This window comes from Pseudomonas serbiensis, assembly GCF_030580745.1.
GTDB lineage: Bacteria > Pseudomonadota > Gammaproteobacteria > Pseudomonadales > Pseudomonadaceae > Aquipseudomonas > Aquipseudomonas serbiensis.
In genome coordinates this window covers 1-49,002 of the sequence record NZ_JAUQOO010000030.1, presented here as the reverse complement: position 1 = coordinate 49,002, position 49,002 = coordinate 1, and the positions used below count along the sequence as shown (strand labels likewise).

Genomic DNA, 49,002 nt, shown 5'->3' with positions numbered 1-49,002 from the left:
ACAACCAGACCGGCCAGATACGCTCACTCGGCACCACTGACGCCGCCGACTTCCAGATCGGCACCCAATTCGACAACCGCAACGGCACCGTGGAAGTCGCCAACAGCAACCTGATCCTCAACGCCGCGAGCTTCCTCAACACCAACGGCAACCTGCTGCACGCCGGTGCCGGCACCTTCGACATCTCCACCGCCAACCTCACCCAGGCCGGTGGCAACCTCGTCACCCGCGGCGGCCTGACCGTCACGGCGGACAACTGGACCAACAGCAGCGTGATCCAGGCCGGGCGCCTGACGGTCAACGTCGGCACCTTCAACCAGACTGCCAGCGGGCAACTGCTGGCCTCGAGCGCGTTTGTAGGCACGGGAGGGAGCTGGACGAATGAGGGGGTGATTGCCAGTGACGGGACGCTTAGTCTGAACCTGAGCGGGGGGTATGCGGGAGGTGGGCGTACGAGCAGCCTGGGCTCCTTGGGCCTCACCGCCAGCCAGTTGGCACTGACCAGTACGGCGAGCCTTATGGGCGGCGCACGGACCGAACTCAATATCAGCGGTTTGGCCAGCAACTATGGGCGACTGACGTCGGCGGCTGATTTGATCATCAATGCCGGGAGTGTGACCAACTACGGCACCTTGGGCACGACGCAAAACCTCACCTTCAATACTGCAAGCCTGCTTAACAGCCAGGGTCTGATCTTCAGCGGCGGGGATATGCAGGCCAATGTGGGGAGTTTGACCAACCTGAAGGGCGACTTTTATGCGCTGAATAACTTGACCATTAAAGGGTATGGCGTTGAGCGGGCCAATCAGGTCTCGAATATATCGGGCTCGATGGAGAGTGGCGGTAACTTTGCGATCAGCGCTACGGCTTTTGAAAACCGCACTGAAGGTTCGGATAGCACGCAGGTTTCTACTGCGGGTCGGACTTTGGTGAAGGGGATTATTGCGATCAGGTGTTACGATTGCGATAGGCGTTTTTTGGCGGATTACGCTGTAAGAGAGTATTTTGAAGGTGGGCAAGATACTGATGTCACGGCTTCTGCGATATTGGCGTCGGGGCGGAACTTTACTTTTGCTGGAGGAGATTTTTTAAACAGTAAAAGTACTATCAGTGCTGTCGGGAATATAAGTGTCAATGCTGATAATGTAAGGAATATTGGGGCTGTTGGCGGAGCGGTAGAGCGTACTCGTATATATACTTCAACTAGCTGGGAGAGTTACGATGCTTTTAGAAGTTATAATCAGCGTAATAATCCGGACTTTCCTAATATCTATTACATAGATGATGCTGGTGAGATTCGGCTGGGGGAGATTGTTGGTGAGGCATATAGTGCGAATGATGAGGGTGGGTGGACGTTTTATAATTATCTTATAAAAAATCCGATAAATTCTACATATGCGAACAATGTATACTATGGTTATTATAGTGAGGGTGCATACAATAGACCTTTGCCTGTATCGTTGTATGATCGAAATAATCTTGTTGAAGTGCCTGAATTAATCACGCGCTCTGGGCTTGTAAGTGATGTTGAAAAGGTTGTAGATGGCGGAAGTTCTGGCCGAAGCGCCGTCATTCAATCTGGTGGTAATGTATCTATTACAGCCACCCAGAATTTGCAGAATAGTGTCATTCGCCAGGATTATGTAGCCGCTGGCGGCACCAGCAAAGTACAGGGCATCAGCCCCTCTGGTACTGGCACGGCGATCATCCGGGTCAACGCCCAACTGCCCCCCGATCTGTCCCAACAACAAGTTAACCCACTCACTCTGCCAGGCTTCAGCCTGCCTACCGGCCAGAACGGCCTGTTCCGCCTGAGTGCCCAGACCGGCAGTAACGTCGCCGCCACTCAAACCAGCACTGCGCCCCAAAACTGGACGCTTGGGAGTGCCAACGTGTCTGTCGCTCAACGCGAGCAGACCGTTTCCGATACCCAGAGAACCCTTCAGTTCGGGACAGCCGGGCAGGTTTCGACCGCCACTCGCCAACTGGCTGATGTGGTCCGCCAGAACTCGGGCTTGAGCGCCAACGCTTCCGCCTTTGACTCCAGTGCTCCAGTCGATTCAGCGATCCGTCTGCAACTCACCGGCCATAGCGCCGGGTCCACGGGGCTGACACAGGTTGCCGACGTGACCCAGGTTCAGGGCCAGAACGGCACCGCTCCCTTGCCCGGTCAAGGGGCGACAACTGTTTCCGTCATTACCCCTGTGGCTTCCAGCAGCACCACGGCCCAGAACGGCCCAACCACGCCGACGGCTGTGCCGAACAACCAGGTCGCGCGTGTCCAGGCCTTGCCCGGCACCGCCGCGCCTTCCAACCCGCATAAATACCTGATCGAAACCAACCCGGTCCTGACCGAGCTGCGCCAGTTCATGAGCTCGGACTACCTGCTGGCCAATCTGGGTTACGGCCCGGAAGCCAGTGCGAGACGTCTCGGTGATGGCCTGTACGAACAGCGTCTCGTCCAGCAAGCCGTCGTGGCCCGTACCGGTCAGGCATTCCTGGCCGGGCAGACCTCCAACGAGGCCCAACTCAAGTACCTGATGGATAACGCCATCGCCAGCAAGGAGCAACTGAACCTGGCGGTGGGCGTGTCATTGAGCTCACCCCAAGTGGCCGCCCTGACCCATGACATTGTCTGGCTCGAAGAACATGAGGTGAATGGCGAAAAAGTCCTCGTGCCCGTGCTTTACCTGGCCCAGGCCAACAATCGCCTGGGCCCGACCGGTGCGCTGATTGCAGGCAACGATGTCACGCTGACGGCAGGCCAAGAACTCGATAACGTCGGTACATTGCGTGCGACCAATAACCTGTCTGCAACGGCAGGTAACAATCTGGTTAACGTTGGTCTGATCGAGGCGGGTAATCGCCTTGACCTGCTGGCAGGCAACGACCTGATCAACAAGGCCGGCGGCATCCTGTATGGCCGCGATGTGACACTGACTGCTACCCGTGGCGATGTCATCAACGAGCGTACCGTCATTCGCGATCAGCAAAGTGCTGGGGTGCTTCAGGACTTCGTTGAGAATGCCGCCCGTATCGAGTCTGCAAACGATCTTGTTATGAAGGCTGGCCGCGATGTGATGAATATCGGTGGCACCCTGCAGGCCGGTCGCGACCTCAGTTTGATTGCCGGTCGTGACGTGAGTATCGACGCGGTACAAAAGGAAAAGGTAAACAACCTCAGCGTGAACAACACCCAGTCCAGCATCACGCAACTGGGCTCCAGCGTTAGTGTAGGCCGTGACCTGATAGCCCAGTCAGGCCGTGACATCAGCATTATCGCCAGCAATATTGACGCCAAGCGTGACATCGCCATGGCCGCGACAGAAAACCTGACCCTGTCGTCTGCTGCGGATGAACAACATTCGTCCAGCAAGGCCAAAAAGTCCACCTCTCAGCAGGATCGTATCGATCAGGTTTCTGCCTCAATGAATGCGGGTGGCAACGTTGACTTGGGCGCTGGAAACAGCATGGCAATAATTGCCAGCCATATTCGAGGGGGCGGGAATCTTGATATCGATGCTGCTCAAAACCTCACTATAACTTCTGCGGCAGACGAGCAGCATTCTTACAGTAAGACTAAAAAAGTTACCTCCCAGCAGGACCGTGTCACTCAGGTTTCCAGCACCTTGAGTGCCGGGGGGAATGTTGCTTTGGGCTCCGGGAAAGATATGGAAATAATTGCCAGTCATATCCGTGGAGAAGGGGATGTCGATATCGATGCTGCCCAAGATCTTACTATTACTTCAGCCATGGATGAGAGTGCCTCGTTCTATTCTAAAAAGAGTAAAGGCTCTTTTGGGCGAGGTAGTAGCAAGCAGCAAGAGAGTTATGACAGTACAAACGTAGCCTCGATAATCGAGGCGGGTGGCGACTTGACTGTCAATACCAGTAAGTCTGTTGATGATGGAATTGTTCTGGATGGTGGCCATAACGTAACGGTCATTGGCAGCCAGTTGAGAGCGGGTGACGATTTGCTGGTAGGCGCTACGAACGATGTAGCAGTGCTATCGGGAGTTGAAGAGCATGGCTCCTATAGCAAGAAAACCAAGTCCGGTTTCCTGGGTTTGTCAAAAAGTGGCAAGAGTCAATTAACGACTACTGCCTCTCAGGTCGCCAGTGAACTTGAGGCTGATAACGATGTAGTGATTGCGGCAGGGAATGATGTTCGTTTGCGCGCCAGTGAAACCTCGGCTGGCAACGATGTCGAGTTGCGAGCAGGGTTGGTCAACGATAGTGGCGACATCAATCTGGTTTCAGCCAATGACACCGCTTACAGCCGCAGTGAAGAGTATAAAAAGAAAACCGGACTTTCTGCCTCGGGTGGTTTCATTTCCATCAGTTCAGCCAAAGAGGCAGGTCGGGAAGCGCAAAGCAGCACCAGTGTAGGTAGCAATGTATTGGCCGACCGTGATGCAACGTTGCAAGCCACGCGAGATGTCAATGTACTGGGCAGCGGTATTAGCGCTGGGCGTAACGTCAGTCTGAATGCTGGGCGTGACGTAAACATTGCAGCGGCGCAAAACGAAAGTGCTGAGCAGGAGTGGTCCAAGAACAAGCAGGTGGGTATTGGTGTTTCCGGTAATGACAATGGTGTGAGCCTTTTCATTGGCGCCGATAGCCTTCAGGAAAAGGCCCGACTTGAACAACAGACCGCAGCAGCCAGCCAGGTCAGTGCGGGTCAGGATCTGGTCATCAATGCCAAGCGAGATATCAATCAGATCGGTTCTGATCTGAATGCCTCCAATGACATTGATCTGACCGCCGGGCGCAATATCAATATTGATGCAGCCCGCGAGACTCAACTGGTCGAGCAGCAGCGTGAAACCGAACGGAGTGGTCTTGGTGTAAGCATCAACCACAATTATGGGAAGACTAAAGATGCTGTTAGCGGCGCGGGCCAAGGCGATGATGCCGTCAGTCAAGGGTCAAGTACGCTAAAAGGCATTGATGCTATCGGGCAGTTTCTCGCAGGTCCGACAGCGGACGTCAAACTCGGAAACAGCAAGCAGAGCACCAGCCAAGAGATCATTGAGCAGACCAGCAGATCTTCAACCCTCAATGCTGGCAACGATGTAAACATGACCGCCGGTAACGATGTCACGGTCAAGGGTGGTCAGTTGCAGGCTGGACGCGACATTAATATCAAAGGCCGTGATATCACCCTTGATGTAGCGAAAGACAGCATCAGTCAGGAGAGCAGCCAAAGTGAAAGTTGGGGCGGTATCCATGGAGGCACCAGTGGTGGTTTCAAATTGGGTATTGGTGGCAGTTACGGTGTTGCCAGCGAAGATGGGACTTATGGTTCGTCAACCGCGACCCAGGCTGCAGCAGGTCGGGATATCAATCTGGATGCCAGCAACGACATAAACCTTGTTGGTACTCAGGTTATGGCGGGTAGAGACATAGACCTCAATGCCGGCAACGACTTGAATATCCGTTCGGCACAGAATGAGAGCAACAGTGAAAGTGACCGTCATAGCGGTGGCGGTGAGGTTGGCCTGACTTTCGGCTCTCAAGGTGTTGGTGTGTATGCCAGTGTCAGTATGGGCAAGGGGAATCTGGATCGTGACAGCGCTCGCCAGCAGAATGCTTCCCTCAATGCAGGTAACCAACTTGGCTTTAGCAGTGGAAACGATACCAATGTGGCGGGTGCCACATTGCGTGGCGATGAGGTAGTTGGGCGTGTAGGTGGTGATCTCAATGTCTCTTCAGTGACTGACACCGGTAAGGTTGAAGGCAAGGAGTTCGACATTAATGCCACCGTGACTATCGGTCCGGGTGCGGGTATCAGTGGCTCTGTGGGATATGGCGCGACCAATGGTTCAACCAATTGGGTTGGGCAGCAGACGAGTATCACTGCCAAAGACAAGGTCGATATACGAACTGAAAATCATACTCAGCTTGATGGTGCTCTGATTGCGTCCGACAGCGGAAATCTCAAGCTGGATACTGGAACGCTGGGCTTCAGCGATATTGCGGGGAAAGACAAGGAGCATGGTTATTACCTGAATGTCGGGGGGACCTATAACCCGAGTGGTTCCACAGCTCAGGACCCTAGCCAGGAAGGTAAAGGTGAAAAGTCCAAGAATGGCTGGAGTGTCGAGGGCTGGAACTATGAGAAGGACCGCGAGCAGATCGTACGAGCGACTGTCGGCGCTGGTGAAGTTGTCGTACGCAATGATGCAGAAACGGGAGGTGACTCTACTGCAGGGTTGAACCGTGATGTAAGCAAAGCGTACGAAATTACCAAGGATGAGGAGTCGCGTACTGATCTCTACGTTTCTAAATCTTCTCTTGAGGCGGTATCAAACCCCAAAGCAACACTTCAGCAGTGGCAAAAAAACATTTCTCTTTATGGAGAAAATAGTAAAGAGGCTGTAGGAAAGCTGATTGATTTGCTTGTTTTGATGGCCTTATTGCCTCGGGAGGCAGTATCAGGCAGGGGAGTGGAAACAGCAGAAATCTTTGTTTTTGCAAGAGAAAATGAGCGTCAACTTTCTAGCCAGGACGCAGGAAAGAGAGCTGATAGGGTTCGATTGCTGTTAAATGCTGTAGCGCAAGGAGAACTTGGTCCGGACAGCGAAGCTGTTGTGTCGCGTCTTTCGGCCCTCGCAGCGGAAGATCCTACTAAAGCAATGCGGGCAATTGGTTTATTGGCCTCTTTGAGTGAGCGAAGCAGCGGTGTATCTCATTTTGTCCCGATAGCTGCTTTGGGGGCGGGAGCGATTGCCGCTCTTGGCGGGGCTCTGGTGGTAACGGCGAGCACGCCAGAAAACCAAGAGCGAATGAAAGAAGCTGCTAACGCAGTTGTAAATGCTGTCGCCCAATCAGGTCAAACGGCACAAATACAAACCAGTATATCCATAGAAATATGGAAGATTTTTTTCAATACGACCTTTCCGGTGCATCTGCTGGATGCTGAAAATAGTAGATTGGTAAACCCAATCGTCGAGGCTCAATCTCCTAATCCTGCCAGTGGCGGGTACGCTGCAGGTTCTCCAGTAACCACTCCGATTTCTACAGGAGGTAGTCAGGTCGTAGATCAGGCGGCGAATGACTATTCCAATCCCATCGCAGAGCTTCCGGCTCCTGGGGTTATGAACCAAGATAATGGTGATAAAAGCGTACCGAATCTTACTGAAAGGGGGACGTTGGTCAATCTCCGTCCTGGTGATGTTGCTATTGCGCAGCGACCAGTGAGAGCACTTGTGCAAGATGATACAGGCCGTTACTGGTTGCAAACCTCTACAGGACAGAGGCTAACGCCTTCGGGGTCATATGACTTTGTAACGATGCCGGATGGTACTATTCGTGTCGCTAGACCTAACGTGAATGAAGACTTTTCAACCCATCTTGGATTGAGCGGTGGGGGTGAGGTAAAGTATGCAGGATCTATACGGTTCGGAAATAATGAAGGACCAAATAGAGGGGTAATAACTCAGTGGACTAACAATTCGGGGCACTACCAACCTCCCGCAACTTTAAAAGGTAGTGCTGGGTTGCCGCAGGATTTATTTAAAATAAGGTAGCGCAATCAATGGACGAAAAGCAAAAAAAACTACGTGCGCAGCTTGCCAGGTTAAGTTCTGCGCAAGCTGCTGAGCAGTTGATAAATATGTATCCGCTAGAGTCGATGGATTTTGGTGAGGCCCTGTTGTTAATTCCTCACCTCTCTTGGAAACAATCTGATCAAAAGAAATTGGCTCGACATTTTTTTAAGAAATTACCTTTTGCCAGTGCTCGAGGGTATGAAGCTTTTTCATCAATCATGTCTGTAAAAAACATGCTGGAGTGTGTTCGTGAACGTTTTCCGATGAGTCCTTCTGATATGAATTTATTGTTTTATCATTTGATTCCCGTTCTTAGTCTGGCAGCGAAGAATGATCGAGATCATCAATTGATTTTAGCGTTCCTGAAGGATTTTGATTTGGGTACGTAATAGGTGAGTGGAATGAAAGATTTGAATGATGTAAGAGAGCTTATGGTTTCGATTTTTAGATATAAGGAGGTGGATTTCTTTGATGGGGAGTGGAGTTCTAACTATAAGCTCAACTGGGGGGAAGAGCTTGAAGCTCTTGTGAGGGATGCCTTGGGTGATGTGGGTAAGTTAAGTTCAGCCTTGAATTCTGGCGATGATGTTATGGCTGTTGCAGCTGTAGCAATGGCCAGAGTTAGGTTTTTGAAGCTTTCCGATTTTTTCTTTGCAATTCATGAGGATTTTGAAAAGCTATTACATTTGAAGGAGGTTGAGTGGCCGGATATACCAGATGATTATGTGTATTGATGGTTTGTAGATGTGTCTAGGGGGAAGGTGGTTTTATGTTTGGTCGGCCTCCTTGGGCGTAGGTTCTCTCGCTAAAAGTATTTGTCCATAGTCTGAGTGTGAATAGTTTAAATTTCGTATGAGGAGCGAGTACAGATTTTACAAGTGCTGTATCGGCGGATATCACTAAAGCATGCGGCATGAAAATAATCCCTACAGCTCTATCTTATAAACAACCTGCCCCCGCTCCAGCGGATCCGGATGACACTCAAACCCCAACGCCCGCGCCAGCCCAAACATCCTTGAATTCCTAACCGAATCTATCGAAAACATCCGGTAAAACCCGTTCAGCCGCGCAGCATTCATAAGGTGCTGCATCAGCAATTTGCCCAGCCCAAGGCCTTGCCATTTCTCGGCCACAACCACGGCGCATTCGCAGCAGTAATCGCCTTCTGTCGCTGCGTAGCGGCTGAGGCCTATTTCGGTCAGTTGGTGGTTGTCCTCCATGATCAGGGCGACATAGGTCATGCGTTGTTGGTAGTCGATGTTCATGATCTGGTCGAGAGCCAGCGGGGCTGGTTCGTTGTTGGGGGAGAGGAAGCGGAAGTGGTGGGTCTGTGGCGACAGGCGTGTGATGAATCCGAACTCCCGTTGCCGGTCGTCCTCCTGGATCGGTCTGATCAGCAGGTGCGTGCCGTCGCTCAGTTCTTCGATCCAGTGGATGAAGCGCAGGTCAGGGGTGTAGAGGTCGTCGCTGATCTGGTCGCTGGTGACAGTGTTCATGTCCATCCCCTGAAACGCCGTACATTGATTGAGCAGGCTGTTTTTTACCTTTTACGCTGCGGCAACCTTCATGCCGTGATCCAGATCAATGTTCCCCAAGGAAGCCATGATCCGGCGTATCAGGATGTGGTGTCGCCCTGCAGGTTTCCGGATCGAAACCCGGCTACCGCAAGATGAGGCATTGGTTTACCGTTAGCGCTTTGGCGAACAGTTCCACGGCAGCAGACGGTGTAACTGACAAGCCTGGGGTGTATGCCCTGATACTCATTAGGAACGGATTGATGGACTTGAAACAACTTGAGGCATTCGCGGCGGTTATGTCTGCAGGGAGCGTGACCGGAGCCGGGCAAATGCTGGGTCGGTCGCAGCCAGCGGTCAGTCGCTCGATCCAGGAGCTGGAGCAGGTGTTGGGCTTCCCGCTCTTTGAGCGTAGTGGCCCGAAGGTGACTCCCACACGCCGGGCTTTCAGCATGTATGCCGAGGTGGAGAGTGCGTTGAGTGGGGTGCGCAATATAAAGCAGCGCGCGCAGGCGATCAGTGAAGAAGACAACCACCTTTTGCGTGTCGTCGCCACCTCTGCCTTGGCGACGGGGCTGTTACCGGCTGCGCTCGCACGCTTACCCACTGAGCTACGTCCTCGGCAGTTGCAATTGCAGAGTCTTACACCCGAAAAAGCGATTGAGGCGGTATTGGCCAACACAGTGGATCTGGGCCTGGTCAGCCTGCCACTGGAGCACCGAGGTCTGAAGGTTCACTGGATCGGTGAGGCTCCCTGTGTCGCGGTATTGGCGAGCGATTCTCCTCTGGCCAGCGAAAGCAGCCTGAGCCTTGCGCAACTGGCCGAGCAGGTGCTGATCAGCATCGCCAACCCTTATCGTTTTCGCAGACGTATCAACCATGCTTTCGCCGAGCATAAGCTTGAGCCACGGCAAATCCTCGAAACCAATACTTCTCTGAATGCGATGCAGATGGCTCGTGTCGGGCTTGGCGTGGCACTGGCCGATCCGGTGACCGCCTATGGTGTGCCGCTGCAGGGCGTAGCCGTGCGCCCTATTGCGTTGGACATCCCGTTTTTCTTCGGGCTGATCTCGCCTTACGCCAGTGTTCTTTCGGAGTTGGCACAGACGTTGGTGACGAGCCTGGCCGACGAGTCCAGGCACCTGCTGCCGGGCATGCGGATGCATTCACCTGCCGAGCACGATGCTCTGCTACAGCGTGTCTATGCGGTGTAAGTAGCCCCTGAGGCCGTCGAGTTCTTCGGCGGCCTTGAACGTTCTCCCCTGAGTCGCCAGCCCTTGAACGCCTCCATCACGCTCTGAATTTTCAGGCCGGGCAGATGGCATGGCCTTTTATTCTTTTTTGTAATATCCATAGCTGAACTACTTATTTTCAGGAATAAATTTTCTTCTCTATCATCCGTTTTATGAATGCATGTGCGCTTTGAATTAATAAATCGCATTAATGGATCATGAAGGTCAGCTCTTGGCCATTCTTTAAAGCGGAAATTCAGCCGACCTCGGCACATCGCCGCAACAAAGCTATTACCCATGGCGATTCACCGAGGAGTATTGCAATGCAAGCGGAACAATCTTCAACAAACACTCGTTTCCCGAACCTTGTCCGTAATCAATTGAGCCTGGCGATGGGGCTGTGCATGGCGCCGCTGGTAGGTCAGGCTGAGGTGGAGGAGCGACAGCAGAAGGCCGCAGAACCAGTGCTGCAAACCATCATCTCGGTTGGCAATCGTGGTACGGAGCGTACGGTAGCCGACAGCCCGGTGCCGGTAGATGTGCTCGACGCCGAGGCATTGCAAAAGCAAGGTGCCACGGCCTTGCGCGATGTACTTGCCAACCTGCTGCCATCGTTCCAGGTGTCCAAGGTCACGGGCGGCGCCTACAGCAACGTCGCCCGCTCTGCCGGCCTGCGCGGGCTGGGTGGTGGTTATGTGCTGGTGCTGGTCAATGGCAAGCGCCGCCATGCCAACGCGGTTTCTTCGGAGGGCACTGGTCTGCAAGAAGGCTGGAATGCGGCCGATCTGGATTCCATTCCCATGGCGGCGATTGCTCGTGTCGAGGTGCTGCGTGATGGCGCAGCCGCGCAATATGGCTCCGATGCTATTGCGGGTGTGATCAATATCATTCTCAAGTCCGACAGCAGCGGGGGCAATGCAACGACGTCTGCCGGTCGACGTTCGCACTACGCCAGTGGCGTGGGTTCCAACGGTGAAACTTATCAGCAGAGCCTCAATTATGGTCTGGGGCTGCCCAATGAAGGTTTTCTCAATCTGACGCTGGACTGGAAAAACCAGGACAGTACCAAGCGCTCGGCACCGGCGACAGGTAGCTTCTACTATCCGGTCAACGGGCAGCCAGACCCTCGGGAAAACACTGTTGAACGACGTTCCTATGGTGGCGGGTTGCCGGAGATCGAGCAGATCAACGCTTCGTATAACGCTGAGTTGCCATTGCGTGATGATCTGCGCCTGTATTCCTTCAGCACCTACACCCGGCAGGATGCATTGGTGTCCATCGGTTTTCGCCGGCCCAATTCCAATACGGTAATTACAGAGCTTTATCCCGACGGCATTGCACCTGACTTCAATTTCGATACCCGTGATTTCCACACTACATGGGGTATCAAGGGTGAAGAGCTGGCAGGCTGGAACTGGGATCTAAGCAGTACCTATGGCGAAAATACCCAGAGGATGGAGAGCAGTAATAACCTCAATCCATCCCTTGGGCCTGCCAGCCCGACCGACTTCTTTCTGCAGAACAACGAGCTGAGCCAATGGGTCACCAACCTGGATCTGAACCGGCCTATCGACATCGGTCTGAGCAATCCGCTGAACTTCGCTACAGGTCTTGAGTACCGGGAAGATCATTACACCACCGGTGCCGGTGATGAGGCGTCCTACATCAATGGCCGTTATGTCTTCCCGGCCGGACACCCGCGTGCTGGCCAGGAGGCGGCTATCGGTGCGCTGGGGAACTATCTGTTGCTGCCCGAAGATGAAGTCGACTTGCGCCGCAGTACTTCTGCCGCCTACGTGGATCTTGGGCTGAACATCACGGATAAATGGTATGTCGGCGCCGCTGGCCGCTACGAGCGATACACAGACAGCGCTGGCAGCACCTGGAACGGCAAACTGTCGACCCGATATGCCTTCACGCCGGAGTTTGCCGCACGGGGCTCGGTCAGCACGGGGTTTGTCGCGCCTTCCCTGACTCAGCAGGGGTATGCCAAAACCGGTCTCGGGCGTCGCACCGTCAACAACGAGACGGTGGACATCATGATCAAGCGCGTTCAGCCCGATTCGGCCATCGGCAAGGCTTTGGGCTCCGAAGAACTGGACCCGGTAAAGTCCACCAGCTATTCGCTGGGCTTGACCTGGACGCCGATAACCAACCTCAACGTGGCACTGGATGCTTACCTGATCGATCTGGAGGACCGCATTGCCTTGATCAGCCCGCTGTCTGGCTCGGCGGTTGATGCGATTCTTGCTGCCAATGGTTTCGGGCATGTGCAGCAAGTGCAGTACTACGCCAATGCGTTCGATACGCGGACCAAGGGTGTCGATCTGGTCGCCGATTACACCCATCGAATTGGCGCCTTCGGTCGTCTGCGCTGGACGGTTGCAGGCAACTGGAATGACACGACCATCACTGACATGGCGCCTAATCCGGCACAGTTGCAGAGTCTCGGTCTGTCTCGTTTCGAGGATACCGAAATAGGCAGTGTGACCGACTCCAAGCCTCGTACCAAATACATCCTGGGTGTGAACTGGCAGGTTGAGGATTTCGATATCGGCCTGCGCAATACCCGCTATGGCAAGGTCAAGCTGCTTGGCAGCGGCACGACAGTGGATCAAGAGTTCAGCGCCAAATGGATCACCGATCTGGATGTGACCTATGGTCTGACCGACAACGTTCGGGTGACGCTCGGCGCTGAAAACCTGTTTAACGTTTACCCGGACAAACACACCGTCAATGACGTGTCGGGTGGCTCTTACTATTCAACCATCTCGCCGTTCGGCTCTTACGGCGCTTACTACTACACCCGCTTGAGTATCGATTTCTGATCGTGGACGCACGGGTTGCCTGTGGCCGTCGGTAATCGTCGACGGCCGCAGCTTACTTCAATCGTGAGGATGTGAATGACCAGTACCACCAATGCCCCCATCGGTTTGGCCGCCCTTGAGGCGCGTCTTCGTCAAGACCTGCAATGGCTTGATCTGCCTGCCAAACCCTGGGTCAAGCCGCGTTATCAGGAGGGCAAGGCTCTTCTTGATGTTGCGATCGTCGGCGGTGGTATGGCGGGCCTGGCGCTTGCGACCGAATTGCTGCACATGGGCGTGACGGTGGTGCTGTTCGATAAAGCAGAAGAGGGGCTGGAGGGCCCATGGTCGACAACGGCGCGGATGGAAACATTGCGCTCGCCCAAGCAACTCACTGGCCCGGCTCTCGGGCTGCCCGCTCTGACGTTTCGCGCCTGGTACGAAGCGCAGTTCGGTACGTCCGCCTGGGAGGCTCTGGACAAGATTCCACGCCTGCAATGGGCTCAATACCTGCGCTGGTATCGCCGCGTCATCGATCTTGACGTGCGCAACCGGCAACGGGTGCTGGCCGTGCAGCCTCAGGCAGATGGCTGGGTACGTCTGCGCGTAGAAGGGCCGCAAGGTGAGCACGAAGTCTCGGCGCGGCATGTGGTGCTGGCGACCGGCCGTGACGGTCTGGGTGGTCCATGGGTTCCGCCACTGGCCGATCAGTTGCCGCGTGAACAGTGGGCGCATTCTGCCGATGGGCTTCAGGACGCATGGTTCGTCGGCAAGCGCGTAGCGGTCATCGGTGGCGGCGCTTCGGCGATGGATGCAGCAGCGACGGCACTGGAGGCCGGCGCCGAGCGGGTCGATCTGCTGATTCGCCGAGAGCAGTTGCCCCGCATCAATAAAGGCAAGGGCGCGGGCAGTCCGGGCATGACCCATGGCTACTGGCGTTTGAGCGATCAGTGGAAGTGGCGTATTCGTCACTATCTGAACGCCCAGCAAGTCCCTCCACCTAAAGGCAGCACCCTGCGCGTGGCACAACATGCCAACGCACGTTTTCTGCTGGGACGCAGCATTGAGGCGGTTTCCAGAAATCAGGATGGCAGCGTGCGCGTGAGCTTGATCGACGGGAAAGTGGATTACGACTTTCTGGTATTCGCAACCGGGTTCAGCAACGACATGACACGTCGTCCTGAGTTCGCCAGCCTCGCGCCGCACGTGCGCAGTTGGGCTCAACGGCTTGCCGGGCAGCAACTGCCCATCGATCCGGGAGCGCAGGCTGAACTGGGTGAATTGCCCGACCTGGGGCTGGCTTTTGAGTTTCAGCAGGCCCAGCCAAATGGTTGTCCCGGACTGGAACAGGTGCATTGCTTCTGTTACCCGGCCGCGCTCAGCTATGGCGGCGTATCCGGAGACATTCCGGCGATCAGCGACGGTGCAAAACGTCTGGCCCAGGCCCTCGCGGGCGCATTGTTCGTCGAAGACATCGACCAGCACTTCAGTGCCATGCAGGACTATGCCGAGCCGGAGCTGCAAGGGGATGAATGGCAGCCGGGCGAATTGACTGCCGAGGAGCGTGAGCGATGATCGGCTGGCTTGTTCGACGGCTGCTGCAGTCGTTACTGGTATTGCTGCTGATGAGCCTGCTGGTGTTCATCGGGCTGCATGCCATCGGAAACCCCGTGGACATCCTGGTCAGTGAAGATCTCAACCAGCAGGAGCGGATGGAAGCGATCTCGCGCCTGGGGCTGGATCAATCCCTGCCCGTGCAATATATGGGGTTCCTGCGTGGTGCGCTGGATGGGTCGCTGGGTGTGAGTTATGTCTATCACCAGGATGCCCTGCAATTGATTTTCCAGCGTCTGCCAGCAACGCTTGAACTGGCTGTAGTAGCGCTGGCGATGGCCGTGCTGATTGGCGTGCCCCTTGGCCTGTTTGCCGGCCTGCATCCTGACAATCCTGTGGCACGCCTGATCATGGCTGGCAGCATCATCGGCTTTTCCCTGCCATCGTTCTGGGTGGCATTGTTGCTGATCATGTTGTTTGCCGTGCACCTGGGTTGGTTGCCAGCCAGCGGTCGCGGGGAAACTGCCGAGTGGCTTGGCGTGCACTGGTCGTGGTTGACCCTTGACGGCTGGCGCCACCTGTTACTGCCGGCTTGCAACCTCGCGCTGTTCAAGGTCGCACTGGTCTTGCGCCTGACCCGTGCAGGCGTGCGCGAAGTGGTACAGCAGGACTTCGTGAAATTCGCCAGGGCCAAAGGTCTGGCTCCGCATCGGGTGATTCGCATGCACGTGCTGCGCAACACCCTGATTCCACTGGTCACCGTCCTTGGGCTGGAGCTCGGTTCAACCATTGCCTACGCAGTCGTCACCGAAAGCATCTTTGCCTGGCCTGGTGCCGGAAAGCTGATCCTGGACAGCATCAACGCGCTGGATCGCCCGGTCGTGCTGGCTTATCTGATGGTCGTGGTGGTGATCTTCGTCAGCCTCAATCTGCTGGTCGATGTGCTCTATCGCCTGCTTGATCCTCGGGTACGTCTTGCGGGAGGTGAACAATGAGTACGGTCCATTCGCCGTGGCGTGATGTTCTGGTCGATTTCTTCAGGTCACCCCTGGCGGTGATGGGAGTGCTCGGTCTGATAGTGGTCGGGCTCAGTGCAGTTCTGGCTCCATGGATAACGCCGCAGAACCCTTATGACTTGATGCAACTGGATGTGCTCGACGCACGTCTGCCGCCCGGCAGTGAAAGCATGGCGAACGGGTACAGCTACTGGCTGGGCACCGATGGACAGGGCCGCGACCTTTACTCGGCAATTGTCTATGGGCTGCGCATCAGCCTGGTGGTGGGGATCGGTTCGGCGCTTATCGCTGCCTTCGTCGGTACTCTGATCGGACTGCTGGCCGCATATCGCGGTGGCTGGGTGGACGCCACGCTGATGCGGCTGGTCGATTTGCTGTTGTCGTTTCCTGGAATCCTCATGGCGTTGATGATTCTCGCCTGGCTGGGCAAGGGCGTAGGGAACGTGGTGCTGACTCTGGTGCTGCTGGAGTGGGCGTATTACGCCCGGGCAGCACGGGGCCAGGCACTGGTGGAGCGACGTCGCGAGTACGTCGAGTCGGCGCGGGGGCAGGGGCTTGGATCGCTGCGCATCATGCTCGGGCATATTTTGCCCAACTGCCTGCCGCCGCTGATTGTGATCGCCACATTGCAGATTGCCCGTGCAATTACGCTTGAGGCAACGCTGTCGTTCCTGGGGCTCGGTGTACCGGTGACCGAGCCGTCACTGGGTCTGCTGATCGCCAATGGTTTCCAGTACATGCTTGGCGAAGAGTATTGGATCAGCCTGTTTCCCGGTCTGGCGCTGTTGATCACTATCGTTTCGATCAATCTGGTCGGTGACCAGTTGCGCGACCAACTCAATCCGAGGTTGCAACGATGACGCCGACCCTTGAAATCAGGCAACTGACCACGGTCTTCGATAGCCGCAATGGTGCGTTGCCCGCTGTGCGCGAGCTGTCGTTATCGCTGGCACCCGGACGCATTCTGGGGCTGGTGGGGGAGTCCGGTTCAGGCAAATCGGTGACCGGCTTTTCCGTCCTGGGCCTGGTGGATGCACCGGGTCGTATCACCAGCGGTGAAATCCTCTTTCAGGGGCAGGATTTGCGTCGCCTCAAGCCCTCGCAGTTGCGAGCGCTGCAAGGCAACCGGCTGGCGATGATCTTTCAAGATCCCATGATGACGTTGAATCCGGTGCTGCGTATCGATACGCAGATGATCGAGGCCGTGCAGGCACACCGCTCGGTCAGTCGCAAGGAGGCGCGGCGTCACTGCGCCGACACCCTGGCGCTGATGGGGATTGCCAGCCCGGACGAGCGCCTGCGCGTCTATCCGCATCAGTTGTCGGGCGGCATGCGTCAGCGTATAGCCATCGCTATTGCGCTGCTGCATCGCCCGGATCTGTTGATCGCGGATGAGCCGACCACGGCTCTGGACGTAACCATTCAGGCGCAGATTCTTTCCCAGGTGCAGAAACTGGTACGCCAGCAGGGCAGTTCGCTGATCTGGATAACCCATGACCTGTCTGTGGTCGCCGGTCTGGTTGACGATGTGGCGGTGATGTACGCCGGGCGCATCGTCGAGCAAGGTCCGGTTGATACCGTGCTGGATAACCCGCGGCACCCTTACACCCAAGGGCTTATTTCCAGCCTTCCAAGCCGCAACCAGCGTGGTGAGCGGCTTCGGCAGATTCCCGGCATGGCGCCTAGCCTGGCTACGTTGCCGCAGGGCTGTGCTTTTGCTGCACGCTGCCCCCGTGCCAGCAGCCAGTGCGAAAGCGAACCTGCTGCGCAACTGATAGCCGATTCACATTGGGTGCGCTGTTTCCAGCCTGGAGGTGATCATGAATGAAGCCCTTATTCAGTTGACCCAGGTCAGCAAGACATTTGGTCCCGCACCCGCAGGTGCCTTGCGGCGCTTGAGCGAGCGCGCTGGCTTGAGCAAGCCGGCACAGCGCACCCAGGCGGTAAACGGTGTTGACCTGCGTATCGAGCGGGGCGAGGTGGTCGGTCTGGTCGGAGAGTCCGGCTGTGGCAAGTCGACACTTGGCCGTCTGGTCGCAGGGCTGCTGGAGCCTACCAGTGGGCAAGTCGAAGTGGCGGGTCAACAGCTGCATCTTCTGGATAATCAGGCGCGGCGTGCGGCGCGGCTGCGTATCCAGATGATTTTTCAGGACCCATATTCCAGCCTCAATCCACGCTTGCGGGTGGATCGCATCGTGGGCGAGGGCGCCCGTCTGCATGGCCTGACCGATGCGGCGGGTTTCGATGACTATGTCAGTGCCCAGCTGCAACGGGCCGGTCTCGATCCAATGATGCGCCGTCGTTATCCCCATCAGTTCAGCGGCGGTCAACGCCAGCGGATCGGCATCGCTCGTGCGTTGGCCGTTCAGCCTGAACTGCTGGTATGCGACGAGTCGGTGGCGGCGCTGGATGTATCGATCCAGGCGCAGATCCTCAATCTGTTCATGGACCTGCGCGAGCAACTGGGCCTGACGTATCTGTTCATCAGCCACGATCTGGGTGTCGTAGAACACCTGTGTGATCGCGTACTGGTGATGTACCTGGGGCGTGTCGTGGAAAGCGCCAGTGTCGAAGACTTGTTCGGCCATGCGAGCCACCCATACACCCAGGCGCTGCTGGCACAGATTCCACGTTTCGACCTGCGTCGTAGCCAATACCAACCGATTACCGGGGAAATGCCCAGCCCGCTCAATCCGCCTGGCGGTTGTCATTTTCATCCCCGTTGCCCAAATGCCTCCGCGCGCTGTCGCGAACAGGCGCCTGCTTTGCGCGAGATTGCCCCAGGGCATTTGAGCGCGTGCCACCTCAACCCATGAATCTTTTCAGGAAGTTGCCATGAAACTCAAAATTCTGCCGCTGTTAACTGCTGCCTTGCTGGGGGCTGCGGGCGCACAGGCCGAGACATTGCGCATCGGCTACGCCGATCCCGTGTCGAGCCTGGATCCGCAATTGAACAACTATGCCGGTGATCGATCGGTGGCCTTGCATGTGTTTGGTTCGCTGGTGGAACGCCGTGACACCAAAGTCCTGCCCGGCCTGGCCGAAAGCTGGAAGGTGATCGACCCGCTGACCTGGGAATTCAAGTTGCGCCAGGACGTAAAGTGGCAGGACGGCACGCCTTTCACTGCCGATGACGTTGTGTTCTCTCTGGAGCGCGCACCCAAGGTGCCTGGCAGCCTCTCGTCCTATGCGGCAGCTCTGCGTACAGTCGCTTCGGCCAAGGCGGTCGACGCCTATACCGTGCGCGTGACGACCAGTGTTCCCAACCCCAACCTGCTGCCCAATATCGACTCTATCTACCTGGTCAGCCGGAAAACCGGCTCGGTATCCAGCAGTGAGGATTACAACAGCGGCAAGGCCATGGTCGGCACCGGTCCTTACCGATTCGTTTCCTATGTTCCCGGGGATCGGGCGCTGTTCGAGCGCAACCCGACCTTCTGGGGCACGCCAGCCCACTGGGACAAGGTTGACTACCGTTACATTGCCAACCCGGCAGCCCGAACGGCTGCACTGCTTGCCGGTGACGTTGACGTGATCGACAAGGTGTCGCCAGCGGATGTCGCACGCCTGAGCAAGAGCGATAAAGTCAGCCTGTATGCCTATCCAGGGCTGCGTGCCTTGTTGATTCAGCCGAGCCTGCGTGCTGGCAGCAACGATTTCATCCATGACAACGACGGCAAGCTGCTGGCGGATAACCCGCTGCGCGACCCGCGTGTACGCCGCGCCTTGTCCCTGGCGATCAACCGCAAGGGTATTACCGAGCGCATTCTGCAGGGCACCGCCACCGAGGCGAATCAGTGGATGCCCGCTGGCACCTTTGGCTACAACCCGGAAATCAAGGACATTCCCTTCGATGTCGCCAAGGCAAAAGCGTTGCTGAGTGAAGCAGGTTATCCCGAGGGTTTCCGTTTGACTGCACACGTGCCGGGTGATCGCTATCCGCTGGCGCCCGAATCGATGCAGGCCGTTGCCCAGTTCTGGTCGCGAATCGGTGTAAAGGTGCAGTTGGAAGTGGTGCCTTGGGCTGTCTACGCCGCTCGTGCCAACAAGAACGAGTACGCGGTCAGTGTGATTGCCTGGGGTAACGGTACTGGCGAGGCCAGTTATGGCTTGATCAACATCCTTGCGACACCGGATGCGACCACAGGACTGGGCGGTTCCAACTGGGGCCATTACAGCAACGCCAAGGTCGATCAGGCGCTCGCGAAGGCCACTGAAGCGTTTGATGATGAGCGTCGTGCGGCAATTCTTCGCGATGCGGCTCAGATCGTGAGTGACGATGTGGGAATCATCCCGCTGTTCCACTACCAGAATATCTGGGCGGCGCGAAAGGGCCTGAAGGTCGAGCCGTTGGTCAGTGACCGCACGGCCGCACAGATGGTTACCGAGGTAAAGTGATGAGCGTCACGCCGTATATACAGGTCGTGCCCGAGGACGGTTTGCTCGACGAGCCCCGGCACATTCGTCTTGGCGGGCTGGAGCCGTATGAGCGGGTATTCTTGAGCAGCGAGACGCTACGCGGCAAAGTCGTCTGGCGCGCCAGTGCCGAGTTCGTCGCAAATGCTCAGGGTGAAGTCGATCTGCAGCGTGACGCTCCGGTCAAGGGTGATTATCAGCAGACAAGCGACATGGGAATGCTCTGGGCCCAGCGGCCTGAGACGGGCGCTTCTGCACAGCCCTTCAATGCCCGAATGGAGCAGCCACTGATAACTCGCTTGAGTTTGCGCTCGGCCGCTGGCGAGGCCACGGCTGAGCTGACCCAGCGCTTGATGGCGCCTGGTGTGAGTCGTCGAGAGGTGCGCGTGGGGCGCCTGGTCGGCACGCTGTTCCTGCCGGCTGGAGCGGGGCCGCATCCTGCGGTCATGGTACTCAACGGCTCCGGCGGCGGAATCAACGAGCCTCGCGCTGCGCTTTATGCGTCGCGGGGCTATGCGGCTTTTGCCCTGGCCTATTTCAAGGCTCCGGGCCTGTCCGACTACATTTCCAATACACCCTTGGAGTATTTCCTCGAAGGTCTGGACTGGCTGCGCCAGGAAGTACGTCCGACGGGTGGCTTTGTCGCACTCAGCGGCCAGTCTCGCGGTGGTGAGCTGGTGCTGCTGTTGGCCAGTATGTTCCCGGAGAAGGTCAACGCAGTGATCGGTTACGTGCCCGGTGCGCTGGTGCATGGCGGACAGGCTGCTGCCGACCCGGCAGTGGGGCGCGATGGCCCGGCCTGGCTTTATCAGGGCAAGCCACTGGTGCATCTGTGGAACAACAACGCTTACGGCAACTGGGTCGACCGGGATGCCGGGCGGCGCAATGCGCTATCCATCTCCACGGCGTTGCAGGACAAACAGGCGGTTGAGCGTTCGCGTATCCCGGTGCAGAACATCCGCGGGCCAGTGATCATGCTGACTGCTGGCGATGACGCTGCCTGGCCGTCGAGCCTTTACGGGCAGATGGTGGAGAGCAGCCTTAAAGCCGCCGAGCATCCCTGGCCCGTACAGCGACTGGATTATCCCGAGGCGGGGCATAGCATTCTTTTGCCCTTTATTCCCTCGACTTACAGCCATGACGGCCAACCTGCCGCGAACGCCGAAGCCAACCGTCATTCCTGGCAAGCGGTCCGCGCTTTTCTCGATGCGGCCGTGTCGCAGCACTTAGATAAGGCACAACCATGAGTAATGAAACCCTTTCTGCTTCAGCAGACATCGTCGATCGTGCAGCCGGGCTTGACGCCGACAGCGCAATCTACGCCGTACGCCAGGTTCGAGGCAAAGTCGTAGCGGCTACCCAAGGCAGCTTCGAGACGATTTTCGATCCTTCCCTGAACACCAGTTTGCCTCTGGAAGAGCGGCTATTGCTGGCGTTGTACGCCTGTCAGTTGAGCGCTCAGCAGGCGTTGGCTGATTTCTATCTGGCCCGTTTGCAGCAAGCACAATTGCCTGAGAGTTGGCTCGGTGCGCTGAGTCCCGTTCTCCCCGAGGCTTTTGCCTCGGTACGCTTGCAAGGCATGCTGGAGTTCACCCGTCGGTTGACTGTCAATCCGGTAGAGGGTGACCGTGAAGCCCTGGCAGCTCTGCAAGCTTCTGGCCTGGATACGCCATCGGTCGTTGTCATTGCGCAACTGTTGGCGTTTATTGCTTATCAGGTCCGCCTCACGTCAGGCCTCTCGGCCCTATCGACAGCTCATGTCGGCGTCGAAGCTGTGCCAGATGTGCCTGTGCAGCAAGAGCCGGGTGCCGTTGGCAGCGAGCCTCTCGACATTCAGGGTTTTACCAGTCGCACTCTGGGCTGGACGTCCTGGCTCAATACCCTTGACCTGACTCAGGCTGACGCTGAGCAACTGGCCGTTCTGGAAGAGAGCCATCCGCAGGCCAAGACTTCGGATTACTACCTGACGCTGATTCACCAGCCGCAGATCCTGCGTCAGCGCTCCGCAGCGTTCAACGCGATCATGTACGCGCCAGGTGGTCTGTCCCGTGCCGAGCGCGAGCTGGCCAGCACTGTCGTGTCGCGTATCAACCAGTGTGTGTATTGCGCGTCGGTGCATGCCCAGCGTTTCGAGCAACTGGCCAAGCGCAATGATGTGATTGCCCAGGTATTTGCCGATCCGCAGACCGCTGGTACGACTGAACGGGAAAAGGCTATCGTGCGTTTTGCCATTGATCTGACCCGGGAGCCGGCGTCACTGGGCGCTGAACATATCAGGCCGTTACGTGAGCAGGGGCTCGACGATGGACAGGTACTGGATCTGATCCACGCCATCTCCATTTTTGCCTGGGCCAACCGGCTGATGCTCAATCTGGGCGAGCCGGTCTACACTCCAGTGTAAGAATCTGTTTCATATGTGATAAAAATATTGTCCGAGTGTTGTACAAAATTACCGCTGTAGTATAAATTTTACAGCAGAGCCAGTCGGTGTGGCGCTGACATTGCCGTTTACGGTATAGACCACGCCGCTGGCTCTTCCTATTTTTACCTGTCGGTCTTGTCCGGCAGGAGCACAGAGGCCGTACATGATCGCGCCGCGTTGGTTGCTGCTGGCGCTTATGCTAAGCGGCAGCGCATTTGCCGATTGGCGTGAAGCCTTGCCTGATTCTCGTGTCGTCGGTTCCGGCGATTTCCGTTTTTTCGGATTACGTATCTACTCCGCCCGTTTGTGGACGCCTGCGAAGCCGTTCCTGGCTGACTCCCCCATGGCGCTGGAACTCACTTACCACCGCTCCATCGACCGGGACGAGCTGGTTGACGCCAGCATCGATGAAATCCAGCGTATTTCCGGCCCGTCCGTCAGCGAGGAGCAATTGTCGGTGTGGCGTCAGCAGATGCAGCAGTCTTTCGTCGATGTCGAGCCGGGCATGAAGATCACCGGTGTTTACCTGCCGGGACGTGAGGCACGTTTTTATGTCGGCGCAAAATTGCAGCATGTGGTCCAGGACAGCGAGTTCGCCAAAGCGTTCTTTGCCATCTGGCTGGACCCCAAGACCCGTAATCCGGATTTGCGCGAGCAGTTGCTTGGCAAATGACGGGTCAGTAAAGCTCCTTGTGAACCCTTCCGTCGTTCAGTAACTGCCTGACAAATCCCTCGGCTGTCTCGATATCGAGACGGCCCGCCGAGCGTGCAATGCTTACCAGTGCTTCATCGATGGAACACTCCAGGTTGGCCTTGTTACCGCACAGATACAGATGCGCCCCCTGATTCAGCAAGTTCCAGATGATATGACCATGTTCCACCAGCGCGTCCTGCACGTAATAGCGGGCTTCGTTGTCCCGTGAGAAGGCGGTCAGCACATGGTCCAGCACGCCTTGAGTCTGCCAGTGCTCGATCCGTTCCCGATAGAGAAAATCCGAGGCCTGATGCCGATCGCCGAAAACCAGGCAGGTCGTCGGGTTTGCGGCTTCGTTCTCCAACTGTTCCAGCAAGCCGATCAGGGGCGCGATGCCTGTGCCGGTCCCGATCAGGATCAGCGGATGGCTCACACCGTCCGGCAGATGGAAGCGGGGGTTGCTGCGGGCAAAGATGTTCACGGCTTGAGGTTGCCCAGTGAGAAAACCGGTGGCGGTTCCTTTTCGTTCGCGCCCGGCGAGGCTGTAGGCCACTTCCCTGATACACAAGTCCACGTAATCGGGGTGGCTATGAGATGCAATCGAATAAGCCCTGGGTAAATTGTCGGGCAACCAGTGGGCAAGCTCCTGGACTGTAAAGCATCCGGGTTCGCAGAAGTCGTCGAGCACATCCAGAATGTCCTTGCCGTGCAGGTATTCATCCAGCAGCTTGCGATGGCTGATTTTCAGCAGACTTTTCAGCTCATCGTTGCCGCTCGCCTTGGCGATATCCCTCAGGACTGACTTGCCGATCTGGCGCAACTCCTTGTTGGCCAGGCATGTGCGGGCCTGTTCGTCATCGAACCAGCGGGCAAGGGCGGCGAGCTGTTCGGGCGCGTTTTCGGCCAGAACGTACAGGTTGTCTCCGGCGCGGTACTTGATACCGCTGCCCTGGATATTGAATCTGATGTGGTGCGCGTAAGGCGGGCTCTGATTCAAGCGCCGCTGTTCAAGAATGCTGGCCGGGTAAGCCGTTTTCTCACCATAGGCGACGACTTGCAGGTGCAAGGTGGCGCCAGCCTGGCTATCGCCTTGCAGTACCGAGTCGAGAACCCTGGACCATGTCGCAAAGAAGCCCTCGAAATCGGCATCAGCATCTACGCGGTTGATCACCGGCGTTGCGTTCCTGCTCGACAGGAGGGTGTCCAGCGTCCTGGTAAAACCGCAGAAGGTCGGGTAGGCGGTGTCGCCCAGCCCGAAGATTGCGTAACGCAGGCCGGCCATGTTGCTGGCCTGCACAGCCTGCTCAAGGAACCGCTCGGCATTGGCTGGCGGTTCCCCGTCACCGAACGAGCTGGACACGACCAGCAGCAGGTCGGCCGCCGTCATCTGTTCCAGGTCCAGGCTATTGAGTTCCCGGGCTTGCGGCGCATAACGTTGCAGAAAGGGCAGGCATTCCAGACGCTGTGCCAGCCCTCGGGCATTGCCCGATTCGGACCCGTAACCGATAAAGACTCGTTCGACGTTCATGGCAGTTTACCGGTCGTAGTATTCGTCGAACTGTTCCTTGGAGAACTCCAGCGCCTCGAAGTCACCCATCAGATCGTTGATGACGCGGCGGATGCTGATGTACTCGACAATATTGCCTTGCTCATCGAACACCGGTTGCACTGTGGTATCGACCACATACAGGCCGCCGGTCTTGGCAACGTTAGGGATTACGCCTGTCCAGATTTCGCCTTTCTTGATGGTGTCCCACATGGCCTTGTAGGTACTTTTCGGTACGGCGGGGTGACGCACGATGCTGTGTGGCTGGCCGACCAGCTCTTCACGTTCGTAGCCTGTCAGCTTGCAGAACAGATCGTTGACGTAAGTGATATTGCCTTGCAGGTCGGTGGTGGAAATGACCATGACCTTATCGAGAGCATCCAGAACTTTGGTGGTAATCGGGCTTTGCATCGTGAATCTCCAGAAGAGAGAGTGGTGATCTTTCCTCTGGTATTTCAACTTCCATGCCAAATAAAAAACCCAATAAAATCAGCGGTTTCATTGGGTTGGTGTCTTTATGACCTGTTTCGTCATGGAGTCAATATGACTTTTGATGTCATATTGACTAGCCGCCAGTCATATTCATGAAGCGCACGACCTGTACATCGTCATCAAGTGTGAAGTTATGACTCCACGGCTTGAGCTGCATGGCATCGACTATGGCTTTTTCCAGCTTGTGGGGCTGGCCGGGGTTGGCCCGCAGCACGGCTTTGAGGTCAACCGAATGCTCGTTGCCCAGGCACAGCAGCAGTCGGCCTTCCACCGTCAGGCGCACGCGGTTGCAGGTGCCGCAGAAGTTATGGCTATGGGGGGAAATGAAGCCAATGCGGATATCAGGGGCTTCGGCCAGACGCCAGTAGCGCGACGGACCTTGAGTGGAGTCCGTGGACGCAACCAGTGTGTAGCGCTCGGCGATGCGTTCGCGAACCTGATCGCTTGAGTAAAATGCCTCGGCACGGCTGTGCTCGCTGATGATGCCCAGCGGCATTTCTTCAATGAAGGAAACATCCAGCTTGCGATCGATGGCAAAGGCCAGCAGATCATTGATCTCGTGATCGTTGCGGCCACGCATCACCACGCAATTGAGCTTGGTGTGGGTGAAGCCTGCGGCATTCGCGGCGTCGATCCCGGCGATGACCTTGTTCAGATCACCAGTGCGTGTCATTTCCCGGAAACGTTGCGGGTCCAGACTGTCGAGGCTGATGTTGAGGCGCGTAACCCCGGCATCGAACAGTGGCGAGGCCAGTTTGTCCAGTTGCGAGCCGTTGGTGGTCATGCACAGTTCGCGCAGGCCGGGCAGGGCGGCGATACGCTTGCACAGGTCGACAATACCGGAGCGCACCAGCGGCTCGCCACCGGTGAGGCGAATCTTGCGGGTGCCCAGAGCCACGAAGCGCTCGGCGACCTGATGGATTTCCTCCAGCGACAGGATCTGTTGCCGAGGCAGGAATGTCATCTCTTCGGCCATACAGTACACGCAACGAAAATCGCACCGGTCGGTCACCGACATGCGCAGATAATCGACTTTGCGTGCAAAACGGTCCATCAGGACGGGATCTGACATCTCACCTTCTCAATATGCTGTAGGTGCAAGCTTGCTGAGTCCAATTGCCGCAGTCCAATCGCTTGTGATGATGACATGATCGACTGGATCTATGGCGTCTTGCCAGCGCTCGCCGAGCGGCGCTCGTAATGCTCCAGCAATGGCTGGATGCTAATGCCATGCAGCAGGATACTCAATGCAACTACCGACAAGGTCATGCCAATGGCGGTATGTACTGCATCTTGCGGTAAACCGTGGGTCAAGGCAAAACACAGATAATACAGACTGCCGATTCCGCGTATGCCAAACCAGCCGACCAGCGCCTTTTGCCGACGGTCCAGCAGGCGTCGGCTCACCAGCAGCCAGACGCTGGCCGGGCGAATGATGCAGAACAGCGCCAGGCCAAGGCCGATGGCCCGCCAGTCCCAGTACAACGCCAGTGCCGCGCCCAGCAGGGTAATCAAAAGCACTTCCATCGAACGTTCGATCAGACTGCCGAATGCCAGCATATCGCCCATCATGATCCCGGCGGCCAATTGCGACTCGCTCAGGTCCTCGCTCTCGGCGACCGTGGCCTTTTCCTGATTGGCGGTCATATGGCCAATCACCGGTTGGGCTACATGCTCGGAAGGCAAATGAGATTGAGTGATGCGTGCTTCGGCCTGCCTCAAGCCGAACCCGGCCGCGAATACCGAGAGAAAACCAAAGGCACCTGCGCCTTCTGCAACCACGTAAGACAAGGCAATCAAGGCCAGAGCCAGGAAATCATTGGGTGAGGTCGTGCTGTCTGCATTCCTGATCCGCAGGAAGATCATCAGATGCCCGACGCCACGGCCCATGCCGTAACCGATCAACATGCCAGCCGGCACGCCCCAGACCAGGCTCTTGATTGCCCAGTGCTGAACCCATCCGGCTTCCAGCCCGCCATTGCTCATATACAACAAGGCAAAGATCACGAACGGAAACGCAGTGCCATCGTTCATGCCAGCCTCACCGGAAAGCCCGAAACGCAAGCGATCCTGATCCTGGGCGTTGGTCACCTGCACCAGCCCCGCCAGTACCGGATCGGTGGGCGAAAGCATGGCACCCAGCAGCAGCGAGATACCCCATGACAGACCGAACAGGTAGTGCGCAGCCAGGCAAGTACCAGCAATCGTGGCAAGCATCACCGGCCCGGCCAGCCAATACGCCGAATGCCAGGCTTTGCTGCGCAGTGGCTGTCGCAACTTGATCCCGGTATTGAACAGCGAAAACAGCACTGCAACCTCGGTCAGACGCTCCAGCCAGTGTCTGGCTTCATGGACATCCAGCTTCAGCATCTCCAGCCCCATCGGCCCAATCGCGAAACCGAACGCCAGGCACACCGCCGACGTCGTGACCGGCAACCAGCGCAAGAAGGATGAGGTCAGTGCCAGCAGCATCAACAACGCGCCGAGCACCGTCATGCAGATCGTGAAGCTCATAGAGGCATGCCCATCGCAATCGGGTGACGTATGGTCTTGTGACTGTGGGGTGACGGGTTAGTTGAGAGAATCTGACAGTGGGAGGGGCATGCTGCCGAGGGGCGTTGAGTGTGAGACGCTTGTTGGCCGGTCGTTGTAAACTTGCCGCGTCAAAGGCGTTGCTCAATAAACGCCGCCCTTTTACTCATTCAAGCAAGGTACCCATGGCCAGCCAGGACATCACATTTATCCCCGATCCCGACGCCACATCCATTTCTTCCGACGTTGCCGGTTTCGGTGGCTTGCTGGTTTCCACCCAGATTCCCACACGCGCCGACGGCAGCCTGGAGTTGGGCGGCATCGTCGAGCAGAGCGAATGCACCTTGCAGGCACTCAAGGTTGCGCTGGAACGTGCGGGCAGTTCCATGGATCGGGTGTTGCACCTGACCATCTACCTCACCGACATGGCTGACCGTGCTGCTTTCAATGAGGTCTACCAGCGCTTCTTCGCCAAGCCCTGGCCGGTGCGTGCTGCGGTTGGCGTGGCGGCATTGGCAGTAGAAGGCATGCGCGTTGAAGTGACGGCGATGGCCGCCAAGGCATAACGCCGGTAGGAGCGAATTTATTCGCGAAAGGCCAGTACATTCCATAAAGATTCATCGCCTGGAATTCTGTCTCGCGAATGAATTCGCTCCTACGGCGCCAAAGACTCAATGTGTCACGCTTTCAGGCGACCCCGCCCACAAATGGTCCAGGTTCTTGAATCCCCAGTTCTTCGCGCATTCGCGGCTGACGATTCTGTCCTCGCCAGCCTGTGTGGAGAGATCTATCAGGGTGTGGGCGATGGGCATCTTGCACAAGGCCGAGTAGAACACTTTGACCTTGGGCGTCAGCAGCGAAGTCTTGTTCTGCTCCATCACGATGCCCAGGTTGCCGCTTTCCAGGCGCACCAGTGAGCCCACCGGGTAGATGCCGACGCATTTGACGAAGGCCTGGAAGATCTTTTCGTCAAAATGCCCGGTCCACTCGGCCATTCTGCTGATCGATTCGGCCGGGCTCCAGCAGGCTTTGTAGGGGCGATCGGAAGTAATGGCGTCATAAACGTCGCAAATGGCGCCCATTCTGGCAAACAGGCTGATCTGTGAACCCGCGAGCCGGTCAGGGTAGCCGCTGCCATCGAAACGTTCGTGGTGGTGCAGGCATACATCCAGCACCCGGGGGCTGAAGTGTTTGCTTTCACCCAGCAACTGACAGCCGAGTTCGGGATGCTTGCGAACGATTGCAAACTCTTCGTCGCTGAGTTTCCCGGGCTTGCTGAGGATGGCCGATGGTATTGCCAGCTTGCCGACATCATGCAGCAGGCCTGCCAGGCCAGCTTCCTTGACCAGGCTTTCGGGCAAGGCCAGTTGACGAGCCAGGGCAATCATCAACCCAGCCACGGCAACCGAATGCATGTAAGTGTACTCATCAGCGCTTTTCAGCCGTGCCAGGCTGAGCAGTGCATCGGGATGGCGCGCCAATGAGTCCGAAATGTCGTCGATCAGGTCGCCCATGTCTTCCAGCTCGGCGATCCGGCCCATGCGCACATCGCTGAATATCCGGGCCACTGCGGCCTTGGAGCGCAGGCAGAGCTCTCTGGCGTAGCCGATTTCCTCTGCCAATTCGCAAGGCTGGTTCTGTCGGGTTGGCGAGGAGGGGGTCTTGCTCTTGTTGACGGGCTCTATATCGAGGCCTCTGCTGCCATCGATCCACAGTCGGGTGATGCTGGAGCTGCGGATGCGTTGCAGGTCGCTTTCATGCTTGAGCAGAAAGCTGCTGGTCCAGAAAGAGTGGTCGGCGCGCAAGTCGCACAGTTCGTGTATATACATGCCGAGGCGAAGCTCGGTGACGGGAATGTGTTTGAGCACGATAAATACCTGCTTTGGCTTGATCGTGAATCAGCAGAACATTCATCCCTTGATTGTTCAGACGTGTTCGTTAAACGGAGAACCGGGAAACCAGTCGGTTCAGGTCGACAGCCAGCCTGGAAAGCTCATGGCTGGCCGTTGAGGTCTGATCGGCAGCCGAGGAGCTTTGCACCGACAGATTCCTGATGCTGACCAGGTTCTCATCGACGGATCGCGCCACATGGGCCTGTTCTTCGGACGCGGTGGCGATCAGCAGGTTGCGCTCGTTGATCTGGGAGATGGCGGTAGTGATTTCCTTTATTGCGGCCCCGGATTCCTGGGCGATCAGCAAGGTCGCATCGGCTTCTTCACTGCTTTGTTTCATCGATTGCACGGCCAGGGTCGAATCCTTCTGGATGCCCTGGATCATCTGCTCGATTTCCTGAGTCGAGGATTGAGTACGGTGGGCCAGAGCCCGGACTTCGTCAGCCACCACTGCGAAGCCGCGGCCTTGTTCACCTGCGCGAGCCGCCTCGATTGCCGCATTGAGTGCCAACAGATTGGTCTGCTCTGCAATGGCACGAATGACGTCCAGTACCTTGGCGATGTTCTGCGCCTGATTGGCCAGACCTTCGACTTCGGTGCTGGTGCGGTCGACCGTAGCGCTGAGTTTTTCGAGCGCGCCGATGGTTTTGCTGACACATTCCTGTCCGGTTTTTGCCGAGCGTTCCGAGGCCTGAGTGGATTCCGAGGCGGACACCGCATTGCGGGCGACCTCTTCAATGGCTGCGGTCATCTCATTTACAGCGGTGGCTGCCTGTTCGGTTTCCATGGATTGACGCTGGATGCCGTTTGTCGACTCCTGAGTGATCGAACTCATTTCCTCTGCCGCCGAAGCCAGAAGGCCGGAGGAATCGGAGATATGTTGAATGGTACTTTTCAGGCTGGAGAGCATGGTCGCAGTTGCACTTTGCAACTCTGTCAGCTCATCGGCACCGGTAATTTCCACATGGGTGCGTAAATCACCTTCGGCAATGCGTTGGGTGGTTTCAAGCAGTGCCTTGACGGGGCGAGCGATACTGCGGGTAAAAACGGTCGCGACCAGGATTGTCACGATAACGGCAATGACAATAAATACGATCGAGAATGTCACCCCGTTTTCATAAGCGGTGTTTGCTGCGCTGCCTGATTGCTCCGAAATCTTGACATTGACCTCTATCAAGGCCTCTATGGACGATTGCAGTGCCTTGGCTTGCGGGCTGCTGGTGTCCCGGATAAAGACGAAGAGTTCGTTGTTGGTCTTGGTCTTGCTGAGTTCCATCAACTCATCGATCTTGGCGATATAGGCCTGAGCATTGGCTTTGACCTGACGATAGACCTGCTCTTCGGTGTCGTTGGATACCATGGGGGCATAGTTGTCGGTCATCTGAATCAGTGTGTTTTTCAGACCTTTCAACTTGTCCAGAGAGGCGCTGCTCTGCCGGTCTTCATCCATCACGAATCGCCGGGCATCCAGGCGGTAGAGCAGGCCTGCGGTCTCGATTCTTCCAGCCTGTCTTACGCTGGGCAGCAGGTCGGTCTGTAACTTGCGTACGGAGTTATGGAGGCTATCCATCTTGTAAAGAACAGTTCCTCCCAAGCCTATGAGAAGCAGGCATATAAGGCCGAAACTGAGAAGGGCGCGCGTATTCAACCGGATATTTCTTATTTTCATTTTTGGATCCTCTTTGCCCCTGTTAGAGCAGCAGCCAACAATCGATCACGTGGCAACGTGATATCACTGTAGGTGCTGTGATGTGAAAAAAACATAGTGGGCAAAGAAAACTTTTATTGCGTAAATGCACTATCAATTGAATCTATTAATTCAAGTTTTCCTGAAAGTAGACGTGAGGATGCGATAGGCAGTGTCGACGCCAACTGTCTATCGCTATGAAGGGTTATAAAGTTTCATATTTAAGTGAATGGGAATGTGTTATAGAGTGTCATTAATTTGCCGTCAATAATTAAGCGGCGGATTGATCCGTGGCAGGAAATATCATGCTGAAACAGGTATAAGTTCCCGGTGTACTTTGCACTGTTACATGCCCTTCATGCAGGCTCATGATGGAGCGTACGATTGCCAGTCCCAACCCGGTACCGCCCTGATGCCGCGAACGGCTGGCATGGACCCGGTAAAAGCGGTCGAACAGGCGTGGCAGATGTTCGGCCTCGATACCCTCACCGGTGTTACCGACGTGGAGCGCAACCCGATCCTCTTGCTGTTCAAGGCTGATGTCGATTGTGCTTCCTTCAGGGCTGTGCCTTATGGCGTTGGAGAGCAGGTTCGAGATGGCCCGCTGGATCATCAGACGCTCGCCGTTTATTCGTGCGTGCCCGGTTACCTGTAGGGAAACGGCCTTTTCTTCAGCCGACAAGGCAAACAGTTCGACTACCTTGTCCACTTCTTCCGCCAGATCGATCCGCGTGAAGGCTATGGGGGCCAGGGGCTGGCTGACGCTGGCCAGGAACAGCATCTGGGACACCATGCGCGACATGCGCTCCAGCTCTTCGGTACAGGATTCAAGCACCTGCTTGTATTCGCCGGGCGGTCTCTCCCTGGAAAGCGTCACCTGGGCCTTGCCCATCAGGTTGTTCATGGGCGAGCGAAGTTCATGGGCCAGATCGTCAGAGAACTGCGTCAACTGCTGAACATCGCTGTCCAGACGGTGCAGCATGAAATTGATCGCATGGGCCAGATTGCTCAGTTCGTCAGGCAGGTCGCTGGTCTTTACCCGATGCGTGAGGTCGCGTGCCGATATCATTTGCGCCACCTTGCGAAAGGCCCGCAGCGGTTTGAGGCCGCGATGCACCACCCACCAGGCGACCGCGCCGACCAGAAGCAGAATCAGCGGCAAGGCGATCAGGGTCGAGGTCATATAAGACTTCAGCAAGGCAATATCGCTTTGCCGGTCGAGAGACAACAGGACGGTTACCCTCTGTTTATCGCGCAATGGCACCAGCCTTGAGGCAATCAGTACCTTGCCGTTGCCCTGACTGTCGGCGTTCATGGCCAGAATCTGCGCTGCCGTTGCATGACCCATGTTGAACAGCACATGAGTCGGATCTTCAGGATCGATGATCGCCAGACTGAAATCGTCATGGCCCATGATCTGGTCACGCAGGTTATGAGGGTTGAGCATGATATCCGCTCTGCTGGCCGTCTCGGCCAGGCTGTGCTCGATCTGCTTGAGCTTTTCTTCCAGGCTGTTGGTGGCGCGCAGATCCAGTTGGCGCGAGATGGCCAGCGAGGCCAGGGTCGCCATGACGATGACCAGGATGGCGCACATCAGGCTGACGGTCAGCCCCAGTTGCATGGACAGCCGCGTGGGTTTCATTCGCGGGACTCCAGCACATAACCCACGCCGCGCAGGGTATGGATCAGCTTGTTGTCGAACGGGTCATCGATCTTGGCCCGCAGGCGGCGGATGGAAACTTCAACCACGTTGGTATCGCAATCGAAGTTCATGTCCCACACCAGGGAAATGATCTGGGTGCGCGACAGAACCTCGCCGCTGTGACGCATCAACAAATGCAGAAGGGCGAACTCCTTGGTCGTCAGGTCAATACGCTGCTTGCCCCGGAATGCACGATGCCGGCCCTGATCGAGTTCCAGGTCCGCTACCTGCAACACCTGAGGCACGTTGGCCTGATCGCTGCGTCGCATCAGGGTGCGAATCCTTGCAAGCAGTTCAGGAAACTCGAAGGGCTTGACCAGATAGTCGTCCGCTCCCGATTCCAGGCCTTTGATCTTTTCATCGAGGCGACCACGGGCGGTCACGATCATGACCCGGGTGTTACTGGTCTTGCGCAGTTGTGCCAGGACATCCCAGCCATCCATGCCAGGCAGGTTGATGTCCAGAATGACAACGTCATAGATCTGTTGTTGTGCCAGGCAAAGGCCGTCAATTCCTGTTGCGGCGATATCGACGATATAGCCGCTTTCGGTCAGGCCCTGATGCATGTACTCGGCAGTTTTCGGCTCGTCCTCGACCACAAGGATTCGCATGGTTGAATATCCTGTTTGAGTAAATCGGTGAGTGAATAATCTCCAATACCCTGGAAGGCTATTCGTGAGTGCGTTTTTTCATTGCAAGATGCTGGCGTGCAGGATTCTGGAGTCTGTAGCGGCTACAGGGTCAACCTGATTTCGTGGATTACTTTAAGGCCAAAGTCTCGTGCTTTTTGCAGATAACGAAATTGTAATTTTCCAGCAACCCCACTGATAACTGCCATTCCCTAAAGTCCCTGCGTCAACCTCGGCAGCACATGCTTGCCGGTGCAATCGCCGATCAGGCGTGGATTTATGCAAGTGGGGAAGTACAACGTGCGCGGCTATCGAATCTTGAACAGTCCACCGGGCAGCAAGCCCGGCAGAATGAAAATGGGCCTTGCCTGTGTGCTGTTCCTGGCGGCTTGCAGCCAGAGCGCGACGGCTGCACAAGCACAGGTCATCAATCTTTCCGAAGCGCTGGACACAGCCTTTTCCATGAACCCGGATCTGGCTGCCGCTCGCAGGGAAATCGACATCGCCCAGGGGGAAAGGCAGCAGGCAGGATTGATACCCAATCCCGAGTTGTCATGGGAGATGGAAGACACCCGCAAGGCGACCAGCACCACGACCATCGCCATCAGTCAGGCACTGGAACTGGGTGGCAAGCGAGGTGCCCGGATCGATGTCGCCAGCCGCGCCCAGGATGTCGCTGCACTTGAACTTGAACAACGTGGCAACGCTTTACGCGGCGATGTGGTCCAGGCCTTTTTTGCTGCCTTGCGGGCGCAGGCCGGGCTGGATCTTGCGCTGGAGTCCCAGGCCTTGGCCGAGCGCGGGCTTCAGGTTGCCGAAGGCCGGATTCGTGCCGGCAAATCGTCGCCTGTAGAAGCCACTCGCGCTCAGGTGCAACTGGCCGAAACCCGTTTGCAGGTGCGTCAGGCTCAGATCGCCAAGTCGGGCGCCTGGCGTGAACTGTCCCGGATCATGGGCCAGTCGCAGAGCTCTTTCGAGCGTCTGCAATCCCCGAACCTGTCGCCGGGCAAGGCGCCTCACGCGCCGACCCTGTTGAATGAAATCAAGCAGACCGCCGAGCTGCGCCTGGCTGAAACGCGCATAGCACTGGGCGAAGCGCAACTGGGTTCACAGAAGGCGCAACGCATTCCCAATCTCACCGTCAGCGTGGGCAGCCAATACAGTCGAGAGGAACGCGAGCGGGTCAATGTCGTCGGCTTTTCCGTGCCGATTCCACTGTTCGACCGCAATCAGGGCAATGTCCTGGCGGCAGCACGCCGGGCCGATCAGTCCCGTGACCTGCGCAACTCCGTTGAGTTGAAGCTGCGTACCCAGACGCAACTTGCGCTGGATCAGTGGGACACGGCAGCCCAAGAGGCCGAGTCGTTCACCAAGGTCATCCTGCCGGCCGCTCAACAAGCCGTCGATACCGCGACCCGTGGATTCGAGATGGGCAAGTTCGGTTTTCTTGAAGTGCTCGATGCGCAGCGCACCTTGATTGCTGCACGCAGCCAATACCTGGAGTCGTTGGCCCGTGCGGCTGATGCACGGGTTGCCATCGAACGCATCTACGGCGATTCGGGCCGTTTTCTCACTCAACTTCAATAGCCAGCGGTGGCCAGCGACACGGGCGTCAAGCTCAGGATGGCCAATCAGGAGTACTCATGAATAACAAACGCAACATTGCCGCTGTGACGGCAGTGGTGGTCCTCATTGGCCTGGGCAGTCTGGCCATCGGCGGCGGTCAGTCTTTCTCCAACGCTTCTTCCGATCATGCCCATGAAGACGAGAAGGAATCGTCTCACGCCCATGAACAAGGTCATGAAGGGGAAGAGCATGACGATCATGGCAAAGCGCAGAAGGCCAAGCCGGCAGAAAAGGATGACCATGGCGATGAAGGCCATGGAGAGGAAGGCTTGCTGGAGTTGAGCGAGGCTCAGATCAAGGCCGCGGGCATAGAGCTGAGTGTTGCAGCCCCTCGCCAGATGAACACTACCGTCTCGTTTCCCGGTGAAATTCGCTTCGATGAGGATCGCACTTCGCATGTGGTGCCAAGGGTCAGCGGTGTCGTGGAGGAGGTGAAGGCCGATCTGGGGCAGCAGGTCAGAAAAGGCCAGGTCCTGGCGGTGATTGCCAGCCAGCAGGTTTCGGAACAGCGCAGTGAATTGAGCGCCGCCCAGCGCCGGGTCGAACTGTCCCGCCTGACATTTCAGCGCGAGAAAAAACTCTGGGAAGACAAGATCTCTGCCGAGCAGGATTACCAGCAGGCTCGTCAGGCCTTGCAGGAGGCGGAAATCGCTCTGACCAATGCCCGACAGAAAGTCAGTGCCATGGGCGCAGCGGGCAATGCCAGCGGAAATCGCTATGAACTCGTCGCGCCCTTCGATGCCGTGGTCGTGGAAAAGCATATGGGGCTTGGCGAGGTCGTGAGCGAGAGCAGCAACGCTTTCACGCTTTCGGATCTGTCGCGTGTCTGGGCCACGTTCGGTGTGACTCCCAAGGATCTGGACAAGGTGGTTGTGGGGCGCAAGGTCAAGGTCAGCTCACCGGACATGAATGCCGAAGTCGAAGGTCAGGTGAGCTATGTCGGTAACCTGCTGGGCGAGCAGAGCAGGGCGGCAACGGTGCGGGTGAAGCTTGCCAATCCGCAGGGCGCCTGGCGTCCCGGATTATTCGTTTCCATCGCCGTGGCGGCTCAGACCAGCGAGGTCGCGATCAGCATTCCCGAGGAAGCGATTCAGACAATCGAAGAAAAACCTTCTGTCTTTGTACGTATACCCCAGGGGTTCCAGGTCCAGCCTGTCACGCTCGGGCGTAGCGACAGCGGGTATGTGGAGGTTCTCAAGGGGCTGGCAGTCGATACACAAGTCGCAACCGCCGGCAGTTTCGTCCTCAAGTCGGAGCTGGGCAAGGGCTCGGCCGAGCATGCCCATTGATCCGCTACGCACGAGAACTCTCCCATGTTTGAACGCCTGATTCAATTTGCCATAGAGCAACGCATTGTCGTCATGCTGGCGGTCTTGCTGATGGTAGGGCTGGGCATTGCCAGCTACCAGAAGCTGCCCATCGATGCGGTGCCCGATATCACCAACGTCCAGGTGCAGATCAATACTGCTGCACCGGGTTTTTCTCCGCTGGAAACCGAACAGCGCATTACGTTTGCCATCGAAACCGTCATGGCCGGGCTGCCGGGCTTGAAACAGACTCGCTCGCTGTCGCGCTCGGGGTTGTCTCAGGTCACGGTGATCTTCGAGGATGGCACCGACCTGTTTTTCGCTCGCCAACTGGTCAGCGAGCGTTTACAGACCGCCAAGGAGCAGTTGCCCGAAGGCATCGATGCCATGATGGGGCCTATTTCCACGGGGCTTGGGGAAATATTTCTCTGGACGGTCGAGGCCAGGGAGGGGGCGCTGAAGGAAGATGGCACGCCTTATACCGCCACCGACCTTCGGGTGATTCAGGACTGGATCATCAAGCCGCAGTTGCGCAATGTGCCGGGTGTCGCTGAGATCAACACCATTGGCGGTTTTGCCAAGCAGTACCAGATCGCCCCGGACCCCAAGAAACTGGCCGCCTACAAGCTGACGCTCAATGACCTGATCGTGGCGCTTGAGCGCAATAACTCCAATGTCGGCGCCGGTTATATCGAGCGTGGTGGCGAGCAATTGGTGGTGCGTGCGCCGGGCCAACTGGTCAATGAGCCGGATATCGCCAATATCGTGATTGCCAATGTGCACGGCACTCCGATCCGGGTAAGCCATGTCGCCGATGTCGTGATCGGCAAGGAGCTGCGTTCCGGTGCCGCGACCGAAAACGGTCGTGAAGTGGTGCTGGGGACGGTTTTCATGCTGATCGGGGAAAACAGTCGCAGCGTCTCTCAGGCGGTGGCGGCAAAGCTGACCGAGATCAACCGCTCGCTGCCCAAGGGGGTTGTGGCGGTTACGGTGTATGACCGTACCCATCTGGTCGAAAAGGCCATTGCCACGGTCAAGAAGAACCTGGTCGAAGGCGCGATTCTGGTCATCGCTGTCCTGTTTCTGTTCCTGGGTAACATCCGCGCCGCCCTGATCACCGCCATGGTGATTCCGCTGGCAATGCTCTTCACCTTCACCGGCATGTTCGCCAACAAGGTCAGTGCCAACCTGATGAGTCTGGGGGCGCTGGACTTCGGGATTATCGTCGATGGCGCGGTGGTGATCGTCGAAAACGCCATTCGCAGGCTGGCCCATGCCCAGCAGCGGCATGGCCGGATGCTGACCCGTTCCGAACGTTTCCATGAGGTGTTTGCAGCCGCGCGTGAGGCCCGGCGTCCGTTGATCTTCGGTCAGTTGATCATCATGGTCGTCTACTTGCCGATATTTGCCCTGACAGGCGTCGAGGGCAAGATGTTCCACCCGATGGCCTTTACCGTGGTCATTGCCCTGTTGGGCGCGATGATTCTGTCCGTGACCTTCGTACCTGCCGCAATTGCCATGTTCGTCACTGGCAAAGTGAAAGAAGAGGAAGGCGTGGTCATGCGTACGGCCCGGCAGCGGTATGCGCCGGTTCTGGATTGGGTGCTTGGCCACCGTACTCTGGCCTTCGGCATGGCGTTTGCGGTTATCGCCGTTTCTGGTGTGGCCGCCAGCCGGATGGGCAGCGAGTTCATTCCGAGCCTGAGCGAAGGCGACTTTGCCTTGCAGGCATTGCGTGTGCCGGGCACCAGCCTGACCCAATCGGTCGACATGCAGCAGCGTCTCGAAAAGGCCATTATCGAACGCATGCCTGAAGTAGAGCGTATGTTCGCTCGTACAGGCACGGCGGAAATTGCCGCTGACCCGATGCCGCCGAACATTTCCGATAGTTATGTGATGCTCAAGCCGACGGATCAATGGCCTGATCCGAAGAAGTCGCGAGAGACGCTGATTGCCGAATTGCAGGCAGCGGCTGCCAGTGTGCCGGGTAGCAATTACGAGCTGTCCCAGCCGATTCAGTTGCGCTTCAATGAGCTGATTTCAGGCGTGCGCAGTGATGTTGCGGTAAAGGTGTTTGGTGATGACATGAATGTCCTGAACCAGACTGCCAACAAGATTGCGGCAACGCTGCAGAAAGTCAGTGGTGCCTCGGAGGTCAAGGTCGAGCAGACCACCGGCCTGCCGGTGCTGACAATCAATATCGATCGCGACAAGGCCGCCCGTTATGGCTTGAACATGGGGGATGTGCAGGATGCCATTGCCATTGCTGTCGGTGGGCGTCAGGCCGGTACTTTGTATGACGGGGACCGCCGCTTCGATATGGTGGTGCGTTTATCCGAGAAGCTGCGCACCGACGTGAACGGGCTCTCGAACCTGTTGATCCCCGTTCCGGCAAGCCCGGGCAGCAACTCGCAAATCGGCTTTATTGCCCTGTCGCAAGTGGCGACTCTGGATCTGGTGCTGGGGCCTAACCAGATCAGCCGCGAGAACGGCAAGCGCCTGGTCATCGTCAGCGCCAACGTGCGTGGCCGGGACCTCGGCTCGTTCGTGGAGCAGGCCGGACAGGACATTCAGGAGCAAGTGACGATCCCGCCAGGATACTGGACCAGTTGGGGCGGCCAGTTCGAGCAGCTTCAATCGGCGGCCCAACGCCTGAAAATAGTGGTGCCTGTCGCGTTGCTGATGGTGCTGGCGCTGCTGTTCATGATGTTCAACAACCTCAAGGACGGCTTGCTGGTGTTCACCGGGATTCCCTTTGCGCTCACAGGCGGCATATTGGCTTTATGGCTCAGGGACATTCCGTTGTCGATTTCCGCCGGGGTCGGGTTCATTGCCCTGTCCGGTGTCGCGGTCTTGAATGGTCTGGTGATGATTGCCTTTATCCGTAACCTGCGTGAAGAAGGGTTCAGCCTGTCCAGGGCGATTCACGAAGGGGCATTGACCCGTCTGCGACCTGTCTTGATGACGGCCCTTGTCGCTTCGCTGGGCTTCATCCCCATGGCCCTGGCCACAGGCACTGGCGCTGAAGTACAGAGGCCGCTGGCAACCGTCGTGATCGGCGGCATCCTGTCGTCCACGATTCTGACCTTGCTTGTCCTGCCTGCGTTGTATCAATGGGCGTATCGTCGGGAGCAATAGAGAACTTTTTGGCTGATTGAGCCCGTGGCAGGTGACTGTCACGGGTTTTTATATTTCAGGCAATTAAAGCTGGACGGGGCAAGTTGTTTGAAAGATGGATTATTACGTCATTACAAAATGGTAATTCTCACGTAACGTTCTGGAAAGTGTCCGATTGCTACAGTGAGTCATCACTAAATAGGAGTCGGAAGATGAATGTTCTGAAGCTGTCTGTTCTTGCCTTTGCACTTGCCTCGCCGCTGACCTCGTACGCTTTCAGTTCTGTGGATCTACGGGGCGACGAGCGGAGCAGGGAGCATCAAATAAAGGTCGAGGATTATGCGGCCAGGACGAAAAAGTCCGTTCCTGAAATACAGAATTATGTCTACGGAATGAAACTGGATATTGCCAGGGTGGTGATTAAGACGCCGGTTCCAAAGAACTGCGGGGTCAACGCTAAATTGATGACGTATGAGAACTCAAAAGGCGAGCTTAATACACTGCGTTACAAGGTGCTGAGTGACTGTGCCGGCAAGAATTGATGACGGCTCCGCTTGCCTCGTTGATGTCTACAAATAAAAATATTCAGAAACAATTGGTCCTTTGGGCTATGCCAGATGGCAGTGTTTATCAAATTATTGGATTGCTACATTGAATCGTCACTAAACAGGAGAAAATAGATGAATGTTTTAAAGCTGTCCGTTCTTGCTTTTGCGCTGGCTTCGCCATTGACCTCGTACGCTTTCAGTACTTCGGATTTACGGAGCAGTGATGAACGCAGCAAAGCGCATCAGATCAAGGTCGAGGAATATGCGGCCAAGGTCCAGAAGCCGGTTCCCGTTATACAGAACTATGCCTACGGAATGAAGCTGGATGTTGCCAAGGTGGTCATCAAGACCCCGGCCCCTGGCGACTGCGGTATCAACTATAAGTTCATGACTTATGAAGATTCGCAAGGCGATCTCAATACACTTAGTTACAAGGCAATAACTGAGTGTGCCGGTAGGAACTGATGCTTGTAAACCAATAAGCGGCTGGTGCGTATGCGCCAGCCGCTTATTGCATTTGAGAAAGGCATTCCCGGCTGCATTCCTCGCAGCTATGCCCATCCTGCCCGGGGTTCACCATCAGCCTTGAACACCAGAGCTTTCAAACCACCCTCGATACGGGCATCGGGAAATTCGGGCGGATTTTCCAGGCGTTGTTTGAAGCGCAATCCCGGAGCTTCAACCGCTGTGTGCCGGATCAGAAAGTCCGTGCCGACTGCCGGATCGTTCATACAGGCCAGTACCGTTCCATCCTCGGTCAGCAGTTCCGGCAAGCGGCGCAGAACCCTCTGATAATCCTTGTCGAGCATGAAGCTGCCTTTCTGAAAAGACGGCGGGTCGATGATGACCAGATCATAAGGGCCGGAGCGCGTGACCTTGGCCCAGGACTTGAAAAGATCATGGCCCAGAAAGCTGACCCGGCTCAGGTCATGGCCATTGAGTCTATGATTCTCCCGGCCACGATTGAGGGCGGCCTTGGCCATGTCCAGATTGACGACGTGATCGGCACCGCCTGCAATGGCGGCCACTGAAAAGCCGCAGGTATAGGCGAACAGGTTAAGTATCCGTTTGCCCCTGGCCTGGGAACGAACCCATTCACGACCGTAACGCATGTCCAGAAACAGCCCGCTATTCTGTTTCTTGCCGAAATCGACCTTGTAGCGCAGGTTGTTCTCAGTGATGACCCATTCGTCGATCGCCTCGCCCAATAGCCATTGCACGGTGCTTTGTGGCTGATAGCGATGTTGCAGCAGGAGCGTATGTGCCTGGCTCTGTTGCCATTGGGGCGATTGTGTCAGCTCCATCAATTGCCGTGTCAATGCCTCCAGCTCTGATTCGAGCGGTTCCTTGAACAGCGAGACCAGTACCACGCCTTGCATCCAGTCGACCGTGATCTGCTCAAGCCCCGGCCATACTCTGCCGCGGCCATGAAACAGGCGGCGGGTTTCATCGGGCACAGTGCTCAAGGCATTGAGCAGGTGCTGTTGCAGTGTGGCGAGCGCATCAGGGGTCATGACAAGGGTCGGCAGAAAAGGGGCGCGTATGTTAAACGCATTTCAACCGACGCTGAAATCGAAGCGATGTCGATGCTTTCTGGCAGGCAACTCAACGGGGCATATAGCGGCGTTGCCAGCGATGGGGGATCTTCAGTGAAACAAGCCCCAGCAATGCAGAAAGCACCCCGCTGACCAGCAGTGCATTGAGGCCCATGCGTTGTTCGAGCACAGCCCCGATGACGGCGCCGATGAACATGCCTGCCCATGGCACAAGCTGAATCCGCCAGCCATCGCGTCGCTCGCCCAGCATCCAGCGCCCCAGGCCACGCCCGAAACGTGACAGAGCGCCGGTCACGTAGGTCAGGCCGACCGGAAGGCCGTTGACCTGTTCGACAGCGGCATTGAGCATGCCCATGGCCAGAATGGCCCAGACCAGTGCCAGAATGTTCGCACCCATCGGCCAGGCCGCTGCGGCACAGAGCAATGTTGCGATACTGAGCAGCAAGGGCAGGGCGCGCCTGCCGCCCAGGCGGGCAACGATGACGCCCAGCGCATTGCCCGCAATAAACACGGCAATGGCCAGTATCAGGCGAGTGGTGGTTCCCGGGTCCCCATCGCTGATGGCGACGGCCAGGCGAGTGGTGTTGCCGCTCATGAATGAAACGAAATCCCCGGTGGCCATGAAGCCTATCGCGTCTGTCATGCCAGCCAGTACCGACAGGCTGGCCGCCAGCGCCATACCGACCCTGCCGCGCCATTTCTGCATGTTCAGGTGTCTGGGGCTGGCGTTGATCTTTGCGGGCGATGGCAACATTGACGGCTCTCTGGCAGCAGGCAAGTGCGGAGCAGGGGTTCGATACAGGGTCTATTGCGGTTTGGTGCGCACGATCCTTTTTGCCTTGACCTCGTCGGCATAAGCCTTGAGTTGATCGGCATCGCTGTAGAGCCTGTTGACCAGTTGCAGAATGGCGGTCACATCAACATCTTTCATGTCCGAAGCGATCTTGAGGATTTCATCTGCCGTTTTTTCGAGGTTGGATGCCGTACCCTTCAGGTGCCGTTTCAGCTCCTGCGTCGGCTTATTGAGAGCCATATATATTCCTGTCAGATAAATGTCTGAACTCCATGCCCTGAGCATGGCTTTTTCCACGTTAACAAGCAATCCGTGGGTCGTTATCTGACATTCATGCAGGAAAGGGTGGCGGGCAGCCCGGATACTGTGTGCGTTACCCGTGGCGTCCCGCCGGGCGGACCTGGATCAATCGTCGCGGGTCAGCACTTCCAGCAGCTCTATTTCAAAGGTCAGATTGGCGCCGGGCTGGATATGGGCGCCCATCTTCCTGTCGCCATAGCCGAGATGGGCCGGGACGAAGAGTTTGCGTTTACCGCCGACTTTCATTCCCATCAGGCCCAGGTCCCAGCCTTTGATGACCCTGCCGGTACCAATCACGCACTGGAACGGTTTTCCCCGCTCATGGGATGAGTCGAAGACCGTGCCATCGTCCAGCACGCCCGTGTAATGAGTCGTGATCAAGGCGCCTTTGACCGCTTCCTTGCCGTCCCCGATATGCAGGTCGGTAATCTGTAATTCGTTGCTCATTGCCAGCTTGTCCAGTGAGGGGCGGGGTTGCTTTCTCGCAGAAAACCTTTGGGGTAGCAAGCTGCGGAAACGAAAACGGGGAAGTTTTCACTTCCCCGTCCGGTTCGTTGCAGAGTCAGGCATCAGAGGTTCTGCGTGCTGATTACCATCGCCTGAGCAATATTGGCTTTCTGCTCTTCGGTAAAGTGGTCCCAGACATTGACCTTGGCGTAGTAGCCAAGCCCGGCCAGGCAGTAGAGGCTCAAGGTGAAAACGATAAAGATCGAAATGAATGTCCAGCGACCCTGATCGTCTTCGCGCGTGAAATCACGGGAGTAGCGGGTATCTGCAGAGCCACGGGATGCAAGCACCGAGGACAGACGTTTGAACCATTGGAACAGGTGAATCACAACAAGCCGCAGCATTGGAAATAGCCTCAATATCAGAAAACGGAGCTGGCCTTGGGGCTCGATGAGCCAAAAAGCAAAAGCTGAAAACGCAGAAAGCCCGTCTATGACGGGCTTTCTTTTTATGAGTCAGTTCAAGTCGTTTGGGGGCATCGCAACAAGACAGCCTTGCTGCCGATGTTCGATTCCGCACTCGCTTGACGATATTGCAACATTTTAAGATAAATGCACGGCAGCAGCTACCGGCTGGCGGCTGTTGTCAGATAACTGGTCGCCTCTGGGCATGCGACATAGTGTCGCTGGCGGGCTCTTTTCCATGACCCCCGTCAATCTTTGTAATACTTATTCGACGGGTGAAATATCTTTTTATATTGTAGGATCTCATCCCGCATTAAATTTCTGGACTATATGAATACCCCTCAGGAGCCTCCTGGTCGCTCTGCTTCATCAACACCCTCTGTCTGCTCGCGTGCCCACGCCTCGTTATCGAGTGGATCACTTCATTCAAGCATTGGTTTCTTCACTCTCTTGCAGGGTGTTTGCCCCGTCAGCCTTTTGCCCTCCGGATTTGCCGAGCAACGCCCGGTAATGCCGCAGAGTGCATGCTTGATTCTGCCGATGACATCCTCCCGCCACTTCTTGCACGAGACTGAATGATTCCTATGGAATGGATTGCTGACCCCACGGCATGGCTTGGCCTGCTTACGCTGATCGTGCTGGAACTGGTGCTGGGTATCGACAACCTGGTGTTCATTGCCATTCTGGCTGACAAGTTGCCCCCCGAGCAGCGTGACAAGGCCCGCGTGATCGGCCTGTCCCTGGCGCTGATCATGCGGCTGGGCCTGCTGGCGAGTATTTCCTGGATGGTGACGCTGACCGAGCCTCTGTTCGAGGTGTTCGATCACAGCTTCTCCGGACGTGACCTGATCATGCTCTTCGGTGGTGTGTTCCTGTTGTTCAAGGCCACGATGGAATTGCATGAGCGACTGGAAGGCCATGTCAGCCAGCGCGCCGGTAATGCCACCTATGCCATGTTCTGGCCTATCGTGGCGCAGATCGTGGTGCTGGACGCCGTGTTCTCGCTGGATGCCGTGATTACTGCGGTCGGCATGGTCGAGCACCTGTCGGTCATGATGATTGCCGTGATTTTCTCCATCGGCCTGATGCTGGTTGCCAGCAAGCCGCTGACCAAGTTCGTCAACAGTCACCCGACCGTCATCATGCTGTGTCTGGGCTTCCTGATGATGATTGGTTTCAGCCTGACCGCAGAAGGCCTGGGTTTCCATATACCTAAAGGCTACCTGTATGCCGCGATTGGCTTCTCGATCCTGATCGAGGTGTTCAACCAGATCGCTCGCAAGCGCAGCAAGAAGTCTGCCCATGGTCATCTTCCGCGTCGTGAGCGTGCAGCCCATGCGGTGATGCGTCTGCTGGGTGGCCGCAAGCTGGAGGCGGGCGAGGTCGATGAGGAAATCATCGAAATGGTCGAAGGCGAAGGCACCGAGCCGGTCTTTGACCGCCGCGAGCGCGTCATGATCAGCGGCGTCCTGCAACTGGCCGAGCGCCCTGTGCGTACTGCCATGACGCCGCGTACCGAAGTCGACTACATCGATATCGGTGACGATGCAGAGAAGATCCGCCTCAAGCTGATGCACTCTTCGTATTCCCGATTGCCGCTGATCGGTGAGGCTGGTATCGATGAGCCATTAGGCTTTGTACACAAGAAGGAACTGTTGAAGGAAATCCTGGCCGGTAATGAGCCTGATCTGCGCCTGATGAGCCGCAAGGCCATCAACCTGCTGGATAACTTCACGATCCTCAATGCCCTGGAGCAGATGCGCAAGGAATCGACTCACATCGCATTCGTGGTCAATGAGTTCGGCGATTTCATCGGAGTCCTGAGCATGACCGATATTCTGGAGTCCATTGCCGGCCAGTTACCCGATGCCAGCGAAGTGGAAGGCCCGGATATCGTGCCGCAGGGCGAGGACTTCCTGGTCTCGGGTGCCTTGAATCTGAGCCTGATCCGCGAGCGGACCGGCTTCCAGGCCAAGGCAACCGATGATTACCAGACCCTGGCCGGTCTGGTCATGAGCCTGCTGGATCGCTTGCCGGTGATCGGGGACAACCTGGACTGGCAAGGCTGGCAACTCAAGGTCATCGGTGTCGAGGAGCGGCGCGTGACTCGGGTTCTGCTGCAAAAGCAGCCGGATGCGCAAACCTCTTAAACCTTGAATCGTGGGTGGTATGGGTGTTTTTAGCCCGTACCACCCACGTTTTGCTGTCGGCGGTCAGGCGAACCTGCACTGCCAGCGAGGCTTGGTCTATCCTGCCTCATTCCCAGTGGTTTCAACATGCAGTCAACCACGTCCACAAAACGGAGACTGCCATGGCCGCTGCCTTCCTGTTCAATCCCAATCTGACTTATGACGTCGTTTCTGCCCGCAAGGCCTATCCGGTCTGGCGTATCCGCGAGCGCAAGGTCTACGCCTATCTGGAGCATGATCCGCGCCGCGACTGGAGTGGCGAGATAGGCACCTTGAGCCTTGGAACCCCGCAGCGTCTGGTTGACCATGACGGGCAAACCATCGCCTATATCGTGGGGGCCGAAGTACGGGACACCAAGGGGCGACGATTTGCCCTGAACGAAGTCAAGGACTGACCCGACTTTTGATTATCGACGCCGTGGCCGCGAAACCACTGACTCGATATTCTTGCGCCCGATCAACTTCGGCTGGGCTGGTTCTTGAGCTTCAGGCTCATCGATCAGCCATTTGAACATCACCAGACAATCCACCAGCCCCGATTGCCGATGGCGATAGGCGCGTGGCAGACGCCCCACGGTTTCAAAACCCAGCTTGCTCCATAGGGCAACCGCCGCTTCATTGGTGGATACCACCGAATTGAACTGCATGGCCAGAAAACCGCTTTCGCGAGCCAGTTGCTGAGAGTGCTCGCACATCAGGCGTGCCACGCCACGCCCCCGTGCCGCCTCAGTCACCATATAACCGCAATTGCTGACATGCCTGCCGGGACCGGCGGCATTGGCCTTGAGGTAATAACTGCCCAGCAACTGGCCGTCTTCTTCTGCAACCAGCGTATGCAGCGGCAACCCCATCCACAGGTCGCGTGCCTGCTCCCGAGTCAGAGCAGGGTCGTAGGCGTATGTTTCCTGGGCCACGACGACAGCCTGAAAAGTGGGCCAGAAAGTCTCGAAGTCGTCGTTGGTCATGGGGCGAATCTGAATCATGGGGTTCCTTGCAGAAGGGCTGTAGCAGAATGTCGTATCGGGCGGGTAGATTTTGCCTGAGCCCCGGATTTTGTACAGTCTGGGTTCTGCCGGGGCTAGGCTCTGTACGAAAAGTCGGCGAGCGAAGGTCAGGCAAGGCAAAAACAGGCGAGGAACGGTCGGAGTCGCGCTCGACTTTACGTCTTGTAAATGAGCATTGCGATGGGGGCGCCGAGCCCGGACTCGCGCACGAGCCTGTTTTTAACGCAGCATCACCGAGCGCAGCCACTTTTCGTACAAAGCCTAGGGCTGTTGATCGGTTTTTCTCAGTCACTATAAACCACATGTCGCGCCATCAGATTGGGGCGGATGAGGGTGTCAATGGTTGCAATCCGATAACTCATTTCGTTTACCTTCGTTTTGAACGTGTCGTCATCCATGTTCATCCAATAATGCTGTTTACGGCTGTACTTGCGGTCATGCTCTGCCGTGATGGGGTCCAGATGACGATAAGGCTCATGGCATGGTAAATCGGGAAGAGGGCGGCTGATATCCATGAAGTTCTGCAGGTAGTCCCATAGCGCGCAAGGTTTATGTGTCATGTCATCGGGACAGAACAGACTATTGAGATTGATCTGGATATCGTCATAGCGATGGCATAGCAATAACCCATGCATCGGCCCGTGACGATCCGGTGTGGTGGTCATGTAGGCATCAAACTCATGGAACGGCGCTACCCGTTCGTCGATGACACCGTCTTTCTTGAAGCGCTTGTAATCGAAGAGCGTGACCAGCCCGGTACGACGATTCAACTCCCAAAGCGGGCCTTTGGGTGGGCGGAACCAGATGCGGGGGAAGTAGTTGACAATGATGTGGCCGGTGAGCCAGCAACCTAACCAAGGTCCCATCAAAACCAGAAATGTTTCTGTGATGTTATTGAAGTAACTGGAAAAAAATGATTTTTCAGGCTGATCGGCCCCTAATAAACATGTTAATAAATAGATGGGGAGCAACATGATAAAAGACCATTTGCCTCCCGTTTTCATTACTAACCAGAACTGTGATCTAAAAGGAAGTTGAGCGAACCTGAAACGCTCCTGATCATGTTTTTGATGCAGTTCCACTCCTTCAAAAGGGGCCGGTACATAAGTTCCCGCAGCCTGTTGCTCCCGTTTTTCCTTTTCGGCTTGTTCCCAGAACCTCATGCTTTTTGGTGTTGGATCTTCCATGAAGTCGATAAGGGTAACGTCCTGAGTCTCCCCCCATGGCAACCGTCTGGTCGCGAATTTATGTAACCAGCTGCGCGGACTCGATGCAATCTGGTTCGGTATGCGGTCTGGTCGGTAAGCATGTGGGCCATAGTAAGACGAAGCTTGTGGGTTATTCATTGTGCAGGGCCTTGGCGTATCTGCTCCCGAGTCAGAGCAGGGGCGTGCTTGGTTTTTCTCAGTCACTATAAATCACATGTCGCGCCATCAGATTGGGGCGGATGAGGGTGTCGATGGTTGCAATCCGATAACTCATTTCGTTTACCTTCGCTTTGAAAGTGTCGTCATCCATGTTCATCCAGTAACGCTGTTTACGGCTGTACTTGCGGTCATGCTCTGCCGTGATGGGGTCCAGATGGCGATAAGGCTCATGGCGTGGTAAATCGGGAAGAGGGCGGCTGATATCCATGAAGTTCTGCAGGTAGTCCCATAGCGCGCAAGGTTTATGTGTCATGTCATCGGGACAGAACAGACTATTGAGATTGATCTGGATATCGTCATAGCGATGGCATAGCAATAACCCATGCATCGGCCCGTGACGATCCGGTGTGGTGGTCATGTAGGCATCAAACTCATGGAACGGCGCTACCCGCTCGTCGATGACACCGTCTTTCTTGAAGCGCTTGTAATCGAAGAGCGTGACCAGCCCGGTACGACGATTCAACTCCCAAAGCGGGCCTTTGGGTGGGCGGAACCAGATGCGGGGGAAGTAGTTGACAATGATGTGGCCGGTGAGCCAG

The 49,002-nt window shown here is 56.6% G+C and carries 40 protein-coding genes and 1 pseudogene; 22 read left to right on the top strand and 19 right to left on the bottom strand.

Annotated elements, in window-relative coordinates:
- Nucleotides 1-23: 23 nt before the first annotated feature.
- Complete coding sequence (locus Q6A51_RS25465) at nucleotides 24-335, bottom strand: hypothetical protein (protein ID WP_304576018.1); 312 nt, start codon at nucleotides 333-335, stop codon at nucleotides 24-26.
- A gap of 135 nt (nucleotides 336-470) precedes the next feature.
- On the opposite strand from Q6A51_RS25465, the gene Q6A51_RS25460 reads away from it, so the two are divergent.
- Genes Q6A51_RS25460 through Q6A51_RS25450 form a run of 3 tightly spaced genes read left to right on the top strand, consistent with a single transcriptional unit; the run spans nucleotide 471 to nucleotide 8,287 of the window.
- The gene (locus Q6A51_RS25460; RefSeq protein ID WP_304576017.1) at nucleotides 471-7,532 is read left to right on the top strand and encodes a hemagglutinin repeat-containing protein; all 7,062 of its coding nucleotides are present in this window, start codon (nucleotides 471-473) and stop codon (nucleotides 7,530-7,532) included.
- Nucleotides 7,533-7,540: 8 nt separating this feature from the next.
- Nucleotides 7,541-7,942 carry a hypothetical protein gene (locus tag Q6A51_RS25455; RefSeq protein ID WP_201016896.1) on the top strand — a complete coding sequence of 134 codons (402 nt, stop codon included), beginning with the start codon at nucleotides 7,541-7,543 and terminating at the stop codon, nucleotides 7,940-7,942.
- Nucleotides 7,943-7,954: 12 nt separating this feature from the next.
- Nucleotides 7,955-8,287, top strand: a complete 333-nt coding sequence (locus tag Q6A51_RS25450; protein ID WP_201016897.1) for a hypothetical protein — start codon at nucleotides 7,955-7,957, stop codon at nucleotides 8,285-8,287.
- Between the two features lie 192 nt (nucleotides 8,288-8,479).
- Here the strand turns inward: Q6A51_RS25450 and Q6A51_RS25445 are convergent, their stop codons facing one another.
- Entirely contained in the window at nucleotides 8,480-9,049 is a 570-nt protein-coding gene (locus Q6A51_RS25445; RefSeq protein WP_304576016.1) for a GNAT family N-acetyltransferase, read from the bottom strand.
- A gap of 281 nt (nucleotides 9,050-9,330) precedes the next feature.
- Between Q6A51_RS25445 and Q6A51_RS25440 the strand changes: the two genes are divergently transcribed.
- Nucleotides 9,331-10,281 (top strand): LysR family transcriptional regulator, encoded by a 951-nt coding sequence (locus tag Q6A51_RS25440; RefSeq protein ID WP_201000301.1) that lies wholly within the window; start codon nucleotides 9,331-9,333, stop codon nucleotides 10,279-10,281.
- Here the strand turns inward: Q6A51_RS25440 and Q6A51_RS25435 are convergent.
- Nucleotides 10,269-10,598 (bottom strand): hypothetical protein, encoded by a 330-nt coding sequence (locus tag Q6A51_RS25435; RefSeq protein WP_304576015.1) that lies wholly within the window; start codon nucleotides 10,596-10,598, stop codon nucleotides 10,269-10,271. The two genes, Q6A51_RS25440 and Q6A51_RS25435, sit on opposite strands and share 13 nt — an antisense overlap.
- A 24-nt stretch (nucleotides 10,599-10,622) precedes the next feature.
- Here Q6A51_RS25435 and Q6A51_RS25430 point away from each other — a divergent pair, with 24 nt between their 5' ends.
- The 10 genes from Q6A51_RS25430 (at nucleotide 10,623) to Q6A51_RS25385 (ending at nucleotide 23,184) form a co-directional block, all read left to right on the top strand.
- Nucleotides 10,623-13,127, top strand: a complete 2,505-nt coding sequence (locus Q6A51_RS25430) for a TonB-dependent receptor plug domain-containing protein (protein WP_304576014.1) — start codon at nucleotides 10,623-10,625, stop codon at nucleotides 13,125-13,127.
- 75 nt (nucleotides 13,128-13,202) lie between these two features.
- The gene (locus tag Q6A51_RS25425; RefSeq protein ID WP_201016901.1) at nucleotides 13,203-14,678 is read left to right on the top strand and encodes an FAD-dependent oxidoreductase; all 1,476 of its coding nucleotides are present in this window, start codon (nucleotides 13,203-13,205) and stop codon (nucleotides 14,676-14,678) included.
- Nucleotides 14,675-15,652, top strand: coding sequence for an ABC transporter permease (locus Q6A51_RS25420; protein WP_201000305.1), 978 nt, complete (start codon nucleotides 14,675-14,677; stop codon nucleotides 15,650-15,652). The genes Q6A51_RS25425 and Q6A51_RS25420 overlap by 4 nt, the downstream gene beginning before the upstream one ends.
- Nucleotides 15,649-16,533, top strand: a complete 885-nt coding sequence (locus Q6A51_RS25415; RefSeq protein ID WP_304576013.1) for an ABC transporter permease — start codon at nucleotides 15,649-15,651, stop codon at nucleotides 16,531-16,533. The genes Q6A51_RS25420 and Q6A51_RS25415 overlap by 4 nt, the downstream gene beginning before the upstream one ends.
- Nucleotides 16,530-17,501 carry an ABC transporter ATP-binding protein gene (locus tag Q6A51_RS25410; RefSeq protein WP_304576012.1) on the top strand — a complete coding sequence of 324 codons (972 nt, stop codon included), beginning with the start codon at nucleotides 16,530-16,532 and terminating at the stop codon, nucleotides 17,499-17,501. The genes Q6A51_RS25415 and Q6A51_RS25410 overlap by 4 nt, the downstream gene beginning before the upstream one ends.
- Complete coding sequence (locus tag Q6A51_RS25405; RefSeq protein WP_304576011.1) at nucleotides 17,494-18,489, top strand: ABC transporter ATP-binding protein; 996 nt, start codon at nucleotides 17,494-17,496, stop codon at nucleotides 18,487-18,489. Before Q6A51_RS25410 ends, Q6A51_RS25405 begins: the two co-directional genes overlap by 8 nt.
- Nucleotides 18,490-18,508: 19 nt before the next feature.
- Nucleotides 18,509-20,071 carry an ABC transporter substrate-binding protein gene (locus tag Q6A51_RS25400; protein WP_304576010.1) on the top strand — a complete coding sequence of 521 codons (1,563 nt, stop codon included), beginning with the start codon at nucleotides 18,509-18,511 and terminating at the stop codon, nucleotides 20,069-20,071.
- The gene (locus tag Q6A51_RS25395; RefSeq protein ID WP_304576009.1) at nucleotides 20,071-21,336 is read left to right on the top strand and encodes an acyl-CoA thioesterase/BAAT N-terminal domain-containing protein; all 1,266 of its coding nucleotides are present in this window, start codon (nucleotides 20,071-20,073) and stop codon (nucleotides 21,334-21,336) included. The genes Q6A51_RS25400 and Q6A51_RS25395 overlap by 1 nt, the downstream gene beginning before the upstream one ends.
- Before the next feature lie 542 nt (nucleotides 21,337-21,878).
- Nucleotides 21,879-22,490 carry a peroxidase-related enzyme gene (locus Q6A51_RS25390; protein ID WP_201017196.1) on the top strand — a complete coding sequence of 204 codons (612 nt, stop codon included), beginning with the start codon at nucleotides 21,879-21,881 and terminating at the stop codon, nucleotides 22,488-22,490.
- A 184-nt stretch (nucleotides 22,491-22,674) separates the two neighbouring features.
- Complete coding sequence (locus Q6A51_RS25385; RefSeq protein ID WP_304576008.1) at nucleotides 22,675-23,184, top strand: chalcone isomerase family protein; 510 nt, start codon at nucleotides 22,675-22,677, stop codon at nucleotides 23,182-23,184.
- A 4-nt stretch (nucleotides 23,185-23,188) separates the two neighbouring features.
- Here Q6A51_RS25385 and Q6A51_RS25380 read toward each other — a convergent pair whose 3' ends face one another.
- From Q6A51_RS25380 to Q6A51_RS25365, 4 genes are all read right to left on the bottom strand, one after another.
- On the bottom strand, nucleotides 23,189-24,733 hold the full coding sequence (locus Q6A51_RS25380) for a diflavin oxidoreductase (protein ID WP_304576007.1): 1,545 nt from the start codon (nucleotides 24,731-24,733) through the stop codon (nucleotides 23,189-23,191).
- A gap of 6 nt (nucleotides 24,734-24,739) precedes the next feature.
- Nucleotides 24,740-25,162: a PAS domain-containing protein gene (locus Q6A51_RS25375; RefSeq protein WP_201000313.1), complete on the bottom strand. Its 423-nt coding sequence runs from the start codon at nucleotides 25,160-25,162 to the stop codon at nucleotides 24,740-24,742.
- 154 nt (nucleotides 25,163-25,316) lie between these two features.
- Nucleotides 25,317-26,315, bottom strand: a complete 999-nt coding sequence (gene moaA, locus Q6A51_RS25370) for a GTP 3',8-cyclase MoaA (protein ID WP_201000314.1) — start codon at nucleotides 26,313-26,315, stop codon at nucleotides 25,317-25,319.
- Nucleotides 26,316-26,404: 89 nt separating this feature from the next.
- Nucleotides 26,405-27,757, bottom strand: coding sequence for a cation:proton antiporter (locus Q6A51_RS25365; RefSeq protein WP_304576006.1), 1,353 nt, complete (start codon nucleotides 27,755-27,757; stop codon nucleotides 26,405-26,407).
- A 203-nt stretch (nucleotides 27,758-27,960) separates the two neighbouring features.
- Here Q6A51_RS25365 and Q6A51_RS25360 point away from each other — a divergent pair, with 203 nt between their 5' ends.
- Nucleotides 27,961-28,341, top strand: coding sequence for a RidA family protein (locus Q6A51_RS25360; RefSeq protein ID WP_201000316.1), 381 nt, complete (start codon nucleotides 27,961-27,963; stop codon nucleotides 28,339-28,341).
- Between the two features lie 105 nt (nucleotides 28,342-28,446).
- On the opposite strand, the gene Q6A51_RS25355 is transcribed toward Q6A51_RS25360, so the two are convergent.
- The 4 genes from Q6A51_RS25355 to Q6A51_RS25340 form a co-directional block, all read right to left on the bottom strand.
- Nucleotides 28,447-29,643, bottom strand: coding sequence for an HD-GYP domain-containing protein (locus Q6A51_RS25355; protein WP_304576005.1), 1,197 nt, complete (start codon nucleotides 29,641-29,643; stop codon nucleotides 28,447-28,449).
- Nucleotides 29,644-29,713: 70 nt separating this feature from the next.
- Nucleotides 29,714-31,336 (bottom strand): methyl-accepting chemotaxis protein, encoded by a 1,623-nt coding sequence (locus Q6A51_RS25350; RefSeq protein ID WP_304576004.1) that lies wholly within the window; start codon nucleotides 31,334-31,336, stop codon nucleotides 29,714-29,716.
- A 289-nt stretch (nucleotides 31,337-31,625) separates the two neighbouring features.
- Nucleotides 31,626-32,996, bottom strand: a complete 1,371-nt coding sequence (locus Q6A51_RS25345) for a heavy metal sensor histidine kinase (RefSeq protein WP_304576003.1) — start codon at nucleotides 32,994-32,996, stop codon at nucleotides 31,626-31,628.
- Entirely contained in the window at nucleotides 32,993-33,667 is a 675-nt protein-coding gene (locus Q6A51_RS25340; protein WP_201016913.1) for a heavy metal response regulator transcription factor, read from the bottom strand. The genes Q6A51_RS25345 and Q6A51_RS25340 overlap by 4 nt, the downstream gene beginning before the upstream one ends.
- A 369-nt stretch (nucleotides 33,668-34,036) precedes the next feature.
- On the opposite strand from Q6A51_RS25340, the gene Q6A51_RS25335 reads away from it, so the two are divergent.
- The 5 genes from Q6A51_RS25335 (at nucleotide 34,037) to Q6A51_RS25315 (ending at nucleotide 40,748) form a co-directional block, all read left to right on the top strand.
- Nucleotides 34,037-35,272 carry a TolC family protein gene (locus Q6A51_RS25335; RefSeq protein WP_201017197.1) on the top strand — a complete coding sequence of 412 codons (1,236 nt, stop codon included), beginning with the start codon at nucleotides 34,037-34,039 and terminating at the stop codon, nucleotides 35,270-35,272.
- Nucleotides 35,273-35,328: 56 nt separating this feature from the next.
- Complete coding sequence (locus tag Q6A51_RS25330; protein WP_304576002.1) at nucleotides 35,329-36,600, top strand: efflux RND transporter periplasmic adaptor subunit; 1,272 nt, start codon at nucleotides 35,329-35,331, stop codon at nucleotides 36,598-36,600.
- A 24-nt stretch (nucleotides 36,601-36,624) separates the two neighbouring features.
- Nucleotides 36,625-39,756, top strand: coding sequence for a CusA/CzcA family heavy metal efflux RND transporter (locus tag Q6A51_RS25325; protein WP_304576001.1), 3,132 nt, complete (start codon nucleotides 36,625-36,627; stop codon nucleotides 39,754-39,756).
- Between the two features lie 191 nt (nucleotides 39,757-39,947).
- Entirely contained in the window at nucleotides 39,948-40,277 is a 330-nt protein-coding gene (locus Q6A51_RS25320; protein WP_201016916.1) for a DUF2790 domain-containing protein, read from the top strand.
- A 138-nt stretch (nucleotides 40,278-40,415) separates the two neighbouring features.
- Complete coding sequence (locus Q6A51_RS25315) at nucleotides 40,416-40,748, top strand: DUF2790 domain-containing protein (RefSeq protein WP_201000324.1); 333 nt, start codon at nucleotides 40,416-40,418, stop codon at nucleotides 40,746-40,748.
- 86 nt (nucleotides 40,749-40,834) lie between these two features.
- Here the strand turns inward: Q6A51_RS25315 and Q6A51_RS25310 are convergent, their stop codons facing one another.
- The 5 genes from Q6A51_RS25310 to Q6A51_RS25290 form a co-directional block, all read right to left on the bottom strand.
- Nucleotides 40,835-41,797: a class I SAM-dependent methyltransferase gene (locus tag Q6A51_RS25310; protein ID WP_304576000.1), complete on the bottom strand. Its 963-nt coding sequence runs from the start codon at nucleotides 41,795-41,797 to the stop codon at nucleotides 40,835-40,837.
- 91 nt (nucleotides 41,798-41,888) lie between these two features.
- The gene (locus Q6A51_RS25305) at nucleotides 41,889-42,593 is read right to left on the bottom strand and encodes a YoaK family protein (RefSeq protein ID WP_201016918.1); all 705 of its coding nucleotides are present in this window, start codon (nucleotides 42,591-42,593) and stop codon (nucleotides 41,889-41,891) included.
- Nucleotides 42,594-42,644: 51 nt separating this feature from the next.
- Nucleotides 42,645-42,872 (bottom strand): hypothetical protein, encoded by a 228-nt coding sequence (locus Q6A51_RS25300; protein WP_201000327.1) that lies wholly within the window; start codon nucleotides 42,870-42,872, stop codon nucleotides 42,645-42,647.
- A 165-nt stretch (nucleotides 42,873-43,037) separates the two neighbouring features.
- Nucleotides 43,038-43,379, bottom strand: coding sequence for an FKBP-type peptidyl-prolyl cis-trans isomerase (locus tag Q6A51_RS25295; protein ID WP_201000328.1), 342 nt, complete (start codon nucleotides 43,377-43,379; stop codon nucleotides 43,038-43,040).
- Nucleotides 43,380-43,501: 122 nt separating this feature from the next.
- On the bottom strand, nucleotides 43,502-43,783 hold the full coding sequence (locus tag Q6A51_RS25290; RefSeq protein WP_201000329.1) for a hypothetical protein: 282 nt from the start codon (nucleotides 43,781-43,783) through the stop codon (nucleotides 43,502-43,504).
- Nucleotides 43,784-44,427: 644 nt separating this feature from the next.
- On the opposite strand from Q6A51_RS25290, the gene Q6A51_RS25285 reads away from it, so the two are divergent.
- Both Q6A51_RS25285 and Q6A51_RS25280 read left to right on the top strand, forming a co-directional pair.
- Nucleotides 44,428-45,993, top strand: a complete 1,566-nt coding sequence (locus tag Q6A51_RS25285; protein ID WP_201017198.1) for a TerC family protein — start codon at nucleotides 44,428-44,430, stop codon at nucleotides 45,991-45,993.
- A 161-nt stretch (nucleotides 45,994-46,154) separates the two neighbouring features.
- Entirely contained in the window at nucleotides 46,155-46,427 is a 273-nt protein-coding gene (locus tag Q6A51_RS25280; protein WP_201000330.1) for a hypothetical protein, read from the top strand.
- A gap of 12 nt (nucleotides 46,428-46,439) precedes the next feature.
- Here Q6A51_RS25280 and Q6A51_RS25275 read toward each other — a convergent pair whose 3' ends face one another.
- From Q6A51_RS25275 to Q6A51_RS25265, 3 genes and pseudogenes are all read right to left on the bottom strand, one after another.
- Nucleotides 46,440-47,015: a GNAT family N-acetyltransferase gene (locus tag Q6A51_RS25275; protein ID WP_304575999.1), complete on the bottom strand. Its 576-nt coding sequence runs from the start codon at nucleotides 47,013-47,015 to the stop codon at nucleotides 46,440-46,442.
- 305 nt (nucleotides 47,016-47,320) lie between these two features.
- Entirely contained in the window at nucleotides 47,321-48,223 is a 903-nt protein-coding gene (locus Q6A51_RS25270; RefSeq protein ID WP_304576019.1) for a hypothetical protein, read from the bottom strand.
- A gap of 217 nt (nucleotides 48,224-48,440) precedes the next feature.
- Nucleotides 48,441-49,002, bottom strand: a pseudogene (locus Q6A51_RS25265) (hypothetical protein); the annotation flags it as partial.

Excerpts from the sequence above, each read along its gene's own strand:
- Q6A51_RS25310 (WP_304576000.1), bottom strand. The coding sequence starts at position 41,797 with ATGACCCCTGATGCGCTCGCCACACTGCAACAGCACCTGCTCAATGCC.
- Q6A51_RS25285 (WP_201017198.1), top strand. The coding sequence starts at position 44,428 with ATGGAATGGATTGCTGACCCCACGGCATGGCTTGGCCTGCTTACGCTG.
- Q6A51_RS25305 (WP_201016918.1), bottom strand. The coding sequence starts at position 42,593 with ATGTTGCCATCGCCCGCAAAGATCAACGCCAGCCCCAGACACCTGAAC.
- Q6A51_RS25455 (WP_201016896.1), top strand. The coding sequence starts at position 7,541 with ATGGACGAAAAGCAAAAAAAACTACGTGCGCAGCTTGCCAGGTTAAGT.
- Q6A51_RS25405 (WP_304576011.1), top strand. The coding sequence starts at position 17,494 with ATGAATGAAGCCCTTATTCAGTTGACCCAGGTCAGCAAGACATTTGGT.
- Q6A51_RS25410 (WP_304576012.1), top strand. The coding sequence starts at position 16,530 with ATGACGCCGACCCTTGAAATCAGGCAACTGACCACGGTCTTCGATAGC.
- Q6A51_RS25400 (WP_304576010.1), top strand. The coding sequence starts at position 18,509 with ATGAAACTCAAAATTCTGCCGCTGTTAACTGCTGCCTTGCTGGGGGCT.
- Q6A51_RS25385 (WP_304576008.1), top strand. The coding sequence starts at position 22,675 with ATGATCGCGCCGCGTTGGTTGCTGCTGGCGCTTATGCTAAGCGGCAGC.
- Q6A51_RS25280 (WP_201000330.1), top strand. The coding sequence starts at position 46,155 with ATGGCCGCTGCCTTCCTGTTCAATCCCAATCTGACTTATGACGTCGTT.
- Q6A51_RS25315 (WP_201000324.1), top strand. The coding sequence starts at position 40,416 with ATGAATGTTTTAAAGCTGTCCGTTCTTGCTTTTGCGCTGGCTTCGCCA.
- Q6A51_RS25450 (WP_201016897.1), top strand. The coding sequence starts at position 7,955 with ATGAAAGATTTGAATGATGTAAGAGAGCTTATGGTTTCGATTTTTAGA.
- Q6A51_RS25330 (WP_304576002.1), top strand. The coding sequence starts at position 35,329 with ATGAATAACAAACGCAACATTGCCGCTGTGACGGCAGTGGTGGTCCTC.
- Q6A51_RS25415 (WP_304576013.1), top strand. The coding sequence starts at position 15,649 with ATGAGTACGGTCCATTCGCCGTGGCGTGATGTTCTGGTCGATTTCTTC.
- Q6A51_RS25270 (WP_304576019.1), bottom strand. The coding sequence starts at position 48,223 with ATGGAAGATCCAACACCAAAAAGCATGAGGTTCTGGGAACAAGCCGAA.
- Q6A51_RS25295 (WP_201000328.1), bottom strand. The coding sequence starts at position 43,379 with ATGAGCAACGAATTACAGATTACCGACCTGCATATCGGGGACGGCAAG.
- Q6A51_RS25440 (WP_201000301.1), top strand. The coding sequence starts at position 9,331 with ATGGACTTGAAACAACTTGAGGCATTCGCGGCGGTTATGTCTGCAGGG.
- Q6A51_RS25275 (WP_304575999.1), bottom strand. The coding sequence starts at position 47,015 with ATGATTCAGATTCGCCCCATGACCAACGACGACTTCGAGACTTTCTGG.
- Q6A51_RS25340 (WP_201016913.1), bottom strand. The coding sequence starts at position 33,667 with ATGCGAATCCTTGTGGTCGAGGACGAGCCGAAAACTGCCGAGTACATG.
- Q6A51_RS25320 (WP_201016916.1), top strand. The coding sequence starts at position 39,948 with ATGAATGTTCTGAAGCTGTCTGTTCTTGCCTTTGCACTTGCCTCGCCG.
- Q6A51_RS25325 (WP_304576001.1), top strand. The coding sequence starts at position 36,625 with ATGTTTGAACGCCTGATTCAATTTGCCATAGAGCAACGCATTGTCGTC.
- Q6A51_RS25420 (WP_201000305.1), top strand. The coding sequence starts at position 14,675 with ATGATCGGCTGGCTTGTTCGACGGCTGCTGCAGTCGTTACTGGTATTG.
- Q6A51_RS25300 (WP_201000327.1), bottom strand. The coding sequence starts at position 42,872 with ATGGCTCTCAATAAGCCGACGCAGGAGCTGAAACGGCACCTGAAGGGT.
- Q6A51_RS25380 (WP_304576007.1), bottom strand. The coding sequence starts at position 24,733 with ATGAACGTCGAACGAGTCTTTATCGGTTACGGGTCCGAATCGGGCAAT.
- Q6A51_RS25445 (WP_304576016.1), bottom strand. The coding sequence starts at position 9,049 with ATGAACACTGTCACCAGCGACCAGATCAGCGACGACCTCTACACCCCT.
- Q6A51_RS25350 (WP_304576004.1), bottom strand. The coding sequence starts at position 31,336 with ATGAAAATAAGAAATATCCGGTTGAATACGCGCGCCCTTCTCAGTTTC.
- Q6A51_RS25395 (WP_304576009.1), top strand. The coding sequence starts at position 20,071 with ATGAGCGTCACGCCGTATATACAGGTCGTGCCCGAGGACGGTTTGCTC.
- Q6A51_RS25360 (WP_201000316.1), top strand. The coding sequence starts at position 27,961 with ATGGCCAGCCAGGACATCACATTTATCCCCGATCCCGACGCCACATCC.
- Q6A51_RS25430 (WP_304576014.1), top strand. The coding sequence starts at position 10,623 with ATGCAAGCGGAACAATCTTCAACAAACACTCGTTTCCCGAACCTTGTC.
- Q6A51_RS25375 (WP_201000313.1), bottom strand. The coding sequence starts at position 25,162 with ATGCAAAGCCCGATTACCACCAAAGTTCTGGATGCTCTCGATAAGGTC.
- Q6A51_RS25425 (WP_201016901.1), top strand. The coding sequence starts at position 13,203 with ATGACCAGTACCACCAATGCCCCCATCGGTTTGGCCGCCCTTGAGGCG.
- Q6A51_RS25290 (WP_201000329.1), bottom strand. The coding sequence starts at position 43,783 with ATGCTGCGGCTTGTTGTGATTCACCTGTTCCAATGGTTCAAACGTCTG.
- moaA (WP_201000314.1), bottom strand. The coding sequence starts at position 26,315 with ATGTCAGATCCCGTCCTGATGGACCGTTTTGCACGCAAAGTCGATTAT.
- Q6A51_RS25365 (WP_304576006.1), bottom strand. The coding sequence starts at position 27,757 with ATGAGCTTCACGATCTGCATGACGGTGCTCGGCGCGTTGTTGATGCTG.
- Q6A51_RS25435 (WP_304576015.1), bottom strand. The coding sequence starts at position 10,598 with ATGGGTAATAGCTTTGTTGCGGCGATGTGCCGAGGTCGGCTGAATTTC.
- Q6A51_RS25345 (WP_304576003.1), bottom strand. The coding sequence starts at position 32,996 with ATGAAACCCACGCGGCTGTCCATGCAACTGGGGCTGACCGTCAGCCTG.
- Q6A51_RS25335 (WP_201017197.1), top strand. The coding sequence starts at position 34,037 with ATGAAAATGGGCCTTGCCTGTGTGCTGTTCCTGGCGGCTTGCAGCCAG.